The organism is Bradyrhizobium sp. AUGA SZCCT0176 (genome assembly GCF_018130145.1).
GTDB lineage: Bacteria > Pseudomonadota > Alphaproteobacteria > Rhizobiales > Xanthobacteraceae > Bradyrhizobium.
In genome coordinates, this window is record NZ_JAFCMB010000014.1 from 1 (window position 1) to 56,109 (window position 56,109).

The 56,109-nt window shown below is 63.6% G+C and carries 56 protein-coding genes (1 of these 56 only partly in view); 23 read left to right on the plus strand and 33 right to left on the minus strand.

The genetic code is table 11. The features are described 5' to 3' along the window. The first annotated feature begins 461 nt into the window (after window positions 1-461). Together JQ600_RS26245 and JQ600_RS26250 are read left to right on the plus strand one after the other, a co-directional pair. Complete coding sequence (locus tag JQ600_RS26245) at window positions 462-968, plus strand: tyrosine phosphatase family protein (protein ID WP_212387753.1); 507 nt, start codon at window positions 462-464, stop codon at window positions 966-968. Window positions 969-1,100: 132 nt separating this feature from the next. Continuing rightward, a complete protein-coding gene (locus JQ600_RS26250) occupies window positions 1,101-3,818 on the plus strand; it encodes a DUF2339 domain-containing protein (protein WP_212387751.1) in 2,718 nt (905 codons plus the stop codon). A 44-nt stretch (window positions 3,819-3,862) separates the two neighbouring features. On the opposite strand, the gene JQ600_RS26255 is transcribed toward JQ600_RS26250, so the two are convergent. From JQ600_RS26255 to ppdK, 6 genes are all read right to left on the minus strand, one after another. Further along, window positions 3,863-4,096 carry a DUF6894 family protein gene (locus tag JQ600_RS26255; RefSeq protein WP_192735199.1) on the minus strand — a complete coding sequence of 78 codons (234 nt, stop codon included), beginning with the start codon at window positions 4,094-4,096 and terminating at the stop codon, window positions 3,863-3,865. A gap of 138 nt (window positions 4,097-4,234) precedes the next feature. Further along, on the minus strand, window positions 4,235-4,822 hold the full coding sequence (locus JQ600_RS26260) for a hypothetical protein (protein WP_212387748.1): 588 nt from the start codon (window positions 4,820-4,822) through the stop codon (window positions 4,235-4,237). 192 nt (window positions 4,823-5,014) lie between these two features. Next, on the minus strand, window positions 5,015-6,001 hold the full coding sequence (locus JQ600_RS26265; protein ID WP_212490154.1) for an MDR family oxidoreductase: 987 nt from the start codon (window positions 5,999-6,001) through the stop codon (window positions 5,015-5,017). Window positions 6,002-6,129: 128 nt separating this feature from the next. Further along, window positions 6,130-7,374 carry an MFS transporter gene (locus JQ600_RS26270; protein WP_212387743.1) on the minus strand — a complete coding sequence of 415 codons (1,245 nt, stop codon included), beginning with the start codon at window positions 7,372-7,374 and terminating at the stop codon, window positions 6,130-6,132. 316 nt (window positions 7,375-7,690) lie between these two features. Then, entirely contained in the window at window positions 7,691-9,163 is a 1,473-nt protein-coding gene (locus tag JQ600_RS26275; RefSeq protein WP_212387739.1) for a cell wall hydrolase, read from the minus strand. 467 nt (window positions 9,164-9,630) lie between these two features. After that, window positions 9,631-12,339: a pyruvate, phosphate dikinase gene (ppdK, locus tag JQ600_RS26280; RefSeq protein WP_312010946.1), complete on the minus strand. Its 2,709-nt coding sequence runs from the start codon at window positions 12,337-12,339 to the stop codon at window positions 9,631-9,633. Between ppdK and JQ600_RS37455 the strand changes: the two genes are divergently transcribed. After that, window positions 12,332-12,670 carry a hypothetical protein gene (locus tag JQ600_RS37455; protein WP_312010945.1) on the plus strand — a complete coding sequence of 113 codons (339 nt, stop codon included), beginning with the start codon at window positions 12,332-12,334 and terminating at the stop codon, window positions 12,668-12,670. The genes ppdK and JQ600_RS37455 overlap by 8 nt on opposite strands. On the opposite strand, the gene JQ600_RS26285 is transcribed toward JQ600_RS37455, so the two are convergent. Continuing rightward, window positions 12,671-12,826 carry a DUF3096 domain-containing protein gene (locus tag JQ600_RS26285; RefSeq protein WP_192735205.1) on the minus strand — a complete coding sequence of 52 codons (156 nt, stop codon included), beginning with the start codon at window positions 12,824-12,826 and terminating at the stop codon, window positions 12,671-12,673. A gap of 291 nt (window positions 12,827-13,117) precedes the next feature. Between JQ600_RS26285 and JQ600_RS26290 the strand changes: the two genes are divergently transcribed. Beyond that, complete coding sequence (locus JQ600_RS26290; protein WP_212387734.1) at window positions 13,118-13,477, plus strand: DUF1236 domain-containing protein; 360 nt, start codon at window positions 13,118-13,120, stop codon at window positions 13,475-13,477. A 114-nt stretch (window positions 13,478-13,591) separates the two neighbouring features. Here JQ600_RS26290 and JQ600_RS26295 read toward each other — a convergent pair whose 3' ends face one another. The 7 genes from JQ600_RS26295 to JQ600_RS26325 form a co-directional block, all read right to left on the minus strand. Then, complete coding sequence (locus tag JQ600_RS26295; protein WP_212490155.1) at window positions 13,592-14,194, minus strand: methyltransferase domain-containing protein; 603 nt, start codon at window positions 14,192-14,194, stop codon at window positions 13,592-13,594. Window positions 14,195-14,197: 3 nt separating this feature from the next. Further along, window positions 14,198-16,468, minus strand: a complete 2,271-nt coding sequence (gene glyS / locus JQ600_RS26300; protein ID WP_212387728.1) for a glycine--tRNA ligase subunit beta — start codon at window positions 16,466-16,468, stop codon at window positions 14,198-14,200. Beyond that, the gene (locus JQ600_RS26305; RefSeq protein ID WP_212387725.1) at window positions 16,468-17,403 is read right to left on the minus strand and encodes a glycine--tRNA ligase subunit alpha; all 936 of its coding nucleotides are present in this window, start codon (window positions 17,401-17,403) and stop codon (window positions 16,468-16,470) included. Before JQ600_RS26305 ends, glyS begins: the two co-directional genes overlap by 1 nt. A gap of 208 nt (window positions 17,404-17,611) precedes the next feature. Then, window positions 17,612-17,803, minus strand: coding sequence for a hypothetical protein (locus JQ600_RS26310; protein ID WP_212269514.1), 192 nt, complete (start codon window positions 17,801-17,803; stop codon window positions 17,612-17,614). Between the two features lie 114 nt (window positions 17,804-17,917). Continuing rightward, window positions 17,918-18,829: a S49 family peptidase gene (locus tag JQ600_RS26315; protein ID WP_212387723.1), complete on the minus strand. Its 912-nt coding sequence runs from the start codon at window positions 18,827-18,829 to the stop codon at window positions 17,918-17,920. A 265-nt stretch (window positions 18,830-19,094) separates the two neighbouring features. Next, on the minus strand, window positions 19,095-19,856 hold the full coding sequence (locus tag JQ600_RS26320) for a tRNA1(Val) (adenine(37)-N6)-methyltransferase (protein ID WP_212387720.1): 762 nt from the start codon (window positions 19,854-19,856) through the stop codon (window positions 19,095-19,097). Continuing rightward, window positions 19,849-20,076 (minus strand): DUF2007 domain-containing protein, encoded by a 228-nt coding sequence (locus JQ600_RS26325; protein ID WP_212269476.1) that lies wholly within the window; start codon window positions 20,074-20,076, stop codon window positions 19,849-19,851. Before JQ600_RS26325 ends, JQ600_RS26320 begins: the two co-directional genes overlap by 8 nt. Before the next feature lie 132 nt (window positions 20,077-20,208). On the opposite strand from JQ600_RS26325, the gene JQ600_RS26330 reads away from it, so the two are divergent. Continuing rightward, window positions 20,209-21,216: a polyprenyl synthetase family protein gene (locus tag JQ600_RS26330; RefSeq protein ID WP_212269477.1), complete on the plus strand. Its 1,008-nt coding sequence runs from the start codon at window positions 20,209-20,211 to the stop codon at window positions 21,214-21,216. A 108-nt stretch (window positions 21,217-21,324) separates the two neighbouring features. On the opposite strand, the gene JQ600_RS26335 is transcribed toward JQ600_RS26330, so the two are convergent. From JQ600_RS26335 to JQ600_RS26345, 3 genes are all read right to left on the minus strand, one after another. Then, window positions 21,325-22,209, minus strand: coding sequence for a 4-(cytidine 5'-diphospho)-2-C-methyl-D-erythritol kinase (locus JQ600_RS26335; RefSeq protein WP_212269478.1), 885 nt, complete (start codon window positions 22,207-22,209; stop codon window positions 21,325-21,327). 37 nt (window positions 22,210-22,246) lie between these two features. Continuing rightward, a complete protein-coding gene (locus JQ600_RS26340) occupies window positions 22,247-24,028 on the minus strand; it encodes a tetratricopeptide repeat protein (protein WP_192738595.1) in 1,782 nt (593 codons plus the stop codon). A gap of 293 nt (window positions 24,029-24,321) precedes the next feature. Continuing rightward, window positions 24,322-25,983 carry an electron transfer flavoprotein-ubiquinone oxidoreductase gene (locus JQ600_RS26345; protein ID WP_212387718.1) on the minus strand — a complete coding sequence of 554 codons (1,662 nt, stop codon included), beginning with the start codon at window positions 25,981-25,983 and terminating at the stop codon, window positions 24,322-24,324. Between the two features lie 133 nt (window positions 25,984-26,116). Between JQ600_RS26345 and JQ600_RS26350 the strand changes: the two genes are divergently transcribed. Further along, on the plus strand, window positions 26,117-26,941 hold the full coding sequence (locus JQ600_RS26350) for a uracil-DNA glycosylase family protein (protein WP_212387904.1): 825 nt from the start codon (window positions 26,117-26,119) through the stop codon (window positions 26,939-26,941). A gap of 96 nt (window positions 26,942-27,037) precedes the next feature. On the opposite strand, the gene JQ600_RS26355 is transcribed toward JQ600_RS26350, so the two are convergent. From JQ600_RS26355 to JQ600_RS26370, 4 genes are all read right to left on the minus strand, one after another. After that, window positions 27,038-28,546, minus strand: a complete 1,509-nt coding sequence (locus JQ600_RS26355) for a glycosyltransferase family 39 protein (protein ID WP_212387716.1) — start codon at window positions 28,544-28,546, stop codon at window positions 27,038-27,040. Between the two features lie 148 nt (window positions 28,547-28,694). Then, the gene (locus tag JQ600_RS26360) at window positions 28,695-29,462 is read right to left on the minus strand and encodes a ribonuclease HII (RefSeq protein ID WP_212269481.1); all 768 of its coding nucleotides are present in this window, start codon (window positions 29,460-29,462) and stop codon (window positions 28,695-28,697) included. Window positions 29,463-29,549: 87 nt separating this feature from the next. Further along, complete coding sequence (locus JQ600_RS26365) at window positions 29,550-30,005, minus strand: VOC family protein (RefSeq protein WP_212387714.1); 456 nt, start codon at window positions 30,003-30,005, stop codon at window positions 29,550-29,552. A gap of 32 nt (window positions 30,006-30,037) precedes the next feature. Beyond that, window positions 30,038-31,198 carry a PA0069 family radical SAM protein gene (locus JQ600_RS26370; RefSeq protein WP_212269483.1) on the minus strand — a complete coding sequence of 387 codons (1,161 nt, stop codon included), beginning with the start codon at window positions 31,196-31,198 and terminating at the stop codon, window positions 30,038-30,040. Window positions 31,199-31,352: 154 nt separating this feature from the next. Between JQ600_RS26370 and JQ600_RS26375 the strand changes: the two genes are divergently transcribed. From JQ600_RS26375 to JQ600_RS26385, 3 genes are all read left to right on the plus strand, one after another. Beyond that, on the plus strand, window positions 31,353-31,925 hold the full coding sequence (locus JQ600_RS26375; RefSeq protein ID WP_212269484.1) for a glycosyl transferase: 573 nt from the start codon (window positions 31,353-31,355) through the stop codon (window positions 31,923-31,925). Between the two features lie 160 nt (window positions 31,926-32,085). Next, window positions 32,086-33,012, plus strand: coding sequence for a helix-turn-helix domain-containing GNAT family N-acetyltransferase (locus JQ600_RS26380; RefSeq protein ID WP_212387711.1), 927 nt, complete (start codon window positions 32,086-32,088; stop codon window positions 33,010-33,012). Next, the gene (locus JQ600_RS26385) at window positions 33,009-33,161 is read left to right on the plus strand and encodes an RSP_7527 family protein (protein ID WP_212269486.1); all 153 of its coding nucleotides are present in this window, start codon (window positions 33,009-33,011) and stop codon (window positions 33,159-33,161) included. The genes JQ600_RS26380 and JQ600_RS26385 overlap by 4 nt, the downstream gene beginning before the upstream one ends. Before the next feature lie 99 nt (window positions 33,162-33,260). Here the strand turns inward: JQ600_RS26385 and moaB are convergent, their stop codons facing one another. Then, window positions 33,261-33,824: a molybdenum cofactor biosynthesis protein B gene (moaB, locus tag JQ600_RS26390; protein WP_212035440.1), complete on the minus strand. Its 564-nt coding sequence runs from the start codon at window positions 33,822-33,824 to the stop codon at window positions 33,261-33,263. A gap of 161 nt (window positions 33,825-33,985) precedes the next feature. Next, window positions 33,986-34,921 carry a neutral zinc metallopeptidase gene (locus JQ600_RS26395; RefSeq protein WP_212387708.1) on the minus strand — a complete coding sequence of 312 codons (936 nt, stop codon included), beginning with the start codon at window positions 34,919-34,921 and terminating at the stop codon, window positions 33,986-33,988. A 379-nt stretch (window positions 34,922-35,300) separates the two neighbouring features. Here JQ600_RS26395 and JQ600_RS26400 point away from each other — a divergent pair, with 379 nt between their 5' ends. From JQ600_RS26400 to JQ600_RS26410, 3 genes are all read left to right on the plus strand, one after another. After that, window positions 35,301-36,434 (plus strand): site-specific DNA-methyltransferase, encoded by a 1,134-nt coding sequence (locus JQ600_RS26400; protein WP_212387705.1) that lies wholly within the window; start codon window positions 35,301-35,303, stop codon window positions 36,432-36,434. 206 nt (window positions 36,435-36,640) lie between these two features. Further along, window positions 36,641-36,940 carry a hypothetical protein gene (locus JQ600_RS26405; protein WP_312017262.1) on the plus strand — a complete coding sequence of 100 codons (300 nt, stop codon included), beginning with the start codon at window positions 36,641-36,643 and terminating at the stop codon, window positions 36,938-36,940. A 181-nt stretch (window positions 36,941-37,121) separates the two neighbouring features. Then, complete coding sequence (locus JQ600_RS26410) at window positions 37,122-37,814, plus strand: glutathione S-transferase family protein (RefSeq protein ID WP_212269490.1); 693 nt, start codon at window positions 37,122-37,124, stop codon at window positions 37,812-37,814. Window positions 37,815-37,935: 121 nt separating this feature from the next. Here the strand turns inward: JQ600_RS26410 and JQ600_RS26415 are convergent, their stop codons facing one another. The 3 genes from JQ600_RS26415 to JQ600_RS26425 are packed head-to-tail and all read right to left on the minus strand — an operon-like array spanning window position 37,936 to window position 39,007. Further along, window positions 37,936-38,337, minus strand: coding sequence for a RidA family protein (locus JQ600_RS26415; protein WP_212387702.1), 402 nt, complete (start codon window positions 38,335-38,337; stop codon window positions 37,936-37,938). Window positions 38,338-38,352: 15 nt separating this feature from the next. Next, window positions 38,353-38,658 (minus strand): DUF1127 domain-containing protein, encoded by a 306-nt coding sequence (locus JQ600_RS26420; protein WP_312017263.1) that lies wholly within the window; start codon window positions 38,656-38,658, stop codon window positions 38,353-38,355. Further along, window positions 38,585-39,007 carry a nuclear transport factor 2 family protein gene (locus tag JQ600_RS26425; protein WP_212387699.1) on the minus strand — a complete coding sequence of 141 codons (423 nt, stop codon included), beginning with the start codon at window positions 39,005-39,007 and terminating at the stop codon, window positions 38,585-38,587. The genes JQ600_RS26420 and JQ600_RS26425 overlap by 74 nt, the downstream gene beginning before the upstream one ends. Before the next feature lie 91 nt (window positions 39,008-39,098). Here JQ600_RS26425 and JQ600_RS26430 point away from each other — a divergent pair, with 91 nt between their 5' ends. Then, entirely contained in the window at window positions 39,099-40,022 is a 924-nt protein-coding gene (locus tag JQ600_RS26430; RefSeq protein WP_212387696.1) for a LysR family transcriptional regulator, read from the plus strand. Between the two features lie 136 nt (window positions 40,023-40,158). Here JQ600_RS26430 and JQ600_RS26435 read toward each other — a convergent pair whose 3' ends face one another. From JQ600_RS26435 to JQ600_RS26445, 3 genes are all read right to left on the minus strand, one after another. Next, window positions 40,159-40,779 (minus strand): glutathione S-transferase family protein, encoded by a 621-nt coding sequence (locus tag JQ600_RS26435; RefSeq protein ID WP_212387695.1) that lies wholly within the window; start codon window positions 40,777-40,779, stop codon window positions 40,159-40,161. A 78-nt stretch (window positions 40,780-40,857) separates the two neighbouring features. Next, the gene (locus tag JQ600_RS26440) at window positions 40,858-41,334 is read right to left on the minus strand and encodes a nuclear transport factor 2 family protein (protein ID WP_212387693.1); all 477 of its coding nucleotides are present in this window, start codon (window positions 41,332-41,334) and stop codon (window positions 40,858-40,860) included. A 21-nt stretch (window positions 41,335-41,355) separates the two neighbouring features. Beyond that, complete coding sequence (locus tag JQ600_RS26445; protein ID WP_212387691.1) at window positions 41,356-42,180, minus strand: helix-turn-helix domain-containing protein; 825 nt, start codon at window positions 42,178-42,180, stop codon at window positions 41,356-41,358. A 110-nt stretch (window positions 42,181-42,290) separates the two neighbouring features. Here JQ600_RS26445 and JQ600_RS26450 point away from each other — a divergent pair, with 110 nt between their 5' ends. Together JQ600_RS26450 and JQ600_RS26455 are read left to right on the plus strand one after the other, a co-directional pair. Continuing rightward, window positions 42,291-42,665 carry a nuclear transport factor 2 family protein gene (locus tag JQ600_RS26450; protein WP_212387688.1) on the plus strand — a complete coding sequence of 125 codons (375 nt, stop codon included), beginning with the start codon at window positions 42,291-42,293 and terminating at the stop codon, window positions 42,663-42,665. Between the two features lie 90 nt (window positions 42,666-42,755). Continuing rightward, on the plus strand, window positions 42,756-44,024 hold the full coding sequence (locus tag JQ600_RS26455) for a flavin-dependent oxidoreductase (protein WP_212387685.1): 1,269 nt from the start codon (window positions 42,756-42,758) through the stop codon (window positions 44,022-44,024). A 129-nt stretch (window positions 44,025-44,153) separates the two neighbouring features. On the opposite strand, the gene JQ600_RS26460 is transcribed toward JQ600_RS26455, so the two are convergent. The 3 genes from JQ600_RS26460 to mutY form a co-directional block, all read right to left on the minus strand. Next, window positions 44,154-44,573 carry a PaaI family thioesterase gene (locus JQ600_RS26460; RefSeq protein WP_212490156.1) on the minus strand — a complete coding sequence of 140 codons (420 nt, stop codon included), beginning with the start codon at window positions 44,571-44,573 and terminating at the stop codon, window positions 44,154-44,156. An 88-nt stretch (window positions 44,574-44,661) separates the two neighbouring features. Continuing rightward, window positions 44,662-45,339: a hypothetical protein gene (locus tag JQ600_RS26465; RefSeq protein WP_212387679.1), complete on the minus strand. Its 678-nt coding sequence runs from the start codon at window positions 45,337-45,339 to the stop codon at window positions 44,662-44,664. Between the two features lie 55 nt (window positions 45,340-45,394). Next, a complete protein-coding gene (gene mutY / locus JQ600_RS26470) occupies window positions 45,395-46,489 on the minus strand; it encodes an A/G-specific adenine glycosylase (RefSeq protein WP_212387900.1) in 1,095 nt (364 codons plus the stop codon). Window positions 46,490-46,659: 170 nt separating this feature from the next. Here mutY and JQ600_RS26475 point away from each other — a divergent pair, with 170 nt between their 5' ends. The 5 genes from JQ600_RS26475 to JQ600_RS26495 all read left to right on the plus strand — a co-directional run bounded on the left by JQ600_RS26475 (window position 46,660) and on the right by JQ600_RS26495 (window position 52,441). After that, window positions 46,660-46,980: a HigA family addiction module antitoxin gene (locus tag JQ600_RS26475; RefSeq protein WP_212387676.1), complete on the plus strand. Its 321-nt coding sequence runs from the start codon at window positions 46,660-46,662 to the stop codon at window positions 46,978-46,980. A 6-nt stretch (window positions 46,981-46,986) separates the two neighbouring features. Then, on the plus strand, window positions 46,987-47,466 hold the full coding sequence (locus JQ600_RS26480; RefSeq protein WP_192738571.1) for a DUF721 domain-containing protein: 480 nt from the start codon (window positions 46,987-46,989) through the stop codon (window positions 47,464-47,466). A 117-nt stretch (window positions 47,467-47,583) separates the two neighbouring features. Beyond that, a complete protein-coding gene (locus JQ600_RS26485; RefSeq protein ID WP_212269502.1) occupies window positions 47,584-48,240 on the plus strand; it encodes a DsbA family protein in 657 nt (218 codons plus the stop codon). Window positions 48,241-48,527: 287 nt separating this feature from the next. Continuing rightward, window positions 48,528-51,992 carry a chromosome segregation protein SMC gene (gene smc / locus JQ600_RS26490; protein WP_212387673.1) on the plus strand — a complete coding sequence of 1,155 codons (3,465 nt, stop codon included), beginning with the start codon at window positions 48,528-48,530 and terminating at the stop codon, window positions 51,990-51,992. 17 nt (window positions 51,993-52,009) lie between these two features. Then, on the plus strand, window positions 52,010-52,441 hold the full coding sequence (locus tag JQ600_RS26495) for a hypothetical protein (protein ID WP_212387671.1): 432 nt from the start codon (window positions 52,010-52,012) through the stop codon (window positions 52,439-52,441). 271 nt (window positions 52,442-52,712) lie between these two features. Here the strand turns inward: JQ600_RS26495 and JQ600_RS26500 are convergent, their stop codons facing one another. Further along, window positions 52,713-53,318, minus strand: coding sequence for a hypothetical protein (locus JQ600_RS26500; protein WP_212387669.1), 606 nt, complete (start codon window positions 53,316-53,318; stop codon window positions 52,713-52,715). A 332-nt stretch (window positions 53,319-53,650) separates the two neighbouring features. On the opposite strand from JQ600_RS26500, the gene JQ600_RS26505 reads away from it, so the two are divergent. The 3 genes from JQ600_RS26505 to JQ600_RS26515 all read left to right on the plus strand — a co-directional run. Beyond that, entirely contained in the window at window positions 53,651-54,658 is a 1,008-nt protein-coding gene (locus JQ600_RS26505) for an IS5 family transposase (RefSeq protein WP_212387668.1), read from the plus strand. A 161-nt stretch (window positions 54,659-54,819) separates the two neighbouring features. After that, window positions 54,820-55,794, plus strand: a complete 975-nt coding sequence (locus JQ600_RS26510; protein ID WP_212387666.1) for a small ribosomal subunit Rsm22 family protein — start codon at window positions 54,820-54,822, stop codon at window positions 55,792-55,794. 115 nt (window positions 55,795-55,909) lie between these two features. Next, window positions 55,910-56,109, plus strand: the 5' portion of a protein-coding gene (locus JQ600_RS26515; protein WP_212269505.1) for a LemA family protein. It continues 361 nt past the right edge of the window; 200 of the gene's 561 nt are visible here — the first part of the coding sequence; it begins with the start codon at window positions 55,910-55,912; its stop codon lies off the right edge, out of view.

A 56,109-nucleotide genomic window follows, 5' to 3' on the forward strand; every position in this document is an offset into this window, starting at 1 on the left:
CCCTGCGCAATGGCTTTACGGCTTATGCCGTGCTCTCCCCGGAGACGAGTTCTTGGTTGACTCCGTCGCTGCCGTTCAGCTCTCGCCTACCCGACAGCTTGACACCTGCAACGGGTGCCAGGACCACACGGTTTTGCCGTACGCTTATCCACGCCGTCGTCGAGGCGTAAACCAGCGTCCACCGCAACCCGCCCAACGTCCGTGACGACGGCCGACGCCCTTCTGAGTAGGACGGGATGAGCAAAGATATGCTCCTGATTTGTATTCTGGTAAACAGAAATATTTTTTATTTCGGGGCTTGACATGACTTCCGAATACCAGAAGTGATTTGCCCGTCGGGCTAGATGTTGTGGTCCGTAGCCCACCCGGGCCAAACCCGCTTTGACCGGCCCCCGCACCGGCCTATAATGGCGGCTGCCCCAGGGACTGCCCACGACGGACAGTTCCCCAAAAGGATCGCCATGCTTCACGTCTGCTCGCTCGCCGCCCTTCCCGAAACCGTCAAGGCCACCGGCGCCAGCCATATCCTCACCGTGATGGCCAATGTCGATCAGGTGCAGCGGCCGCCCTCGGTGCTCGAGGCCAACCATTTGCGCGTGTCGATGGACGACATCACCGAGGTGATGGACGGCTTTCTGGCGCCGTCGGACGCGCATATCGAGAAGGTGCTGAACTTTGTGCGGGGCTGGGACCGCAGCGCGCCGATGGTGGTGCATTGCTATGCCGGCATCAGCCGTTCGACCGCCAGCGCCTTTGCCGCCGCCTGCATGCTCAATCCGCACCGCGACGAGATTTCGATCGCCCGGCAGATCCGCGCCGCCTCGCCGATCGCCCAGCCCAACCGGCTGATCGTCAGCCTCGCCGACAAGGCGCTGGGGCGCGAGGGGCGGATGCTGCGGGCACTCGATGAGATGGGCCCGGGCAGCATGACCGTCGAGGGCCGCCCCTTCCGCGTGGACCTCGAATAGTCCTGCTCGAATAGCGTGCTAAAATGCCGCCCGGGGGCGATTTGAACTTTTTCCGGGCAGAGTTGCACTCACAGCATTGCGACGGGCCGCATAGAGGCGGTTAACGTTTCTGCGTGCCCGCCTGGAGGCCTGATGCTCGACGAGTTTGCAATTCTTCCGTTCCTGTTCGCCATTGTCGCCGTTATCGTTGCCGTCAAAGCGATGAACGAGATCGGGGACTTGCGAAGGCGGCTGGACAGGATGGAAGCCGCGGCGGCGCTCGCCAGGCCCGTCCCGCCACCGCTTCCCCACATGTTCGAGCAAGATACTGCGCCTGCCTCTCCGGGCGTCGCAGCCGAGCCGCCGCCGATTGTGCCTGTGGATCAATGGGTCCCTCCCGACTCATGGACGCCGGCTGAAGCAGCCGCCGGGACGACGGCTGACACGGCTGACGGCCCGCCCGCCGCGCCGCCGCCGCCCTTGCCGCAGCCCGATCGCGGCTTCGAGGAAACACTCGGCACCCGCTGGGTGGTGTGGATCGGCGGCCTGACGCTGGCGCTCGGCGGCTTCTTCATGGTGCGCTATTCGATCGAGGCCGGCCTGCTCGGCCCCGGAGTGCGTGTGCTGCTTGGCGGCCTGTTCGCGCTGGCGCTGCTCGCTGCCGGCGAATGGACCCGCCGCAAGGAAAGCATCTCCACGATCGAAGCGACGCCGATCGCCAACATCCCCGCGATCCTGACCGCCGCCGGCACGGCGGTGGCCTTTGCGACCGTCTACGCAGCCTATGCGCTGTACGGCTTCCTGGTGCCCGCCACCGCGTTCATCCTGCTTGGGCTGGTGGCGATGGGCACGCTGGCCGCGGCACTGCTGCACGGGCCGGCGCTGGCCGGGCTAGGCATCGTCGGAGCCTTCGTCACCCCCATGCTGGTCTCGTCAGGCAGGCCGGACTTCTGGGCGCTGTACGTCTATCTTGCGATCGTCACCGCGGCCGCGTTCGGTCTGGCGCGGGTGCGGATGTGGCGCTGGCTTGCGGTCACCACCATCGTGTTCGCGCTGCTATGGACGCTCCCCTGCCTGCAGTGCGGCCCGTCGATGGTCGCGCCGCATTTGTTCCATGTGATCGCCGGCTTCATCCTCGCCGCATTGCTTGTCGTGTGCGGCTTCATGTTCGGGCCTTCAGCGCAAGAAGGCGAGATCGAACCGATTTCGTCCGGCTCGCTCGCGGCCTATCTGCTCGGCGCGACCCTGATCGTGCTGAACAGTTCTCATGCCGACGTCGCGATGGTCGCGTTCGGCCTGCTGGTGGCCGGCAGCTTGTTTGTGGCATGGCGCACCGAAGCCGCGGTCGGCGCGGTCGGCGCCGCCGCCGGTCTCGTCTTCATCGTGTTCGCCGAATGGGCGATCCGCGCCAATCCCGATATGCTGGTTCTGCCCGGCGGGCCGATCGCGGGCATCGGGCCAAGCGCCACGGACGGATCGGTGTCGTTGCATCTGATCTCCGCAGCGATCTTCGCCGCCGGATTTGGCGTCGCGGGATTCCTGGCGCAGGGCCGTTCGGCCAGCGCCGTCATCCCTGTGATCTGGTCGGCTACGGCCGTGTTCACGCCGCTCGCGCTATTGGTCACGCTCTATGCCCGGATCGCGAATCTCGACCGCTCGATCCCGTTCGCGATCCTCGCGGTGATCCTTGCCGCCGCCTATGCTGCGGCGACCGAGATCCTGACCAAGCGCGAGGACCGCCCGGGCCTGCAGGCCTCGATCGCGCTGTTTGCGACCGGCGCGCTCGCAGCACTGGCGCTGGCACTGACGTTCGCGCTGGAAAAAGGCTGGCTCACGATCGCGCTGGCGCTGATGTCGGCAGGCACCGCCTGGATCTCGATGCAGCGCCCGATCCCGTTCCTGCGTTCGCTGGCCGCGATCCTCGCCGCCATCGTGGTGCTGCGGATCGGCTACGAACCGCGCATCGTAGGCCACGCCGTCGGCACCACGCCGATCTTCAACTGGCTGCTGTGGGGCTACGGCATTCCGGCGCTATCGTTCTGGGCCGGCAGCATCTTCCTGCGCCGCGGCGGCGACGACGCGCCGCTGCGCATCGTCGAATCCGCCGCCATCCTGTTCACGGTGCTGCTGGCGTTCATGGAAATCCGCCATGCCGTCAATAATGGCGACGTCTATCGCCCGAGCGCCGGCCTAGCCGAAGTCGCGCTGCAGGTCTGTGTCGCGCTGGCGATGGCGATCGGGCTGGAGCGCCTGCGCCTCCGCACTGGAAGTGTCGTTCACAATGCCGGCGCAATCCTGCTCACCGTCTTTGCGGGCCTGGCTTCCGTGTTCGGGCTGCTGGTGCTGGAGAACCCGATGCTATGGTCGATCGATGTCGGCGGCGCCGTCATCAACCTGCTGCTGCTCGGCTATGCCCTGCCCGCGGTGCTGGCGCTGCTGTTGTCCTATGCGGTGGCGGGGCGGCGTCCGGTCGAATACGCCAACACGATCGCGGCAGGCGCGCTCATTCTGGCGCTGGCCTATGTGACGTTTGAAATCCGCAGGATCTATCACGGTCCGGTCATGGCCATCGGCCCGACCACTGGCGCCGAGCAATACACCTACTCGATCGCCTATCTGGCGTTCGGCGTCGTCATGCTCGGGATCGGCATCCTCTTCAACTCGCAACGCGCGCGGCTGGCGTCAGCGGTCGTGATCGCGCTGACGATCCTGAAAGCCTTCCTGATCGACATGTCGACGCTGACCGGGGTCTATCGCGCGCTGTCCTTTATGTGCCTCGGCCTGGTGCTGGTGGCGATCGGCTGGCTGTATCAGCGGATCCTGTTCCGCAGGCGGGCGGCGGTGGCGCCTGCTGTGCCGACACAGAGTTGATCGGTCAGGCGGCGAACCGAACGGAGGAACTTGCCGATCGAAAATCAGGTGACGGATTCCGCCACGAGGCGGATCCTGAACACCGGCTTCTTGGATTCGTCCAGCATTTCCATCTGCCATTCGGCATTCTGCTTCATGCTGCGCGAAATGCTGCCGAGCAGGTTGCCGGACACCTTGGTCATCTCGGCCCAAGCGGCTTCGCGGCTTTCGAATTCGGAGCCCTGCTCGGATGCGCCAGCGTAGTGACCGTTGCTAATCCGGAAAAAATACAGCGGCATAGTTGATCTCATGTATGAGCCGCCCCCAGGCCGTCATTGGCCGTCACGGTGGGCTAGACTCGCTACCAAGACGTGAAAACGCCAGCCCGTATGACTACGGGCACACTTTCCCAACTTTGGGCTTCATTTCGCCGGAAATCACTCGGTGGAACGGCGCAGCTCCGGCGCGCTTTCGGCCTTCGCCGGCTCGGCCTTCACCGGCTCGAGCTTCGCGGCCTCAACCGCCGGTGTCTCGACGCGAGCCGAGACCTCCGTGCGCGACGCGTCCGCCGAGCGTGTCTGCGCCGGCGCATGCAGCGAACGCGGCCGCGCGACCGAGCGGGCCATCAACATCTGCTGCGCGCCCTGGTGGCGGAAATCGCAATAGGCGAAGCCCATGCCCGACACCGATCCCCGGAAGGAGCGGTCATCGCGCTTGTCGAGATTGAAGCACGGCTCGAACGGAAGACCCTTGATGGAAGCGCAAACCGCCTGGCCGCGGATCTGCAGCGTGTTGCCGGGCAGGCGCACATGGCGGGTCGGCCCCGCGCCGCTGAATTGAATGGATCCGGCCGCCCCGAGATCGTCGAGCACGCGGCCTGCGCCGCGGGTGCCGTCGAAACAGGTGAAGGCGAACACCTTGCCGCTCACAAACTTACGGGCCTCGTCGGCATTCATCATCCCGGCCAGCGCCGGTACCACCATCGCCCCGGCCGTGACGGCCCCCAACACCAAACGCGCAAGCATGCGGCAACTCCAACTTAACTGAGCGCGGGCACCCGCCTTGTTTGCGCATGACCCCCGCGCAAACGCTACGCGTTTGTCGCGACGGAAAACCGGTACCCCCGTTTTCCGGATCATGCAGGCCTCTTTACCCGCTGCTTACCATACGAACCGTGGCAACATTGGAGCAGCATGGTTGGTAAAGTCTGAACGCCGTTAGAGAATTTTTACCACGATTCGACCGCGGACCTCGCCGGCGAGGATTTTGGCGCCGGCGCCGATGACTTGGTCAAGGCCGATTTCATGAGTAATATCAGCTAGTTTGCTGTGATCCAAATCGCTGGCGAGGCGGCTCCAGGCAAGCTTGCGCTGCTCGATCGGGCACATCACGGAATCGATGCCGAGAAGGCACACTCCGCGCAAAATGAACGGAGCCACCGAAGACGGCAGGTCCATGCCCGCCGCAAGGCCGCAGGCGGCGACGGCGCCGGCATATTTCGTCATCGAAAGGATGTTGGCGAGCGTGGTCGATCCGACGCTGTCGATGCCGCCGGCCCAGCGCTCCTTGGCCAGCGGTTTTGCGGGGCCTGACAGTTCGGCCCGGTCGATCACCTCGGCGGCGCCGAGACCTTTCAGATAATCGGCCTCCGACACCCGCCCGGTGGAGGCGATGACGTGATAGCCGAGTTTCGACAGCACGGCGGTCGCGACCGAACCGACGCCGCCCGCAGCTCCGGTGACGACGACGGGGCCGCTCTTGGGCGTCAGACCGTGCTTCTCCAGCGCCAGCACCGACAGCATCGCCGTGTAGCCGGCGGTGCCGATCGCCATCGCGTCGCGGGTAGAGATATTATCGGGCAGCCGCACCAGCCAGTCGCCCCTGACGCGGGCCTTCTCGGCGTAGCTGCCGAGATGGGTCTCGCCCATGCCCCAGCCGTTGCAGACCACCCTGTCGCCGGCCTTCCACTGCGGATGCGAGGATTGCTCGACGATCCCGGCGAAGTCGATGCCGGCGATCATCGGGAAGCGCCGCACCACCGGGGCCTTGCCGGTGAGGGCCAGACCGTCCTTGTAGTTCAGCGTCGACCATTCGACGCTGACGGTGACGTCGCCTTCCATCAATTCGGCTTCGTCGAATTGCGTCAGCGCTGATGTGGTGCCTTTTTCCGCCTTGTCGATCCTGATGGCCTTGAACGTTCCCACGGCAAACTCTCCCGAACTTTGTCAGTTGGGAGAGTGTTTAGAGCATGATCCGGAAAAGTGGAAACCGGTTTTCCCTCGGGACAAACGCGGAACGCGTTTGCCCGGAGATCATGCCACTTCGATGAGTATCAGGCGGGCTGCGCAACCGCTCGCGCGACCGGCTGTTCCACGATCGGCAGGTTGATCAATGCCGACAGCACGCCGAAGAAGATCGAGAGCCACCAAAGCGGCGTATACGACCCGTACTGCTCGAACACGATGCCGCCAAGCCATACTCCAAGGAAACCGCCTACCTGGTGGCTGACGAAGGCAAAACCATACAGCGTCGCAAACCAGCGGGTGCCGAACATGATCGCCACCAGCGCCGAGGTCGGCGGTACCGTCGAGAGCCAGGTCAGACCGGTGGCGGCGCCGAACATGATCGCCGAGAAAGTGGTGATCGGGAATGAAATGAACGCCAGGATGGTCAGTGCCCGGGCAAAATAGAGCATCGAGAGGATGTAGCGCTTCGGATATTTGTTCTGCAGCCAGCCGACGCTGAGCGAGCCGATGATGTTGAACAGGCCGATGGCGGCGACCACCCAGCCGCCGGTCTGCGCCGACACGCCGCGATCGGACAGATAGGCCGGCAGATGCACCGTGATGAAGGCGAGCTGGAAACCGCAGGTGAAGAAGCCGAGCACCAGCAACACGTAGGAGCGGTGGCCGAACGCTTCCGCCAGCGCGGTCTTGAACGATTGCTGGTCGGCGGCGGGAACATTCGACGACGTTGCGGGCGGTGTCGCGATCGCCAGCGACAGCGGCACGATCAACAGCATCAGCAGGGCAAACACGGTCAGCGCCGGCTGCCAGCCGAAATTATCGATCAACGCAACGCCAAAGGGCGCGAACAGGAATTGCCCGAACGAGCCGGCGGCCGTGCCGGCGCCGAGCGCCAGGCCACGCTTCTCCGGCGGCAGCAATTTGCTGAACGCCGACAGCACCAGGTTGAACGAACAGCCGGAGAGCCCAAAGCCGATCAGGACGCCGGCGCCGAGATCGAGCGAGGCCGGCGTCGACGCGTAGCGCATCAAGAGCAGTCCGCCGGCGTAGAGCAGCGCGCCGATGACCATCACGCGCAGGATGCCGAAGCGGTCGGCGATCGCGCCTGCGATCGGCTGGCCCAAGCCCCACAACAGGTTCTGCAGCGCCAGCGCGAGGCCGAAGACGTCGCGGCCCCAGGTAAATTCCTTGCTCATGGGCTGGATGAAGAAACCAAGGCTCGACCGCGGCCCGAAACTCAACAGCGCGATCGCGCATCCGCAGATGATGATCACCAATGGCGTCCGCCAGCTGGCTTTGGCCGGGCGAAGATTCTCTGCGGTTACAGCCATGGGTTTCCTCGATGCTTGGCGCCCGGGCCGGAAGCGACCGGGCGGGTGCGCCGGGAGGAGTTAATGCATTCGCATGGAAATCCCAAGGGCGGCGGAGAAAATTTTTCCGCTGCAGGGCAGCCCTGCAAAATCGTCGAGTGCAATTTTGGGGGTGGGTTGGACGGGCGGGCGCAAAGGGAAATGATCACGTCGTCCCGGCGAAGGCCGGGACCCATACGCCGCGGCCCGCATTGTTGGAAAAGGAAGATAATGCTCAGCGCGTAAAACAAAAACCGCCGGTGGCTATGGGTCCCGGCCTTCGCCGGGACGACAATCGCTACCTTCTGACGCTCGCCTGCTCGGCCGAGCTTTGCGCGGCTTCGGCGAGCTTGGCGGAGATTGCGGCCGTCTCCGCGGCGGTGCCCCAGCTTGGCGCGTCGCTGCCGTCGCCCCAGTTGCGGGGCCGGTAGAAGGTGTGCACGCCGGTCTTGTACATCTTCTTCATCTCGCTGACCCAGGACGGACGCACCCAATAGGCATGGTAGTGCGTCGATTTGTCGACCTCGGGCAGCCAGAGCTGGCCGTCCAGCATCGCCTTTGCGATCCGTTGCGCGCGATCCCACATGTCGGGCTCTTTGACGACGTCCTTGTTGTTGTCACAGGCGAAGGTGAACTGGCAAGCCAGATGGCGGTGCTTGTTCTGGTAGACCACGCCGCACACCGTATCCGGATATTTGCCGGAGAAGGCGCGGTTCAACACCACTTGCGCCACCGCGATCTGGCCGCGCACCGCTTCGCCGCGGGCTTCGAAATAGACAACTTCGGTCAGGCACTTTTCCGACTTGGCGCGCGACTTGTCGTCAAACAAGCCGAGCCGCTCGGCCGGGGTCTTGGCGCGCTGGTTGTCGGAATTGACCTCGCCCTTCGGCGCGACGCTGACGCCCATCTCGCCGGCCTTGACCGGGCCGTCGGCATCGACCGGCAGCGAGGCCATGATCTTCATGTCCGGATCGGCAACCACCGCGCTCGGCAGCATGATGATGGGCTCTTCGCCCGGCCGCCAGCGCTCCATGGTTTCGGGCGAGCCGAGCGACGAGCCAAAAAACAGACTCGAGGTCTTGAAGGCGAAATTGTCGCGCGGCGGCGCGGGCGCGAGCGCCACTTCCGGTGCTGCCGGGACGTCCTTTGGCTTAACGAGCGGCTTGTCGTCGAGCGGTTTGGCTTCGAGTGACATCGACACATCGAATTGCGGCAGCGGCGGCGCGCGCAGCGCGGCCTGAAGTTCGGGGTCTAGCGGCGCGGGCTCACCTGAAGGCGACGTGGCCGCGGTCTTCTGGCCTTTGACAGAGGCGTTTGAAGACGAAGGATCTTCGATGGCCGGCGCGCTGCCGGCGGGGATTGAGCTCTCCGCAGGCGTGGACGGCGCGATGACAAGGCGATCGCCCTTCATGGTGCGATCGACCTTGGGGAAATCGGCGGCATGATAACGCGGCGGCGGGACGATGATCGGGTTGCGCGTCACTGCACCGGTGATGTCGATGCCTTGATTGTCGAGGCTGGCGAGCCGAAAGGTTGCAGTCTGCGGCGAAGAGGTTCCGATCGGACGGCCGAAGCTGAAGGTCGCGACGTGGATATTGCCGGCGGTGGAGAACACACGCTTCTGCCAGCGTTCGGCGACGCCCGGCTGCCGGGCCAGCAGTGACGCGATATCCTGATATCCGATCTCGGTCGGCATCAATGCGAAGATGCAAAGACCGAGACCGAAGGACGCGAACCGCGCGCCCTTCGGCTGGTTACGCAACACATTCATCGATACGCTCTACGCAACGCTTACAAAAAACGACCGAACTCAGTACATCCGTGCAATTCGATCTTTATTGTTGGTATCGAATTTAGGTTGCCGGGGAGTTAATCGGCGTGGCCTGCGTGCACCACGCAAGATATTGCGCGCATTTGCTGTCGCGCTCGAGAAAGCTTGGTAAACGCCAGCGCGATGAAAGTGGTAAACATCCCGTCAACGAAGATGATGAAGAAAATGTTGCGGGTTCCCGTGTCACTACGGGTGATGCGATTCCACCCCATGCATTGCGATGGAAGTCGGAGAACCGTAGTTTCCACGTCATTGCGAGGAGCGAAGCGACGAAGCAATCCATCCATCCGTTATGCCGCGCTATGGATTGCTTCGCTGCGCTCGCAATGACACGGGCCCAAAAACGTGGATGCCCGGGACAAGCCCGGGCATGACGCCGATTTTCCGATTGTTAGCGCAGAGAAGAACTAAGCCTGGCTCGCGACCGTCTTGCCGAGGGCGGCTTGCGCCGCGGCGAGCCGCGCGATCGGCACGCGATAGGGCGAGCACGAGACGTAGTCGAGGCCGATCTCGTGGCAGAACGCCACCGAGGCGGGATCGCCGCCATGCTCACCGCAAATCCCGACCTTGAGATCGGGCCGCGTCTTGCGTCCGCGCGCAACGCCGATCTTGACGAGTTCGCCGACGCCATCGCGGTCGACCGAGATGAACGGATCGATCTCGAGGATGCCCTTCGCCACATAGGTGCCAAGGAAGCTCGCGGCGTCGTCGCGGCTGATGCCGTAGGTGGTCTGCGTCAAATCGTTGGTGCCGAAGGAGAAGAACTCGGCGGTGTTCGCAATGTCGCCGGCCATCAGGCACGCGCGCGGCAACTCGATCATGGTGCCGACCTGATAGGCGAGTTTCTTGCCGGTCTCCTTCATCACCGACTGCGCGGTGGCGTCGATCCGCGCCTTGACCAGGTCGAACTCGGCCTTGGTCGCGATCAGCGGCACCATCACCTCGAGGCCGACGGCCTTGCTGGTGCGCTTTTCGGCCTCGACCGCGGCTTCGAAGATCGCGCGCGCCTGCATCTCGGCGATCTCCGGATAGGCGATCGCAAGACGGCAGCCGCGGAAGCCCAGCATCGGGTTGAACTCGGCAAGATCGCGCGCGCGATCGGCGAGCTTGCGCGGATCGGTGTTCATCGCACGCGCGACTTCCTCGATCTCGGCCTGGGTGTGCGGCAGGAACTCGTGCAGCGGCGGATCGAGCAGACGGATCGTGACGGGCAGCCCCTTCATGATCTCGAACAGCTCGACGAAATCCGCGCGCTGCATCGGCAGCAGCTTCGACAGCGCCGCGCGGCGTGACTGTTCGTCCTCGGAAAGGATCATCTCCCGCACGGTGCGGATGCGGGTTTCCTCGAAGAACATGTGCTCGGTACGGCAAAGGCCGATGCCCTCGCCGCCGAACTTGATCGCGGTGCGCGCGTCTTCTGGCGTATCGGCGTTGACGCGAACGCCGAGCTTGCGAACGGCGTCGGCCCAGCCCATCAGCGTGCCGAATTCGCCCGACAGTTTCGGCTCGATCATCGGCATCCGTCCGGCCAGCACCTGGCCGACCGATCCGTCGATGGTGATGACGTCGCCGGTCTTGAAGGTGCGGGTGCCGATGCTCATGGTGCCGCGGCCGTAATCGACGCGAATGGTGCCGCAGCCGGAGACGCAGGGCTTGCCCATGCCGCGCGCGACCACGGCGGCGTGCGAGGTCATGCCGCCACGGGTGGTGAGAATGCCCTCGGCGGCGTGCATGCCGTGAATGTCTTCCGGGCTGGTCTCGACCCGCACCAGAATGACCTTGCGGCCATCGGCCTGCAGTTTCGCAGCTTCATCGGACGAGAACACGATTTCGCCGGAGGCGGCGCCCGGCGAAGCCGGCAGGCCGGTCGCAATGACGTCGCGCTTGGCGGCGGGATCGATCGTCGGATGCAGCAACTGGTCGAGCGAGGCGGGATCGATCCGCATCACCGCGTCCTTTTTCGAGATCAGTCCTTCATTGGCGAGCTCGACCGCAATCCGCAGCGCCGCCTTGGCGGTGCGCTTGCCGCCGCGGGTCTGCAGCATCCACAACTTGCCCTGCTCGACCGTGAACTCCATGTCCTGCATGTCGCGGTAGTGCTTTTCGAGCAGCGTGTAGATCCGCGTCAGCTCCTTGAACGCGTCGGGCATCGCGACTTCCATCGACGCCTTGTCGGAGCCGGATTCCTGGCGCGCAAATTCGGTGATGTCCTGCGGCGTGCGGATGCCCGCCACCACGTCTTCGCCCTGCGCGTTGATCAGGAATTCGCCGTACAGCTTGCTCTCGCCGGTCGACGGGTTGCGCGTGAACGCAACGCCGGTCGCCGAGGTCTCGCCCATATTGCCGAACACCATGGCCTGGATATTGACCGCGGTGCCCCAGGATTCAGGAATGTCGTGCAGGCGGCGGTAGGTCACCGCGCGCGCGTTCATCCAGGATGAGAACACCGCACCGATCGCGCCCCACAACTGCGCGTGCGGATCCTGCGGGAAATCGTGGCCGGTCTCGCGCGCCACCGCATCCTTGTAACGGCCGACCAGTTCGACCCAGTCGTCGCCGGTCAGATCGGTGTCGAGCGTATAGCCCTGGCCGTCCTTGAAGGTGTCGAGGATGTCCTCGAAATGATGATGCTCGAAGCCGAGCACGACATCCGAATACATCGTGATGAAGCGCCGATAGCTGTCATAGGCGAAGCGGCGATCGCCGGACAATTCGGCGAGCGCTTCGACGGTCTCATCGTTGAGGCCGAGATTGAGTACGGTATCCATCATGCCCGGCATCGACGCGCGGCCGCCGGAGCGCACGGACACCAGCAGCGGATTCCGGGAATCGCCGAACGACTTGCCGGCGAGTTTGCCGACATGCTCCAGCGCCTTCTCGACCTGCGCCTTCAGCGCAGCCGGATAGGATTTGTCGTGGGCGTAAAAGTAAGTGCAGACCGAGGTCGGAATCGTGAAGCCCGGAGGCACCGGCAGGCCGAGATTGGCCATTTCGGCGAGATTGGCGCCCTTGCCGCCGAGCAGATCGCGCAAGCCCGCTTTGCCCTCGGCCTTGCCGTCGCCAAACGTGTAGACCCACTTGCCGGATTTGACCGCTTCGACGGCCGGCTTGCTCACCTTCTTCGCCGTCTTGCTGGCAGGCTTGTTCGGAGCCTTCGCAGCTGCCTTGGCAACTGGCTTGGCAATCGGCTTCGTAACCGCCTTGGGTGCCGGCTTCGCAACTGCCTTCGGTGCCGGAGCCTTCGTTAGCGTCTTGCGCGCCGAGGCCGCCGGCGCGGCTTTGCCTGGCGCCGATGACTTTGATTTCGCTACGATTTTCACAAGGTTTTTCTTGGACTTCGCAACCGCTTTGGCCATGGCAGATGACAATCCGAAAAGAGAGGAGAAGGTGCGCGCCTTACACCACTTTGAGGGGTTCCGCGCAAGCCGCGAAACCCCGCTTGCCTGACTAGAAGCGCAGCATCTTGAACACGCCGAGCCCGGCCAGACCGACGATGATCAGGTAGATCGCGACGATGAAATTCAGGAACCGCGGCATGATCAGGATCAGGACTCCCGCAATCAGGGCGACGATCGGGGAAATATGCGCGGCGGTGATGGTCATTTGAAATTTCTCCTGATGATGAGGGGAAGCTCGAATCGAGGGCGGCAACTTAACCGCTGGCGCGGTTCCGGAATAGGAGACGCCTGTCGCCTCAACGGGTTCCGGCGTTCGCAAAAATTGCCCGAAATTGCCGCGTTTAAGGCAGCCATTTTTCCGGAACTATGCCGCGCGCGATGAATTGGCTCGCATTGTACGCTGGCTAGCCGGCGTCATAGCGTTTTCAAGCGGAGTGGACGCCGGTTCGCGTCAAGAAAACGCGTCAAACCAATAGAGCGCACGAGGGAGTACACTATGCAGAACAGACTACTTGCCATCGCAGCTGTCGCCGGCGTGATGACTGCCCCGCTCGCAGCACAGGCGCAGAGCGGCACCGTGGGTGTGGTTCGCGGCGACAGCGTGGTCATCGGCGAGCATGAGGGTATCGCCGTCGACCAACGCCCGGCGTTCCGGGAATATGTCGTGCGTGAGCGCGTGCCGACCTTTACCATTCCGGATCGCGTGACCGTGGGCGGTGTGCTGCCGGAGGCCGGCATCACCTATTACGACGTCCCGCAGACCTATGCGGCGACGCCCTATCGCTACACCGTGGTAAACGGCCAGACGGTCCTGGTCGAACCGCGTTCGCGTCGCATCGTTCAGGTGGTCGACTAATCCCGCCGGCCTGAACGATAGTCCGGGCGCCGCGCAAGCGGATGTGCGCGAGATACGACCGGACAAGAAAGCCCCGCCCGGTTTCCCCCCTGGGCGGGGCTTTTCGTTGGCGCCCTATTCCCTGATCTCCAGACCCTGCTTCTTGGCGACGAGGCGGTGAATCTTCTTGCCGGAGGAGGCGCTGACGACCTCTTCGTCGAGGAGCAGCGCGGTCGCTTTCAGTTCCGCCAGCACCAGCGCGGTATCGAACGCACAGTAAAGCCGCCCCTGCGAATCGCGCAGGTCGGCATTGTCGGTGATCCGCCAGCTCAGATAGAGAATGCCACTTGGCTTGACAGCGTTGAGCAGCCGACGGACGGCAGGGGCGATCTGCGCGCGCTCCAGATGCATGATCACGGTCTCGCACAGCACGTTGTCGTAGGTGCCGATGCCCTTCAAGTCGGGCAATTCGGCATGCGCGAACTTAAAACCGGGATAACGCTGCCGCGCCTCCGCCAGCAGGCCTGCCGAGGCGTCGAAACCGGCGGCGGAAAAGCCGTTGGCATTGAGCCAGGCCACCTCGCGGCCGCAGCCGCAGCCGATGTCGGCTGAATTGCCGCCGCGCACGAAGAAGCGCTCGACGACTTCGTGCAAATCAACGGGTGCCGGCTGCTCGAGCCAGTCCTTGGCGAACGCCGCCGCATCCGAATCATAAGCGGCCAGCGTCTTCTGATCCACGTGTCAGCCCTCGATCTTCGAAAAGTCCGCCACCGCGCGCGTCGCCGCGCGGATTTCGTTCAAGAGCTTCAGTCTGTTCTCGCGCACTTTTGGTTCATCGTCGTTGACCTTGACCTTGTCAAAGAACGCATCGACCGCCGGACGCAGCTTGGCCATCGCGCTCATCGCGGCGGCAAAGTCTTCCTTGGCCACCGCAGCGCCGGCCTCGCTCTTGACCTGATCGATTGCCTTCGCCAGCGCCTTTTCTTCATCGAGCTTGTAGAGTGCCGAATCCGGCGCGCCGTCGAAGCTGCGCTTGTCCTTTTTCTCTTCGATCGAAAGGATGTTGCTGGCGCGTTTTGTACCCGCGAGCAGGTTCTTGCCGTCGTCGGTGTCGAGGAATTTGCCGAGCGCCTCGACGCGGCGGACCACCATCAACAAATCGTCCTGACCGCCGAGCGCAAACACGGCATCGACGAGATCGTGGCGCGCGCCCTGATCGCGGAGTTGGACCTTTAAGCGGTCGGCGAAGAAGGAGAGGAGATCAAGCACCTTCTTGTCGGCAGTTGTTTGTGCAGCTGCGTACGCTTCTTCAAAGCCCTTCCAGTCCCGATTCTGGAAGTATGAATTCCATACATCGATCGAGAAGCTAACCCGGCCAACTGAATTCTCAAGCTTTTCAATATTCTCGTGGTCAGAGATTATCGATTTAGCATGAGGCAGAATTCCGAACGCAACAAATGGAGTGCGCGCGATAGCGGCAAGATCGATTCGAATACCATTTTCGAGAATTAACCGAATCACACCCAGCGCGGCCCGACGCAGCGCGTACGGATCCTTGCTTCCCGTCGGCTTTTCATCGATCGCCCAGAAACCAACTAGTGTATCTATCTTGTCAGCCAAAGCGACGGCGACGCTCACCCGATCTGTCGGCACGCGATCCGCAGGTCCCTGCGGCTTGTAATGCTCTTCGCTCGCGGCGGCGACGGAGGCATCTTCGCCTTGCGCCAGCGCGTAGTACTTGCCCATCAAGCCCTGCAGCTCCGGGAATTCGCCGACCACTTCGGTCAGCAAATCCGCCTTCGCCAGATGCGCGGCGCGTTTTGCCTTTTCGACATCGGCGCCGACCAGCGGCGCGATTTCCGCCGCCAGCCGCTCGATGCGCTTGATACGTTCACCCTGCGTGCCGAGCTTCTCATGAAACACGATGTTCTCGAATTTCGGCAGCCGGTCTTCGAGTTTTGTCTTCAGATCGGCCTCGTAGAAGAATTTTGCATCGCTCAACCGCGCGCGGATCACGCGCTCGTTGCCGGCGACGATGGCCTTGCCGCCGTCCGTCGCCTCGATGTTGGCGGTGAGGATGAACTTGTTGGTCAGCTTTCCGGTCTTGTCAGGATTCTTATCAGAATCTTTGAGATCGCTGACCACAAAGCATTTCTGGTTGTTGCGGATGGTGGCGCGGATCACCTCGCCGGGGATCGACAAAAATTCCTGGTCGAACGATCCCATCAGCACGACAGGCCATTCGACGAGGCCTGACACCTCGTCGAGCAGCACCTGGTCCTCGACCAGCTCAAAGCCCTGCGCGAACGCCAACTGCTTGGCATCGGCCAGAATGATGTCCTTGCGCGCCTGCGGGTCGAGCACGACCTTGGCGGCCTTCAGCTTTGCCTCGTAATCCTCGAAGCGGCGCACGGAGATCGCCGATGGCGCCAGGAAGCGGTGTCCATGAGTGGTCTGGCCGGTCTCGATGCCGTCGATCGAGAATTTCACCACCTCGGGGTCTTCGGTCTCCGGACCGAAGGTCGCGATGATCGAGTGCAGCGGCCGCACCCAGGTCAGCGCGCCTGATTTGGCCGAGCGCTCACCCCAGCGCATCGATTTCGGCCATGGGAAGGTGCGCACGATCACGGGCAGTATTTCTGCGAGCACGTCGATCGCGGCGCGGCCGGGCTTTTCGAGCAGCGCGATATAAAAGTCGCCCTTTGGATCGCGCTGGATCTTGGCCTCGTCGAGCGAAGTGAGGCCGGTCGCTTTCAGAAAACCCTGAACGGCCGCATCGGGCGCGCCGATTTTCGGACCCTTGCGTTCGGTCTTGAGGTCAGGCTGCCGCGCCGGAATGCCATGCACCGTCAGCGCCAGCCGCCGCGGCGTCACGAACGCCTTGGCGCCCTCGTAGACCAGCCCCTCGGCGACGAGCTTGTCGGTGACCATGCGGCGCAGATCATCCGCCGCCTTCGCCTGCATGCGCGCGGGGATTTCTTCGGAAAACAATTCGAGCAAAAGATCAGGCATCAGGATGCCCTGCCCGCTTCGGTGTGGACCCAGGCGTCGCCGCAGGCTTTTGCGAGGTCGCGCACGCGGCCGATGTAGCTTTGCCGTTCGGTCACCGAGATCACGCCGCGGGCATCGAGCAGGTTGAAGACGTGGCTTGCCTTGATGCACTGGTCATAGGCCGGCAGCGCCATCAGATGTTCTTTCTGGTTGCTGCCGGATTTCCAGCCCGCCGCGAGATACTTCTTGCAGGCCTCTTCGGCCATCACGAACTGCTTGAACAGCATTTCGGAATCGGAGTGCTCGAAATTATGCCGGGAATATTCCTGCTCGGCCTGCAGGAACACGTCGCCATAGGTCACCTTGTCGGCGCCCTCGCGGCCGTTGAAGTTGAGATCCATGATGCGGTCGACGCCCTGCAGGTAGCAGGCGAGCCGCTCCAGCCCGTAGGTGAGCTCACCGGCGACGGGTGCGCATTCGACGCCCGCGACCTGCTGGAAATAGGTGAACTGTGACACTTCCATGCCGTCGCACCAGCACTCCCAGCCGAGGCCCCAGGCGCCCAGCGTCGGGCTTTCCCAATCGTCCTCGACAAAGCGGATGTCGTGCAGGCTGGAATCGATGCCGATCGCGGCGAGCGACTTCAGGTACAATTCCTGAAGGTTCGGCGGCGATGGTTTCATGATCACCTGATACTGGTAATAATGCTGCAGCCGGTTGGGGTTTTCGCCGTAGCGGCCATCCTTGGGCCGGCGCGAGGGCTGCACATAGGCGGCCCGCCACGGCTTCGGCCCCAGCGCGCGCAAGGTCGTCGCCGGATGAAAGGTGCCCGCGCCCATTTCCATGTCGTAGGGCTGCAGGATCACGCAGCCCTGTTCGGCCCAGAACCGTTGCAGAGCGAGAATGAAGCCCTGGAACGAACGTTCCGGGCGCATATGGGCAGGCAATTCGTCCATCGGCAGAATCGGTCTCGCGAGGGGGTTTTGGGCGCGCGGGACCGTATCGGCGGTGGCGAGGGGAATCAAGGCGATGCCGGGGGACGCCAATGATCAACCGTCATGGCCGGGCTTGTCCCGGCCATCCACGTCTTTTCTGGGCAGCAAAGGGAAGACGTAGATGCCCGGGACAAGCCCGGGCATGACGACTGTCAGGATGACGGTCGAACTAACCCGGCCGATAGGCCCCGGTGACGGGGTCCCGGCGCAGGGTCGGAATCTCGCTGGTTTGAGCCGATTCCGCGACGCGAGCCAGCCGCGCTTCTTCCAGCTCCCGGTTGATCCGGACGGCGGTCTTGTAAGCCCAGCGGACCACGGCGAGCCCACCCAGGGCCCCTGCGAATGCGATCAACGGTGGCATCGGTCGGTCCTTGTCGTTCACGTCGGTCACGCCCCCAATAGCTGCATTCTCGCGCAAGCCGGGCTGCGCCGCAATTCCCGCCTTTAGGACTAAATGGCGCGCCTCTCCCGGGCTCTAGAACCCGAATTTGGCCCAAATTGCCCTGGTTTCGAGCGCGGAGATCAGCTCATCCGGCAGGCCCCCAAAACCGTCGAGCGCGCCCATGGAGCCCGCCCCCGGCGACCGCCGCCCGAGCAGGCCGGACAGCATCCCGCTGGCGGGCGCGATCACGGGGGTAAGCACCTTGTCGCCGTAGCGGGTGCGCAGCGTCGAACGCAGATCGCCGACCGCGTCCGCAAGACCCAGCGACACCGAGGTTTCGCCGGCCCAATATTCGCCGGTGAACAGCGTGTCGTCGGCGCCCTTGAGGCGGCTGCCGCGGCTCTGCTTGACCAATGCAATGAAGATGGCGTGGATCTCGCGCTGGAGCGCCTTGATGCGCGCCACATCATCGGGGTTTTCGGGGAGGAACGGATCGAGCGTCGCCTTGTGGACGCCCGCCGTATAGAGCCGTCGCTCGACGCCGATTTTCTTGATCAGCTCCTGGAAGCCGAAAGTGCCGCCGACCACGCCGATCGAACCGAGGATCGAGGACGGATCGCAGAAAATTTCGTCGCCAGCACAGGCGATCATGTAGCCGCCGGATGCGGCGACGTCCTCGACGAACACCAGCACCGGCAAATTCTTTTCGGCGGCGAGTTGCCTGATCCGCAAATAGATCTGGCGCGATTGCACCGGCGAGCCGCCGGGCGAATTGATCACGAGCGCAACCGCCTTGGCATTCTTGGTACCGAAAGCGCGTTCGAGCGTCTTGGCGACACCGGCGAGCGACATGCCGGGCCGCAGCGGCGTCACCGCGCCGATCACGCCGGACAACCGCACCACTGGCACCACCGCGGCCCCGCGCCGGAATTTGGCCGGGACCAATCCCTTCAGCCGCTCGATAAGGCCCGGCAATCCCACACGATCACTTATTTGTTCACTCATGCCGTTACCTCGAATTAACCATTTTTTATCACGCCACTGTCATTGGAAGGGCTGGAACGAATTTGGGCTGGAAGGCCTTTTGCAACGTGGCCGTTACGGCTGCAATGGCGCAGCGGAGAGTGACATGAAAATCTACCTGCTGATATTGTTGATCGGCACCATCCTGACCGCGGTTCACTTCACCAACGCTCCGAAACGGCAGTCGGAAACCCTTCCGCAATAGGCTTTTCCGCTTCGTCTCGAGACATGAGTTCCTCGGCTACCCCTAGGGGGTGGCCAACGGCAATATCCCCCTCCCCGCCAAAATCTCCTGCACCGCTTTATTGGGCACCCCTCGCTCATCATTGAGCATCAGTCCGGCATGAATTCGAGTCGGCGCGCGACCGCCCTTGGTGGCGCGAACCAGGATTCGATTCGCAGGCGCCTTCACATCGCCGTGAATGGGCAAAATTTCCAGACCGCCAAAACCGTGATCGAGCGCCGCCAGCACCTCGGCAATCCCGTCGGCGCGCCAGATCAGCGTCAGCATGCCCCTGGATTTGAGGATGCGGCGGGTTGCGTGAATCCAGTTCGAAAGCGTGGTGGATGTCGCGACATGCGCGATCCCGCGCGCGCGGTCCGGCGAGACTCGATGCCGCACAGAATCGTTGAACGGCGGATTCATCAACACGACGTCGACGCTGTCGGGCTGCAGATTGACCGCGGCGTAGGCGTCGGCGGCCGCCTCGACATCGAGCACGATGACCTCGGCGGCAAGCGCGTTCGCCTCGGCATTGGCGCGCGCCAGGCTTGCGAGGCCGGCATCGATCTCGACCAGCACGAGATCGATATCCCCGACGCGCCTGGCCACCGCCAGCCCTGCCGCACCAACACCGGCGCCAAGATCGGCCACACGATTGCCTGAACGTGCCGGCGTCGCCGCCGCCAGCAGCATTGCATCGTGACCGGCGCGGTGCCCCGATTTCAGTTGCCGCAGGCGCAAGCTCCCGCCGAGGAACGCGTCCTCGGTGACATCGGGATTACTCATCCGCCCGCAATTCGTGGGCAAGCCCGGCATCGGTCAGAAGCTGGCGCGCCTCGCGGTTGTCGTCGTCATGGACCAGGATGCGGCGTGGCAGGACGCCGAGCGATCCCTCGATGATGCTCATGTTTTGGTCCAGCACCAGATGATGGATATTGGCGCCGTCGAGCAGCGCGCCGACCGCGGAAACCAGCACAATATCGTTGGTCCGAACCAATTCCCGCAATTTGCGCCCTCCCTGGCTGGCCCGGTCCGAGGCCGGCCGGTACCTGTCAACCGCTTCGTGCCCTTGCCGCTTCAGCCTGCACTTTCTATTGTAGATAAGGATAGTGCGAATTGGCCAGATTTGGAGACCCGCGTGGCGGTTATTGTACCCTTCGAAAGCCCAAACGCTTCGATCGATGAGTTGGTCGGGCTCGTCGCCGCCGACATGGAGCGGGTCAACGCCACGATCCTGTCGCGGACCGGTTCCGAAGTCACCATGATTCCCGAGGTCGCCAACCATTTGATCTCCTCGGGCGGCAAGCGGCTGCGCCCGATGCTGACGCTGGCGATGGCCGGCCTCACCGGCTATTCCGGCGACGGCCATATCAAGCTCGCCGCCTCGGTCGAGTTCATGCATACCGCGACGCTGCTCCATGACGACGTGGTCGACGAGAGCGAATTACGGCGCGGCAAATTGTCCGCTCGGATGCTGTGGGGCAACGAAGCGAGCGTGCTGGTCGGCGACTTCCTGCTCGGCCAGGCCTTCCGCATGATGGTCGAGGTCGGCTCGTTGCGGGCGCTCGACATCCTGTCTTCGGCGGCCGCCACCATCGCCGAGGGCGAGGTGATGCAGCTCGCCGCGGCGAAGAACACCGCGACCACCGAGGACGAATATCTCGCTGTGATCCGCGGCAAGACCGCGGAATTGTTCGCGGCCGCCTGCGAGGTCGGCCCCGTGATCGCCAACCGGCCGAAGGCCGAGCAGACCGCGTGCCGCTCCGTCGGCATGAATCTCGGCATCGCGTTCCAGCTCGTGGACGACGTGCTGGACTACGGCGGCAAATCGGCCAAACTCGGCAAGAACGTCGGCGACGATTTCCGCGAGGGCAAGATCACGCTGCCGGTGGTACTGGCGTTCCGCCGCGGCAACGCCTCTGAACGCGCGTTCTGGGTCAAGGCGCTGGAGCGGGGCGAGATCGGCGGCAATGATCTCGATCACGCCATCGGGTTGATGACCAAGCATCGCGCGCTGGAGGACACGATCAGCCGCGCCCATCATTACGGCGCGATGGCCGTCGATGCGCTGGCGCTGTTTCCGGCTTCGCCGATGAAGACCGCCCTCGAGCAGGTCGTGGCGTTCTGCCTAGCCAGGTCGCATTGATGGCGCCGTAGGGTGGGTTGAGCGCAGCGATACCCACCGATTGCCTTTATCGAAAATGGTGGGTTTCGCTTCGCTCTACCCACCCTACGAAACCGTTCGTTCGCCGCTTTAGCTCAACGTTCCCGCATGCACCCACCAGCCGGGGTGCTCGCGCCGGATCTTCTCCGCGGCGCGGCCGGCTTCGGCAGTGTTTTCATAGATCGCAAAACAGGTCGCGCCCGAGCCCGACATCCGCGCCAGCCAGGCGCCATTGGTGGCGTTGAGCGCGGCGATCACTTCACCGATGACCGGCTGAATGCGCATCGCCGGGGCTTCCAGATCGTTGGCACTGGCCGCCAGGACTTCGACCCAGTCTTCGACCGAGGCGCCGGCTTCCGGCCAGTCGATGCCCCGGAAAACGTCGGTGACGCCGACCAGCAATTCGCCGCTACGTAGGCCGAGTGCCTTGAATACATCCTTGGTCGGAACGGGAACGCAGGGGTTGATCATCACGCACGGCATGATCGGCAGGCTGAGCGGCGTCAGGGTATCGCCGACCCCGGTCATGTCGCAGGCACGCGAGGCCAGGCAGACCGGCACGTCGGCGCCGGTCGCAAGTGCTACCTCGCGCAGCCGCTCGTCATCGAGCGACAGCCCGTTCAATTTTGCCAGCAGCCGAAGCGCGGCAGCCGCATCCGCCGAACCACCGCCGATGCCCGCCGCGACCGGCAGCACCTTGTCGAGCGTGAAACTGCCGGCCTTCAGGCCCGGCACGCGCTCGGCCAGCAGGCGCGTCGCCTTCAGCACCAGATTGTCCGATGTCTCGCCGCAGGCCTGCGCCAGCGGTCCGGACATTTGCAATGTCAGCTCGGAACCCGGCGTCAGCGTCAGCCGATCAGCGCAGTCGGCAAACGCCACCACGCTTTCCAAATCATGAAAACCGTCGGTGCGGCGGCCAACCACCCTCAAGGTCAGGTTGACCTTGGCACGCCCCTCATCAATCAAAGCCGGCATTGCCGAACGAGCCCCCCAAGCCTTCGATCAGCCGCTTCTAGCCGCCCCTGCCGTCTTCTTTTTTCTTGTCGGCGGAAGCCGCAGACGACGTGTCCTCGGGCAGACCGTTGGCGATCTTGGCCTCGATCTTCGGCAGTTCTTCCGCCTCGGGCTTCAGGTCGCGGGCGTGGGCCCACTGGAACTTGGCTTCCAGCGTACGGCCGACGCGCCAATAGGCGTCACCGAGGTGGTCATTGATGGTCGGATCCTCGGGCTTCAGATCGATCGCGCGCTCGAGGTTCTTCACCGCGTCCTCGAAATTGCCGATGCGGTAGAACGCCCAGCCCAGCGAGTCCACGATATAGCCGTCGTCGGGACGCTGATCGACGGCGCGCCTGATCATCTTCATGCCTTCGTCGAGATTGATGCCCTGATCGATCCAGGAATAGCCGAGATAGTTCAGCACATGCGGCTGTTCGGGCTGCAGCTCGAGCGCCTTGCGCATGTCGGCCTCGGCCTTGCTCCACTGCTTGGAGCGCTCCTGGCAAATGCCGCGATAGTAATAGGTGACCCAGGTGTTCTTGTCGGTCACGCCGGGCATCACATCGATCGCCCTGGAATAGGTCGTCGCGCAATCGGCGAACTTCTTGCGGCCGCGCTCGATATTGCCGAGCGCCATGATGGCTTCGATGTCCTTGGGGTCTTCGGCGGTGACGTCCTTGAGGATCTTGATCGCCTGCTCGCTGCGATCGGCGGCGTCGAGATTGGTGGCGAGCTGGATCTGCGCGTTGCGCTTCAGCGGCGAACTCGCCGGCATGCGCTCATAGACCTTGATCGCCATCGGCGGCTTCTTCACCGACTCATAGAGATCGGCCAGCGACAGCAGCGCCAGCGGATGGTTGGGCTGCAGATATAGCGAGAGCTGCAGATAGACCAGCGCCAGATCCTCGCCGCCGCGGCGGGTCAGCGTTGCACCGATGCCGTACAGCGCCTCGGCCGCACCTGCCTGCGCCGATTCGATCAGCGGCGGCATCTTCTTGCCGGCCCGCGTCTCGCGCAGCGCCTCCTGTACCAAGGGATGCCGTGGCAGCTTCTTGTCGAACGCCTCGTAGATGCCGATTGCCGCCGCCGAGTCCTTGTTGCGCGACAGCCAGCGCCCATAGGCGTCGGACACGCGCAGCATGGAATCGTCGAGCTTGTAGGCGCGCTCGAAGCGGGCGCCGGCGTCCTTTTCCTTGTTCGCCAGTTCCAGGATCATGCCGGTGTGCAGATCCTTGAAGATCGGATACCATTCCGGCCCGGTCAGCTTGTCGATATTGGCGACCGCCGCCTTGGAATCGCCCGCCCCGAAGCTGGCCCAGCCCGACAACAGCGTCGCGACCAGATCGGTGATCGGTCCGCGGATCGACTGATTGATGTTGATCTGCGCGGTTGCGTATTTCTTCTGCTTCAGGTCGCGGACGCCGACGACCAGCCGGGCCACCCGATTGGATTTGTCCTGCGTCAGAATGCGGTCGGCGAGCTTGACGGCCTCGTCGATGTCGCCATCCGCGAGCGAGGAGATGAAGGCACGGTCGAGCAGCTCGTTGTTCTTGGGATCGGTACGCAGCGCCGAACGGTAGAACGCCGCGGCCGAGCTGGCGTCGCGTTCGACGCTGGCATGACGCGCGGCCAGATAGCTGCCGGACGTGGTCAGCGATTTCAGATCGCTCTTGCTCGGAAACTGCGCCGAATTGTCGCCGGTATGCTCGGGCGTCTGCGCCAGCAGCGAGCCGGGCGCGGCAAGCGCGGCGACGGTGACAGCGGCGATGGTCCAGCGATTGAAACGAGTGGAAAGCATCACGGTTCGCCTAGCTCCAGGATTTATGGCAGGGATCTTTCAATCGCTCTCGAATGCGGACATACGCGGCGGCATCAAGGCCCAGCGACAATGCCGCTTTTGGCGTTCAACCGCAAGGATACGGGGTGGCGAATCGATCGGCAGCAGGGTCCCCAGGATCTCCCCGTCCGCCGCCAATTCCACCCATTTTGCCCGCAGCCCCGGAAGACGCTTGTACTGTGGCGGTATCGTGGCCGGTACCGGGGTTACCCCGACACCTGCGGCCCTCCGCCATTAAACTCACGTAATCGTGGTCACATCCCCTGGTAATTGGGCCCGCCGCCACCTTCCGGCGGAACCCAGGTGATATTGCCGTTCGGGTCTTTGACGTCGCAGGTTTTGCAGTGGACGCAATTCTGGGCGTTGATCTGGAAGCGCGGGCCGGAGGCCTCCTCGACCCATTCGTAGACGCCGGCCGGGCAATAGCGGTTGGACGGACCGGCAAAGACGTCGTGCTCGGAGGTCTTCTGCAGGTTCATGTCCGCGACCTTGAGGTGGATCGGCTGGTCTTCCTCATGGTTGGTGTTGGACAGGAATACCGACGACAGCTTGTCGAAGGTCAGTTTGCCGTCCGGCTTCACCGGCGCTATCGGCGTGTGCGTCCTGGCCGGATCCAGCGTCTTGCGATCCGGCTTGGCGTGCGACAGGGTTCCGAACAATGAGAAGCCGAACAGCGTGTTGGTCCACATGTCGAGGCCGCCGAGCGGTACGCCGATCAGGGTGCCGAACTTCGACCACAGGGGTTTGACGTTGCGGATCGAGTAGAGGTCCTTGCCGACCTGCGAACCGCGCCACGCATTCTCGTATTCGGCCAGTTCATCATTGGCGCGGCCGGCACCGAGCGCGGCCACGAGGTGTTCGGCGGCGAGCATGCCGCTGCCCATCGCGTTGTGCACGCCCTTGATGCGCGGCACGTTGACAAAGCCTGCCGCGCAACCGATCAGCGCGCCGCCCGGAAAGCTCAGCCGCGGCACCGACTGGTAGCCGCCCTCGGTAATCGCGCGCGCGCCATAGGACAGCCGCTTGCCGCCCTCGAACACGGTTCGGATCGACGGATGGGTCTTGAAGCGCTGGAACTCGTCGAACGGCGACAGATAGGGGTCGTCGTAATTGAGATGCACAACGAAGCCGACCGCCACCTTGTTGTCGTCGTAATGATAGAGGAACGAGCCGCCGCCGGTCTTGTTGTTCAGCGGCCAGCCGAACGAATGCTGGATCAGGCCCTTCTGGTGCTTTGCGGGATCGATCTCCCAGACTTCCTTCAGCCCGATGCCGAATTTCGGCGGCTCGCTGTTGGCGTCGAGCGAGAACTTCGCGATCAATTGCTTGGAGAGGCTGCCGCGCGCGCCTTCGGCGAACAGCGTGTACTTGCCGAGCAGTTCCATACCGCGGGTGAACGAATCCTTGTGGCTGCCGTCCCTGGCGATGCCCATGTCGCCGGTCGCAATGCCGCGCACCGCGCCTTGTTCGTCGTAGAGCACTTCGGTAGCGGCAAAGCCCGGATAGATCTCGACGCCGAGTGCTTCGGCTTTCGGCGCCAGCCAGCGGCAGACATCACCGAGCGAGCCGATATAGCAATGATGGTTGCTCATCAGCGGCGGCATCGCGAAACCCGGCAGCCGGATCGCGCTTCCGCCCGTCATCCAGTAGAAGCGGTCGTCCTTGACCTGCGTCTTCAGCGGGCAGTCGGCGTCCTCGCGCCAATCCGGAATCAGTTTGTCGAGCGAAACCGGATCGATCACGGCGCCCGACAGAATATGCGCGCCGACTTCGGAGCCCTTCTCCACCACGACGATGTTGAGATCGGCGTTGAGTTGCTTGAGACGGATCGCAGCCGCCAGGCCGGACGGCCCGGCGCCGACGATCACGACGTCAAATTCCATGGACTCACGCGGCGGAAGTTCTTCGGTGCTCATGTTCTGGTCTCAGCCCAATTGAGAACGGCTCTAAGGTTCGTTTGTTTCCGATTTTTGCGCCGAGAACAACCATCGAAATGAAATCTCAGGCATTTCGCTGCCACCGAATACATCCTAGATTGGAACGATGTCCATCGCGCCCGAACCCTCCCCTACCGTTCAGCAATTGCTGGCCTTTTATCTCGAGGCCGGGGTCGATTGCGCGTTGGCCGATGACCCAATCGACCGGCTTGCCGAGCCCGACAGCGCTACCATTGCCGCGCCGCGCGAAACCACGCCGCAAAGACTGGTGCGGGAAATGCCCGCGGCGGCGCCGGCAGTTTCGCGCAGCGAAATAGCGCCGGCGCCGGAAGCCGCGATCGCCTCGGCGCGGGAAGCGGCCCGAACCGCGCCGTCGCTGGAGGCGCTGCGTGCGCTGCTGGAGAATTTCGACGGCTGCGCGCTCAAGCACACCGCGACACGGCTGGTGTTCTGCGACGGCAATCCGAAAGCGCGAATCATGTTCGTCGGCGAAGCCCCCGGACGTGACGAGGATATCGAGGGACTGCCGTTCGTCGGCCGATCCGGCAAATTGCTCGACCGCATGATCGCGGCGATCGGCCTCGACCGCAGCAAGGCCTACATCGCCAACGTGATACCATGGCGGCCGCCGGGCAACCGCACGCCGACGCCGCAGGAGACGCAAATCTGCCTGCCGTTCATTCAGCGGCAGATCGAACTGGTCAATCCGGACGTGCTGGTGACGCTCGGCAATCCCTCGACGCAGACGCTGCTGTCGACCCGCGAGGGCATCATGAAGACCCGCGGCAAATGGTTCGACTACGACACCGGCACGCGCTCCATCCGCGCCATCGCGACGTTCCACCCGGCCTATCTGCTGCGCTCACCGTCGTACAAGCGGATGTCGTGGCAGGATCTGCGCGCGATCGCGAAGGAATTGGAGAAAGTTGCTTCGTAGGGTGGGCAAAGGCGCTCGCGCCGTGCCCACCATCTGTCGACGTCGTGGTCTTGAATTGGTGGGCACGCTTCCGCTTTGTCCCCTACGGACCTGAGTCTACGGCGCTTTCGGCCGCACGATAGCCCAGCCGACGCGCAGCAGCGGCTGCCTTCCATTCACCATCCATTCGAACGCGCGCGGCACTTCCGGCACGAGGCCGGGAAAGCGCAGTGCAATCTCGGGAGGTGGCGTGCCCGAGGTGTCGGAGGCGCGCCAGACCACGACGCCGCCGGTTTCGTTGAACTTCGCGAGCGAAAGCCACGGCGTGCGTTCCGGCGTGGCGTCGAGCAACAGATGCGGCCGGCCTTTATCCATCGCGACGAAGCTCGCGAGCTGCGGATCGCCGGCCACCGCGCGCAGCCGCTGGTTGGTGCGCCGCTCAAAGCTGTCGCCGAAGAAATGCGCGATCGTCCGCGCCGGCAGCGAGGTCGGCACTTCGGCGCCGCTGGTCCAGGGCAGGAACAGCGTGGCCGCGATGGCCACGAAAGCCGGGGCTGCGACCGCCGCGGCCCAGACCGTGCGGAGCAGCCGCTGGCGCCGCAGATACACGAGATCTCCGGTCGCCACGATCACGGCCAGCCCCGACATCAGCAAGGCAACGCCGGCGCCGCCGGTAACGCGCTCGAGATTGAACACGCCGGCAATCAGGCTGCCAAACAGCGCCGGGCCGATCGCGAACGTATAGACGAACTGGCGCGCCAGCGGATCGATCTGCGGCCGGTAGATGATCGGCGCTTCCTCGGCCTTGCGGACAAACGCGCCGGAGTTGAGGATCACCAGCAGCACGATGCCGGCCGTCGCCAGCGCCAGGCCGCCGAGCAGCCCGCCCCAGTGCATCGCCCTGCCCGCGAGATCATCGATACCCGGCAAGGGGGGCATCGCCAGCACGTCGGCGCGAACGACCCAGATCAGATAGGGCAGCACCAGTACCACGATCACCAGCAGCGCATACAGTGGATCCAGCGACATCAAGGTGCGCCGCCCGCGCGCGGTGGCGACGGCAAATCCGGCGATCAGCAGCAACAGCCCGAGCGCGGCCGACGTCGTCAGGAGCAACAGGCCCGCTTCGATCGACCAGGCGAACCAGGCGGTGCGCCGGTTCTGGCCGATCAATCGCCAGGAATGCAGCAGCAACAGCGCCCATAGCGGCCGCGCCAGCACCAGCGGGCCGAATTCGACGCCGGGCGAGCTGAAGGCCACCACCGTCATGCTCAAGAGCACCGCGAGCACCGCCTGCTGACCGCCGACGATGGCGCGCGCGAGCTGATAGAAGCCCCAGAAAGTGACGACCGCGCAGATCTGCGCGAGCAGATAGACCCCGAACACATGATTGCCGGCCGCGCGGAAGGCGATGTCGGCAAGCCAGAACGCCAGCGGCGGGCCGAAATAGGTTCCGACCTGATATTCCCTGCCGAATGCCAGAACCGTGGCGATATCGCCGGGTGGGCTGCGATAGAGCAGCATCGGCAGGATCAGCCACATTGCCGCCTGCAGCAGCACCACGAGCCAGACCACCAGCCGCGGCCGGGCGCGGATCAGTTCGACAACCAGGGAGGTGAAACGCATGAAACGTCCGAGATGCGGGCGCCGATCCCGAGAGCCGGCCCTGTCCGAGCACGTTTGATAGAGCGCACCAGCCGCCGAGGCAACCATAGCGTTTTCAAGCGAGGTGGATACCGGCTCGCGTCAAGAAAACGCGTCAAGGCAAAGTGCCTTAGGCGGTCGTCACAACCTCAGCGCTGATTTGCGTTTCGACCGTGAACAGATCGGGCTCAACGGTGCCGGGCTGATGTTTTTCACGCGCGGCGATGACGGGCGCGAAGAAACGGCGGTGGTGGACGCTGGGACCTAACCGGTCGAGCGCCTCGCGATGTTCCGGCACGGCGTAGCCCTTGTGGGTCTCGAACCCGTAGCCCGGGCAATCCAGCGCCAGCGCACACATCAGGCGGTCGCGCGTTACCTTGGCGATGATCGAAGCGGCCGCGATCGACATCACGATGCCATCGCCGCCGATCACGGCGTCGCAGTCGCACGGCGCTTCGATCCGGTCGCGGCCGTCGACGAACACATGTTTGGGGATTTCCGGCAGCGCGCGCACGGCGCGCGTCAGCGCCCACAGCGAGGCGCGCAGGATATTGTCGCGATCTATACGCGCCGGCGAGGCGAACGCGACCGCGAACGACGAGGTCGCGCAAATCTCTTCGAACAGCTCCTCGCGTCGCTCCGCCGTCAGCCGCTTCGAATCGTCGATGCCTTTGGGAATTCGTTTGGGATCAAGAATCACGGCGGCGGCCACCACCGGGCCGGCCAGGGGACCCCGCCCGGCCTCGTCGCAACCGGCGATCGGCCAGACGCCGCGCTTGATCAGCGCGCGCTCACGGCGAAAGCTCGGCGGTGCCACCGCGATCACGCCTTTCGGCAGTTTTGCCGATTTGGCGACCGGCTTGGCCGCTGGTTTCCTGGATGATTTTTCCCGAATCATGCCGGGATGGTGGGCAAGCACGCGCCAGCGCGCAACCGGGAACCGGGTGCAATTCCCGTTATTCAGTCACGACAGATCGGCACTGACCTAATCCGCCAAATGCACCCGCCGGTCTTCGCCGACCTCGATGCCGGGGGCGACCACGACTTCCCAGGGATGATTGTCAGGATCGGCGAAATATCCGGAGTAGCCGCCATAAGCCGTCTCATGCGCGGCCTTGAGCAGCGAGGCGCCCTTGGCGATCGCGAAATCCAGCACGGTGTCGACTTCCTCGCGTGAGGCGCAATTCCACGCCAGCGTCACGCCGCGGAAGGTCTTGGGCCGCGGATGGTCCGGCAGCGTTGCGTCCTGTGCCAGCTGATCCCACGGGAACAGCCCGATCACGGGGCCGCCGGTGTCGAAGAAGGCAACCGCCTCGCCGGTCGAGCGAATTCTTCGCGCAAAACCCAGCGCTTCATAAAAGGCGATGCTGGCGCGCATGTTGCTGACGCCGAGGGTGATGACGGTCAGTCGCGGGATTGGGGTCTTCAACTCGTTACTCATCCTGCCGATCCTTGGCACTCACGCTACCAAAATCAAAACAAGCTCAACTGCTGACCGTTTCGCTTCGGCTTGACGAAATGGTCGGTGGTCAGTTTCAGGCGCCGCTTGTTCAGTCCAAGCTTCTCGCAGGCGATTTCGAAGCGGCGTCCGATCATCCAGGCCATCGGCCCGGTTCCCTTCATCCGGGTTCCCCATTGCGAGTCGTAGTCGCGGCCGCCGCGCATGTCGCGGATCAAGGTGAAGACGTGGCGATAACGGTCGGGATAATTCGCCATCAGCCACTCGCGGAAGAGATCGCGCACTTCCAGCGGCAGCCGTAGCAGCACATAACTCGCCTCTTTCGCGCCGGCATGGGCCGCGGCATCGAGGATGCGTTCGATCTCGGAATCGTTCAGCGCGGGGATCACAGGCGCGACCATCACGGTTGCCGGAATGCCGGCCTCCGCCAGTTGCCGTATCGCCTCCAGCCGCTTCGGCGGCGTCGAGGCTCGCGGCTCCATGGTGCGCGCGAGTTTGGCATCGAGCGTCGTCACGGACAGTGCGACCTTGACCAGATTGCGTTTTGCCATCCGCTGGAGGATGTCGATGTCGCGCGTCACCAGCGCCGATTTGGTGACAATGCCGACCGGATGGCCGGCACGTTCCAGCACTTCGAGAATGCCGCGCATGATCTTGTATTTGCGCTCGATGGGTTGATAGGGATCCGTATTGGTGCCGATCGCGATCATGCGCGGTTCGTAGCCCGATGCCGCCAGTTCCTTTTCCAGCAACTCCGGCGCATCGGGCTTGGCGAGCAGCTGGGTTTCAAAATCAAGTCCGGGCGACAGCCCGAGATAGGCGTGGGTCGGCCGCGCGAAGCAGTAGACGCAGCCATGCTCGCAGCCGCGATAGGGGTTGATCGAGCGGTCGAAGCCGATATCGGGCGAGTCGTTGCGGGTGATGACCTTGCGCGAGGTGTCGAGCCCGACCGTGGTCTTGAACGGCGGCAGGTCTTCGAGGCTCTGCCAGCCATCGTCGAAGACGACGCGGGCTTCGGCCTCGAAGCGGCCGCTGTCGTTGGACTGGGCGCCGCGGCCACGCCGCCGCTCGCGCTCGATCGCGACCGCCAGCTCAGGAAAAGGATTAGCACCCGCCGGTTCGGAGGGCGCCGTGACCGGCGGGTGCTTGAGGGCATGAGAGGATGCTCGGCTCATGCAGGGAACGTAACACGCGCTGAGAACAAATCAAGAACATCATTTGAAAAATCCACAGCATGGCTGCCGCAAAAATCTGCACGGCAACGGATGTTTTGAATGTGACAAGGTGATAACAAGCGGCGTTTTTCACCGTTTGAGCCAACGAAGCCTCATGCTGAGCGTGATCATCCCGACCGAAGGCGTCGAACAGCCCGCCGTCGCTACCCTGGCGGCGCTGGTGCCGGGAGCCGCCGCCGGTTTGATCCGCGAAGTGGTGCTGGTGGACCGCACCGCGAACGGCGTGATCGAGCGCGTGGCCGACGTAGCGGGCTGCCGCTTCATGGCGTTTGAAGGCAGCCGTGCCGCGGCGCTCGCCGCCGGTGCCCGGCAAGCGCGCTCGCCCTGGCTGATGTTCCTGCATGCCGGCGCCGTGCTCGACTCGGGCTGGATCGAAGAGACCGCGCAATTCATCCAGGGTGTAGCGGCCAGCGGCCGGCCCCGCGCCGGTATCTTCCGCTATGCCCGCTCGCCTTATTCCGACGCTAGTTTCCGCGATGGCCTCAAATTCATCGCCCGCATGGTTACGGGGCCCTCGGCGGAACAGGGTCTTCTCATTGCGCACGATCATTACGACCGGCTCGGCGGCTACCGGCCGGACGTCCGCCGTTCCGAAGCCCGGCTGCTGCGCCAGCTCGGCCGGCGCTCCCGCACCATGCTGCGCAGCCGGATCATGGTGGTAGCCTAGGCGCCTCCGCCAGCGCGTTCACGCGCGTCTTCGACACCGGGGGCTCAGACACAAAATCGCGAAAACAACCCCATGCAAAGTAGCACGGGTTCGGTTCGCATCTGAATATACTTGCCAAAGTCAAATAATTATATGACATTGGCAAGAATTGAGGTGCGCCATGTCCGAGAATAATTCCGATGAAGCAGTCGCGGCGGTCCGCGCCTTCAATCGCTTCTACACCCGCAAGCTCGGCGTGCTCGACCAGCAACTCATGAAGAGTCCGTTCTCGCTCAGCGAGGCGCGGGTGCTGTACGAGCTCGCCTATCGCGAAGACCTCTCGGCCAAGGAGATCGGCGCCGAACTCGGGCTCGATGCCGGCTATCTCAGCCGGATCGTGCAAAACTTCGATGAGAATGGATTGCTCACCCGCAAGCCGCTGCCGGCGGACCGGCGGCAATTCCGGCTCGCCCTGACGCCCAAGGGACGCCAGACCTTCACCAAACTCGAGCGCAGCATGCAGGACGACATCGGTGCGATGCTGGCCGCGTTGCCGCGCGGCGGCAGCCAGAAGCTCGTCGGCGCGATGGCCGAGATCGAGCGGCTGCTCGGCGTATCAGGCGCGGCGGCGCCAGCGATCCTGCGCACCCACCGCCCCGGCGACATGGGCTGGGTGGTGCAGAGCCACGGCGCCTTCTACGCCAGCGAATATGGCTTTGACTCCTCGTTCGAAGCGCTGGTGGCGGAGATCGCGGCGAAATTCCTGACCTCGTTCGACGCCTCGCGCGAGCGCTGCTGGATTGCCGAGCAGGGCGGCGTCCAGGTCGGCTCGGTCTTTGTGGTCAAGCATAGCGACGATGTCGCCAAGCTGCGCCTGCTTCTGGTCGATCCGGCCGGACGCGGCCAGCGATTGGGCCAGCAGCTGGTCGCCGAATGCGTCGCCTTCGCGCGGGCGACCGGCTATCGCAGGATGACGCTGTGGACCCAGAGCATCCTGGTCGCCGCCCGCAAGATCTATCAGGACGCCGGCTTTAAGCTGGTCGCGACCGAGCCGCATCGAAGTTTTGGTCAAAGTTTGGTTGGCGAGACCTGGGAACGCGAACTGTGAAGCCGGGGCGTCGCGACACGCCGCGGCGCGTCACGCCGGACCTGCTCGATTTCTACATCAAGAGAGCGCATCAGCTGCGCGAAGACGCGTGGCGCGACATGTGGCGCGGATTGTGGGCTTTGCTGACCAAGGTCATCGCCCGCAAATAACGGAAGTCCGTAGGATGGGTAGAGCGAAGCGAAACCCATCGCAACACCGGGACTCGCAATGATGGGTTTCGCTTCGCTCTACCCATCCTACGGATACGGCTACACCGACGCTCCCTTGGCCTTTGGGCGGCGCAGATGCTCGTCGAGCCGCGGCATGATCTCGACGAAATTGCACGGGCGGGTGCGGTAATCGAGCTGGGCGGCGAGGATGCCGTCCCAGCCGTCGCGGCAGGCGCCGGGCGAGCCCGGCAGGCAGAAGATGAAGGTCGCACCCGCGACCCCGGCGGTGGCGCGGCTCTGCACCGTCGAGGCGCCGATCTTGGCGTAGCTCAGCATGTGGAAGGCGGTGGAGAAACCGTCCATCCGCTTCTCGAACAGCGGCTCGACCGCCTCCGGCGTGACGTCGCGGCCGGTAAAACCAGTGCCGCCTGTCGTGATGATGGCATCGACACCAGGATCGGCGATCCACCTTCGGATGATGACGCGGATCGCATCGACGTCGTCGACGATGATTTCGCGCGCCGCGAGATGATGGCCGGCGGCGACCAGCCGCTCCGCCAGCGTCGCCCCCGACTTGTCATCGGCAAGCGCGCGCGTGTCCGAGATCGTCAGCACGGCGATATTGAGCGGTACGAATTGTTTGGTTTCGTCGATGGAGGACATGATTTCTTCTTCTCGTCATGCCCGGTCTTGTGCCGGGCATCCACGTCTTAAAGTCTCTCAAAAAGCAAAGACGTGGATGGCCGGGCATAGCCGTGAAGGACGGCGTCGCTTCACTCGCCTACGCCCTGCCATGACGCCAATCCTTGTCGAGCTACCGCGTTCTACATCGCCCCCGCGGCAAACGTATTGCAGGACTGCACGGTGCCCTGCTTGTAGCCGGTCATGAACCATTGCTTGCGCTGTGCGGCGGAGCCGTGGGTGAATGAATCAGGCACCACCCTGCCCGTCGCCTTGCGCTGCAGCGTGTCATCGCCGATCGCGGTCGCCGTAGTCAGCGCGGCTTCGATATCGCCGGGTTCGACGAAGCCCGGACGTTTCTTTTCCTCGCGGTTGACCCAGACGCCGGACAGGCAATCCGCCTGCAACTCGACCTTGACCTGCAGCGCGTTGGCTTCCGCCTTGCTGCCGGCCTGCTCCTGCATCCGCTGCACGCGCGGCAGGATGCCGAGCAGGTTCTGGATGTGATGGCCGGCCTCATGCGCGATGATATAGGCGGTGGTGAATTTGCAGGAGCTGCCCGAACAGCCGCGAAACTTCGTCTCGACGTCGCGGAAGAACTGGGTGTCGAGGAAGATCTGCTTGTCCGGCGGGCAGTAGAACGGTCCCATCGCCGACTGCGCCATGCCGCAGCGCCCGCCATTGGTGGCGTTGCGGAACAGCACGATGCGCGGTCCCTTGTAGGTTTGCCCACTGGCCTGGAAGATCTCGTTCCAGCGATCGTCGATCTCGCCGAGCACGCCGGCGATCATGCTGCCCATCTCGTCCTTGGGCGCGCCTGTGGTGGCCGGGCCCGACTTGCGCTCGGTCTGGTAGGTCGGCGCCTGCTGGCTGCCGCCGGTGAGAATTTCCGCGCCGCCGATCAGGATGCGCGGGTCGATGCCGAAGGCATAGCCGAGCAGGCCGAGCACGATGATGGTGCCGATGCCGAGCCCGCCACCGCCGCCCATCGGAATGCCGAAGCCGCCGCCACCACCACCACCGCTGTCATCGCGACGGTCGTCGATAGAGTCGCTGCGGCGGAAGTCATCGTAACGCATGGCGCAAATTCCTCATCCCGGCGGATTGCCCTTGGATACCCAACGCGGCACAGACGTAAAATTTCCATTCCATTAATCAATAACCCGCCCGGCAATTATTGCCTAGCGCCGTTTCCATTCCGATTGAATCGGAACGGGGCGCCAGATTCTTGATTTGACGCGTTTTCCTGACGCGAACCGGCATCCATCCCGCATCAAGTGCGGGACAGGCCTCGCTGCAAATCGCTTTAGTGCGCTTAAACGCTAATCAGCCCCGGCAAATCTGTCCGAGCAGCAATACTGATTAAGTCGATTTTTACTTTGCCCGGTCAATGTATCGCCAGTCGGTTGTTTAGTCCCGCGTCGCCGACAGCGTCGCCTGAGTCAGAGTAATTGAGTCATGGTAGAGTCGCGTCGCGGGGCGTCTGCAAGGGCGCCCCGCACTAAATTTGAGTCCGAAGAGAGTGTTCGTATCGTCGTAGGCGATTGCGTCGCCGAGATGTCGAAGCTTCCGGCAGGCTCCGTCGATCTGGTGTTCGCAGATCCGCCGTACAATCTGCAGCTCAAGGGCGATCTCAAGCGTCCCGACGAATCGCATGTCGATGCCGTCAACAACGACTGGGACAAGTTTTCATCCTTTGCCGCCTATGACGATTTCACCCGCGCCTGGCTGCTCGCCTGCCGCCGCATCATGAAACCGTCGGCGACGCTGTGGGTGATCGGCTCCTACCACAACATTTTCCGCGTCGGCTCGATCATGCAGGACCTCGGCTTCTGGGTCCTCAACGACATCGTCTGGCGCAAGACCAATCCGATGCCGAATTTCCGCGGCCGCCGCTTCACCAATGCGCACGAGACCATGATCTGGGCGGCGCGCGACGAAAAAGCCAAGGGTTACACCTTCAACTATGAAGCCCTGAAGGCCGCCAACGAGGACGTGCAGGCGCGTTCCGACTGGCTGATTCCGCTTTGCACCGGCGACGAGCGCCTCAAGGGCGACGACGGCAAGAAAGTGCATCCGACCCAGAAGCCCGAGGGCCTTTTGGCGCGCGTGCTGCTGTCGTCGTCAAAGCCCGGCGATCTCGTGATCGATCCCTTCAACGGCACCGGCACGACAGGCGCCGTGGCAAAACGTCTCGGCCGCCGCTACATCGGCTTCGAGCGCGACAAGACCTATGCGAGCGCGGCCGAAGCCCGCATCGCGGCGATCGAACCGCTGCCCGAGGCGACACTGGCGCCGTTCATGACCGCCCGCGACGCGCCCCGCGTGGCGTTCTCCGAACTGATCGAACGCGGCATGATCTCGCCCGGCACCAAGCTGGTCGACTCCAAAAAACGCCACGGCGCTTTGGTCCGCGCCGACGGCGCCATCATGCTCGGCGACAAGGTCGGCTCGATCCACCGCATCGGTGCGGTGGCCCAGGGCTCCGGCGCCTGCAACGGCTGGACCTTCTGGCACGTCGAGACCAAGAAAGGCCTCAAGCTGATCGACGAGCTGCGCGCCGAGATCCGCTCCGGAATGGCGGCGGGGTAACCCGCCGCTGCGGCTTTTTTCATCCTGCCTTCAACCTGGCCACGGCGTCGCAGCCTGCGAGATGGCAGCCCTGTGATTTTCGCAGTCTGCCGCACCTCGTTTCGCCTTGATCCGTAGCTATATTAGTTGCTTCCTTACACCCATACAGGCCGTCATTTTCGGCCGCAGCGAGCCGTCCGATGCGCTCCCAATCCGATTCATTACTGGTGTTGCCACTGCTGCCGATCTTTCTGATCGGCGTGCCCCCCATGCTGCTATTCACCCTGCTGGGCTTTCCCGGCTTCGTCATCCTCGGCGTGCTCCTGATCTGCGTCGGCCTGACCGAGCGGCTGGAAGCGAACAGCGATTTCAACCAGCAGATCATCGTCCACGGCTATGCGCGCCGGTCGGAGCGGATGATTCAGGCGTCGAACTTGCAGTCGGCCATTCGTTTCGCAACCATCATCGACCTGGCGGGTGCGGGATTGATCGTCGTCGGGCTGGTGGGCTTTATCTACCTCGGCTGATCGGCTTCTACCTAAGCTGAGCGGCGCGGTGGGCATCTTTGCCGCGCCGCGCCCTGCCTCACGGACTCGTCGGTTGCGCTCCTTCCAAAAATTTGAGCATGGACATGCCGCGCTGCGGTAGGGTCACCCGCGCCCGGCTCGCAACGCTGGCAGGCAAGAAGCAAAAGGGAGTTTTCCAAAAATGCTCAAATTCTATTTCAACGGTTCGCCCAACCCGACCAAAGTCGCGCTCTTCCTCGAGGAATTGGGTCAGCCATTCGAGCCGGTCGCGGTCGACACGCGCAAGGGCGATCAGTTCAAGCCGGAATTTTTGAAGATCAATCCCAACGCCAAGGTGCCGGCGATCGACGACGACGGCGTGCTCGTGTTCGACAGCAACGCCATCCTGCTCTACCTCGCCGAGAAGACCGGTAAATTCCTGCCATCGAACACGCCGCAGAACCGCGCGCAGCTGCTCTCATGGCTGATGTTCGTCGCGACCGGCATCGGGCCCTATTCGGGCCAGGCGGTGCACTTCAAGCACTTTGCGCCGAAGGACCAGAACCACGACTATGCCCATAACCGCTACCAGTTCGAGGCGCAGCGCCACTACGCCGTGCTGAACGATCACCTCGCCGGCAAGAAGTATATGGTCGGCGACACCTACACCGTTGCAGACATGGCGCTGTGGGGCTGGGCGCGGATGGCCGCCTTCGTGATGAACGACGAAGCCGCCGCGAAATACGCCAACGTCAAGCGGCTGGTCGACGAGATATCGGCGCGTCCCGCGGCGGCCAAGGCGATCGCGCTGAAAGACAAGTTCACCTTCAAGGCCGAGATGGACGACGAGGCGCGCGGCAACATGTTCAAGCACCTCTCTACCAAGGCGGCCTGATCCGCAAAAACTGGCCAAAGCAAAACGGCGCCCTTCGCGGGCGCCGTTTTCATTTCATGCGCAGTTCTTGTTTGACGCGTTTTCTTCACGCGAACCGGTATCCACTTCGCTCGAAAACGCTTTAGTCGATCGCCGCCACCACCTCGATCTCGATCAGCCAGCCCGGCCGCGCCAGGCGGCTGACCACCACCAGGGTGCTCGCAGGCGGCTTGTCCTTGTTCAGGTAGCGGTCGCGTATCGCCCGCATTTTCGGCAGGTCGTCCTGGCTTACCTCGGCGACGAGATAGGTGTTCAGCTTGACGATGTCGGCCGTGGTGGCACCGGCCGCTTCCAGCGCGAGTGTGAGGTTCTTGAACACCTGCTCGACCTGAGCCTCGAAATTGCCCTCGCCGACCATCTTGCCGGACGCGTCGGCCGCGACCTGACCCGCCACATAGACCAGCGTGCCCTTGTTGACCTTGGCGATGTGCGAATAGCCCGTCGGCGGCGGCAGCGTCGCCGGGCTGAAGATTTCCTTGCTCATATCGATCTCCCTTTTTTATTTCCGCCAGAACGGCTTGCCGATCTCGCCGCCCAGCTCGGGCCGGCAGAGTCCGATATCCTCTAATTCGCGCGCGCTCATGACAGAGAGTTGACGCCGGGAACGGCGGCGCTCCCGCCAGACCCGGACGAGAGCGATGATAGCCGCGATGACCGCGCGCGTCGAACGCAGGCTTGTTCGCACGTGGCGTTGTTGATGCCGGTCGCCGGCGCAAACGCTGCTCAACGCGTCAGCTCGCAAGCTTCCGCTCCTGCGGAAACGGCCCGAGCACGCGCTCGCACAGGGCCGAGTCGTTGTACTCACGGATTTCGCGAATCTTGCCGTTCTCGATCCGGTAGATCAGGCAATAATGATTGTCGTAGCGCTCGCCGGCGTGGGTCACCATGTCGCCCCGCGCTTCCACCGCGACCCATTCATCGTCGGCGATGATCCGGAACGGAACGGTGCGGCGATGCTTCAACAGGGAAGAGACATAGCCGTGGAGGTCACGGAGCACGGATTCCTTGCCGTGAAAGGTCTGCGACCACGAGTACTGGCCCGTGACAGTCATGGTGACGTCGTCGGCCAGGGCATCGGCGAACGAAGTCCGATCGCCGGCGGCAACGCCGGCGAAAATTGTCTCCATCAATTTCTTGTTGTCGGCGGCGCTCATGGGCGGCTTCTCCTTTGATCTGATGTTTCAGATCATCGCGCGCAGAGCCACATTCTTCCAATCGATAGAGAATATGATATATATTCGTCTCATGAATTTGAATTCGCTTGACCTCAATCTATTGGTGGCGCTCGACGCGCTGCTGCTTGAAGGCAATGTCAGCCGGGCCGCGATGCGGATCGGGCTGTCGCAGCCGGCCACCAGCCACGCGCTGCAGCGGCTGCGCGATCTGATCGGCGATCCCTTGCTGGTGCGGAACGGCGCCCGCATGGAGCTGACGCCGCGCGCGCTGGCGTTGCGCGGCCCGCTGGCGCAGGCGCTCGACCAGGTGCGCTCCCTGTTCATATCGGACGATTTCGACGCCGCGCGGAGCGAACGGCATTTTCGCCTGATGATGCCGGATCTCGCGGTCGAGCTGCTGATGCCGCCGCTGATGGAGAAGATCACCGGACTGGCGCCGAACGTCCGCATCGACGTGGTGCCGTGGCGGAGCTCTGCAATCTTAACCGCCGAATTCGCCCGCACCCTCGATCTCGTGATCTCGATCGGCGACGCCTTCCGCGGCTTTCACCGCCAGCGCCTTTACACCGACAGCGATGCGCTGGCGGTGCGCCGCGGCCATCCCGCCGCCGCCAAACTGAAAAAGCGCGACAGCTTCCTCAGCGCGCGGCATGTCGCCGTTGTCATCCGTGGCCAGAGCGAGGATCTGATCGACGTCTGGCTGCGGCCCAAGGGCATCGAACGCAAGATCGCGCTGGTCGTGCCCGGCTATATCGAGGCGCTGCACGTCACCGCGCGCACGGATCTGGTGGCCTTCGTGCCGCGCCGCCTGATCGGCGCTTTGTCCAGGCAATTGTCGCTCGTAACCATCACCCCGCCGTTCGATCCCGGGATCGACGAGCAGTTCATGTTCTACCCGACCCGCGCCCAGATGGACCCCGGCTCGATCTGGCTGCGCAACATCATGCTCGGCATCGGCCGCGAGATGGAGCGGGAGAAAAAGAAGGCGGCGTAGGGGCACCCCTCGCGGTCGTCCCGGCGAACGTCGGGACCCATCCGCCGCGGCCTTTGTTGAGGAAGGCAACTGCCAGTGTGCCTTAATGATAGGACGCGGCGTATGGGTCCCGGCTCAAGGCCGGGACGACGAAAATTCACACCTTCTCTTCCGCCACCGCCTTCTGCACGGCGGGCCGGTCCTTCATGCGCTTGAAATGGTCGGCGACCTTCGGCAGCGTCGCCATGTCGACGCCGTCGCCTTCCAGCCATCCCGTCAGCGTGAACAGATAGGGGTCGCAGATCGTGTAGGTCTCGCCCATCATCCATGGGCCCTTGAGCATCTTCTGCTCGAGCAGCGCAAAGACCGCGCCCATGCTTTTCGGAAGCGTCTTCTTCATGTCCGCAAAGGAGGATTCTTCCGTGGCCCAACGGTAGCCACGCCCCTTATGGGAATGCGCCACGTGTACCGTCGAAGACAAATAGCTGTTGATGGCCTGCACCTGCGCGAACGCAAAGGGATCATCGAGCGGCGCCAACTTCGCCTTTGGAAAACTCTGCGCGATGTAGGCCAGCATCGCCACGTTCTCGGTCAGGACGCCGCGATCGGTGACCAGCGCCGGCACGCGGCCTTTCGGATTGATCGCCAAATATTCCGGACTTTGCTGCTGGTTGGTCTTGAAGTCGATCCGCTCGGCGGTGTAGTCGGCGCCGGCTTCCGCCAGCGCGATGTGGGTGGCGAGCGCGCAGGTGCCGGGGGCAAAATAGAGCTTGAGCATGTTGATCCTCACGGGTGATGCCTCAGGTTAGCGGCGCATTGCTGCGCCGTCTATCCCAGGCGAACCCTGAAGTGGCACTCACGCCGCGCGGGGCTGCAACTTGCCGTCGATGTAGACGCTGACGATGGTGTCGTCGGCGGGATAAAACTCGGGCGCCACCGCCTGGATCTGAGCCTGGATGCACTTCCACGCGCCGTTCTCGAACAGGTAGGTGTCGGTGTATATGGTCATCCCGGTCACTTCGTTGCCGTCGCGCCGCCGGATCGCCTTGTTGGTCGAGCGCACCAGCGCGACATCGCCGATGACGGTGATGAGTTCGTCGCGGACATCCCAGTAGGGGATCAGTTTCGGATCGAAGGCGGTCGCCCAGTATTTCAGATAGGTCGCGCGATCCCAGCGCTGTCCGGTCGGCCAGATGCTGATGAAGGCAGGGTGCAGGATGGCGTCGTGCGAGGCCACGTCGTTGGTGATGAAATTATGGATGAAGCGGGCGTTCAACGCGCGCAATTCTTCCATCGTCTCGGCGGATTGATGGTCACGTTTTGCCAATTGCATTTTTCATCTCCTCAATTTTTGTCAAAGCGCCATCCGGCGCGCCATCTCTGCGGTGGCATCGTCTGCCGGAAAAAAGCATTCGATCTTGATCTGTTGCAGCGCCGCGTCCGTCGGCATTGCTAGCGTCGTAAAGGTGGAAAAGAACGCGAGCCGTAAATCACCTTTGGCGAGTTGCATGATCATGACGGGCGAGCTGGCGTGGGAATGGCGGGGAAGCCGCCATTCGGCCGGCAGCCCGGGATAGGCCATGATCTCGTCGAACAGGCGCGCGGCCGCCCGGCTGCCCTGTGCGACGTCACGGTGCAGGATCTGGATCATCTGGCCGGCGAACTCTTCCCAGTTCACGATGAACTGCCGCAGGCCTTTGGGATGGAAAACGACGTGCATGGCGTTGTCGGCAATGCCGGCTTCCATCCGGTAGGAATCACGAAACGGCTTGAGCAGGCGGGCGGACCCTCGGTTGCGCATCCGAACGTCCCAGTGTCCGTCGACCACGATCCCCGGATACGGCTCCTGCTGCCGCAGCATGAAATCGAGCGCCTGCTGCACTGGCTGCAGATTGTCCGCCGCCAGCCCCTTGTCGCTATAGGGCGGCACGAAGCCCGCCGCGACGTGCAAGGCATTGCGCTCCTCGAGCGGCAGATCGAGCGCGCTGCCGAGCAGTTGCACCATCTCGCGGCTCGGCTGCGACCGGCCGGTTTCCAGAAAGCACAAATGCCGCGCCGATACGTTGGCGTCACTTGCCAGTTCGATCTGGGTTAGTCTGCGCACGCTGCGCCAATGCTTCAGCAGACTGCTGAAGTGCCCGGCCGCGGCATCCTGCAAATTTTGTTTTGGTATGCCCATGTGCCGCAATCTAGACCATCACGTCAGAACGGCAATTACCTCGGATGTAAGTGACAAGCCGCGAACTGCTTGCAAGACTTGGCGTCCGTTCAATCGTGCGGGGAGTATTCATGGACGGCAGCGCAATCACAAAAATCGTGACGCAGTACATGGCGGCATGGAACGAGCCGGAGGCTGCAGCCCGGCAAGCGCTGCTCGCGCAATGCTGGAGTGACGTCGGCGTCTATCTCGATCCCAGGGCCTCGCTGACGGGGCGGAACGAACTCGCCCGCCACATCGCTGCGACACAGGCCTCACGGCCCGGCGCGCGGCTCGAGTTCATGAGCGGCATCGACGCGCACCACAACGTGGTCCGCTTCCTCTGGCGCCTGGTGCGCGCGGACGGCAGCTGCGGCGACATCTCGATCGATTTTGGCGAGCTCGGCCCCGACGGCCGGCTGGTCAGGATCATCGGCTTCTTCGGCGCTCCGCCCGCACCGCCGTAAACGTTGGGGACGGGATACTGGCCGGGCTTTCGCAGTTGCCCCCTGCCGCCCCTCATGTCATGACGCCCCGGAGGTAACAGAGGCGTAGACATGACCGTACTCATCGCCGGCGGTGGCATTGGCGGGCTGACGCTGGCGCTCAGCCTGCACCAGATCGGCGTTCCCGCACGCGTCTTTGAAAGCGTGCCGGAGCTTCGGCCGCTCGGCGTCGGTATCAACGTGTTGCCGCATGCGGTGCGCGAGCTGATCGAGCTCGGCCTGCACGACCAACTCGACGCGGCCGCCGTCCGCACCAAGGAACTGGCGTATTTTTCCAAGCACGGCAAACCGATCTGGAGCGAGCCGCGCGGCGTCGAAGCCGGCTACAAATGGCCGCAATTCTCGATCCACCGCGGCACGCTGCAGCAGATCCTGCTCGACGCCGCGACCGAACGGCTCGGAAAAGAGAACATCCTCACCAGCCACCATCTCACCGGCTGGACAGAAAGCGCCGATGGCGTCCGCGCCGAATTCATCGACAAGGCGACCGGGAAAACGGCCGGGAGCCATGACGGCGTGCTGCTGATTGCCGCCGACGGCATTCATTCGGCGATCCGCGAAAAACTTTATCCGCAGGAAGGCCCGCCGATCTGGAATGGGCGCATCCTGTGGCGCGGCATCACCAAATCTGACGCCTTCCTGTCGGGCCGCACCATGATCATGGCCGGCCACGAGATCCTGAAATTCGTCTGCTATCCGATTTCGAAGCAGCCGGACGCCTCAGGCAAGTCTAGCATCAACTGGGTGGCCGAGCGGCACATGCCGCCGACCTATCAGTGGCGCCGCGAGGACTATAACCGGACCGCCAAGCTCGACGAATTCCTGCCCTGGTTCAAGGACTGGAAATTCGACTGGCTCGACGTGCCCGGCCTGATCCGCAACTGCCCGCATGCGTACGAATATCCGCTGGTCGACCGCGATCCGATTCCGCAATGGACCTTCGGCCGGGTCACATTGATGGGCGACGCCGCGCATCCGATGTACCCGATCGGCTCCAACGGCGCCTCGCAGGCGATTTTGGATGCCCGCGTGATCACCCGCGAAATCCTGGCGCACGGCCCGACCAACGCGGCGCTCGCAGCCTATGAGGCCGAGCGCCGGCCCGCGACCACGGATCTCGTGATGCTGAACCGGCGCAACGGGCCGGAACAGGTGATGCAGATGGTCGAGGAACGCGCGCCCGACGGCTATGAGGTCGTCACCGACGTGCTGTCGCTGCAGGAGCTGGAAGACATCGCGGCGAACTACAAGCGCGTCGCCGGTTTCCAGGTCGAAGGCCTCAACGCCAAGCCGCCGATCGTGCAGTTGCCTGCGCGATAGTTGATTTCGAGAGCTGGCTGATTTCCACACGTCATTGCGAGCGAAGCGAAGCAATCCATCACGTGGCAAAGCGGATAAATGGATTGCTTCGTCGCTGACGCTCCTCGCAATGACGGAGCTGCATCCGTACTACCCGATCGCCTTCGCCATCTCAACCAGCCGCGCGCTGGTGCTGGCGGTGGCGAGCAACGTGCCATCCTCGGCCATCAACCTGCCCTCGACGAAGGCGACGGTCTTGCCGAGCTGAGTGACGGTCGCTTCGCCGATCAGCTTGCCCGGCCTGGCTGGCGCCAGAAAATTTATGGTTATTGTGATGGTCGCGGTGTAGAGCCTGCCCTCAGACATGACGAGCACCGCCGGACCCATGGTGTCGTCGAGCATGGCGGAGAGAATGCCGCCCTGCACGAAGCCAGCCGGGTTGCAAAAGTCCTTTCGGCCATCGAAGCCGATCCGGATCCATCCCTCTTTGGGACGTGCGTCGAGCAAATGCCAGCCGAGCAGCTTGGCGCATGGTGGGGCCGTGAAATTGTCGAGCGCGGTTGCGATCATGAGATCCTCCTGATCGCAGCGTTGTAGCGGAGGCCTGCTGACAGCGTGGTGTCAGCAGACCAGAACCGCCTCCCAAGTAAATAGTGGACTACTTAAGCGCACGAGACCTCTGTCTCATCGCTCCATTTTCGAGATACGCAACCCCGTTTGGGGCCGAACTGCTGATGAACTCAGCGACAAAGGCGCGCCCGATATCGTCCTGCTCAATCGTGCCAAAAGGTCCCGGAATCAGACGCCCCAGCCAGGCCACATAGCGCGGCGTGTGAGCATTGCCCGCGATAATTCCGGGGCGAAAAATCGCGAGGCGTTGGAAGCCTATCCCTCGAACCGTCTCTTCTTTCAACCCCATGACCCGCACATAGCGAATCCTGCTTTTCGAGGTGCTTCCCACTGCCGAGAGCAGTGAAAACCGTGTGATACCTCCGGCCTGACAACCGCGGGCAAAGCCACCCACCACGCCAATTTCGAGCGCCTTTAATTCCTCCTCACTCCACTTCAAGCTGCCTTTGCCGACACCAACACAGGATGCCCCATAGACAGGATCGCCTTGCGCAACCATGCTCTGCGCAAGCTTGGTCACTTCTGCCGGAAACTGAGCGGCTGCCGTATCCAGGACCACCTGCCGCACACGGGGATCAGCGCTCACAGAAATCGCCCTGCGATTGACCATCACTACTCCTGCGCAGGACGGCTCCGCCGCCAGCGCACGCACCACCGCAGCTCCCACCTGCCCCGTGCCACCGATGATCAAGACACGAAATGCCATTTTAGGCCTCTTACTGTTTGACGCGCCATCCTCCGCGGGATTTGGCGATGGCTTGCTAGAGATTTAGCCCGTGCGCGATCGCCTTGCGCATGACATTGGGCAGCGCCTCACCCGCGAGCGTCGCGATCGGGACCCAGCGCATTCTGTCCGGTGCTCGCGTCCGCGCGGCCACCTTCGCGGTGTAGATCACCAGCTCAAGCGGAAAATGCGTGAAGACATGCGTCACCACGCCCACCTTGCGATGCCATTTGGCGATCCCCTTGAGCGCCGGCGCCTGCTGCAAGGCCGCCTTGTCGTCCTGGCCGGCGAGCCAGTCCGAGCCCGGGACTTCGGTCATGCCGCCAAGCAGGCCTTTTTCCGCGCGGGTGCGAACCAGCAATTCATCGCCCCGCGTGACGATGAAGGCCGCGCCGCGGCGCATCGTTCCCGTCTTCTTCGGCGCTTTGCGCGGAAAAATCTCCTGATCGCCGCGTGACCGTGCCAGGCAATCGTCGTTCAGCGGACACAGCACACATGCCGGTTTCTTCGGTGTGCAAATCGAAGAGCCCAAATCCATCAGAGCCTGCGCGCTGTCCCCGGCGCGAGAAGGACCCAGCAACGTTGCTGCGAGCTGCTGGATCAACGGTTTGGCCTGCGGCAACGGTTCCTCGACCGCAAACAGCCGCGACACTACGCGCTCGATATTGCCGTCGACCGGCATCGTGCTGATGTCGAACGCAATCGCCGAGATCGCCGCTGCCGTGTAGGGCCCGATGCCCGGCAGTGCGCGCAGGCCCTCCTCGGTATCCGGAAACACCCCGCCATGGTCGCGCAACACCGCGACCGCGCAGGCGTGCAGATTGCGCGCCCGCGAATAGTAGCCAAGCCCGGCCCACATCCGCAGCACGTCGTCGAGCGAGGCCCGGCCAAGCGCCGCGACATCGGGCCAGCGCGTCACAAACTTCAGGAAGTACGGCCCGACGGTTTTGACGCCGGTCTGCTGCAGCATGATTTCGGACAGCCAGACCCGGTAAGGATCCGCCCGCTCCCCCGCCGGCGGCCGCCACGGCAGCACGCGGCGATGCCGGTCGTACCAATCGAGCACCAACGCGGGGCGACCGGGCGTCTCACTTCCTCGTCGTCGGGGTTTGGTGGCCACGGCAGGATTCATGAAGGCACTGTAATAGCAGGATGACAATCTCTCCACGTCATGCCCGCGCTTGTCGCGGGCATCCACGTCTTTCTTCTCGATAGTCCAAGATGACGTGGATGGCCGGGCCAAGCCCGGCCTTGACGGTGTAGCGGTTCCTGCGGAGAGCCGCGCCGTGCTAAAAGCCCCCCATGGCAAAGCGCAATCCGCACCCCGGCGAAATTTTACTCGAAGAGTTCCTTAAACCGATGGCTTTGAGCCAGAATGGCCTGGCGCGCGCCGTCCACGTCGCTCCCCGCCGCATCAATGAGATCGTGTTGGGCAAAAGGGACATCACCGCCGACACCGACCTCCGACTTGCCCGCTATTTCGGAATGTCGGAGGGGTTCCTCCTCGGGCTGCAGATGGACTACGACCTGATGCAGCGGCGGCGCGAGATCGACCGTGATCTCAAGGCGATCCGCCCCGCGCAGCGTGATACGGGCTGCCGCTGCCCGGCAGTGGTGCTATAAGCCCCCATGGCAAAACCCGGCCCGATCTCCGCAAAACCGCTTTCCGTCCTGCTCGGCGACGTGTTTTCGGACGCCTATGCCAAGCAGGGGTTCGCCGCGCGCGAGCTGGTGACGCGCTGGGCTGAGATTGCAGGCCGCGAGATCGCGGCCCATTCCGAGCCGCTGAAGATGCAATGGCCGCGGCCGGTCGAGGGCCAGCCGCAGGAACCGGCCACCCTGGTGCTGCGGGTGGAAGGTCCGATGGCGCTGGAAATCCAGCATTCCTCCGACGTGATCCTGGAGCGGGTCAACCGCTTCTTCGGCTGGAGCGCGGTCGGACGGCTGGCGCTGCGGCAGGCGCCGCTGTCGCGCCGGGACCGGCCAAAACCGTCCCGCGCGCCGGACCCGAAGGCGGTCGCCGAGATCGCCAAAACCCTGTCCTCGGTCGAGGATGACGAATTGCGCGACGCGCTGGCGCGGCTTGGTGCCTCGATCAAGCGAAATTGAGCCTGCCGCGCGCCCGGCCCGCGGCAACCTGCCATTGCCACAATTATCGTTTCAAGCTACGCGAAGGCTCGTTTTTCGTACTTCTTCGGGCGTGAACGCGCCAATCGGGAGCTGACCTTGATCATCACGCGCCGCGCCTTCACCGCCGCCCTTTCGCTGACCGGGCTTGCCGCCCTCGCCGGCTTCTCGCCGCTGCGGCTGATCAATGACGCGCTGGCACAGGGCGCCGCCGACGTCGCCAAGCCGCAGTCGCTGCCGGACATGGCGCTCGGCCCGGCGAATGCCTCGGTCACCATCACCGAATACGCCTCGATGAGCTGCTCGCATTGCGCAGCGTTCACGGAGCAGGTGTTCCCCAAGATCAAGGCGGAATTCATCGACACCGGCAAGATCCGTTTCGTGTTCCGCGAATTCCCGCTCGACATCAAGGCCGCCGCCGGTTCGATGCTGGCGCGCTGCATCGCCAAGGACGACGCGCCGAAATATTTCGCGGTCGTCGACCTCCTCTTCAAGCAGCAGAACGACTGGGTGCTGAAGAACACCACGGAGACGCTGATCCGGATCGGCAAGCAGGCCGGCCTCACGCAAGCGGCGGTGGAAGATTGCCTCAAGGACCAGAAGCTGCTCGACAAGATCGCGGCCGACCAGAAATACGCCGCCGAGGTGCTGAAGGTGCAGTCGACGCCGACCTTCTTCATCAATGGCGAGATGATCAAGGGCGAGCAGAGTTTCGAGGAGTTCAGCAAGCGCATCAATTCGATGCTCAAGAGCTGATCGGCTCATTTTGAGGGAGCAGGCCTGATCGGCCGGCGCGCGAAGCGAACAAATCCCTGTTGAAAACCTGATTCGCCCACCGGATTCATACGGGCCTGTAAGCCCTGCAAAAACCTCGACAAAAGGCTTGGGAAAAGCCCTTCGCGCCCGTTGCCCTTCGGCCCCGGCCTCGCCATTGTCGCGCTCCATAAGAGACGCAACGCGCGACTCATCCACACACCGACATTGCCTTCCATGGTATTGTCACGGCAGGGAGATTCGCGCCCCGCCAACAGAGAATCGTGTTCATGAAACTCACGCGCCTCCGCCTTCATGGTTTCAAGTCGTTCGTTGAACCCACCGACTTCATGATCGAGCCCGGCCTGACCGGCGTGGTCGGGCCGAACGGCTGCGGCAAATCCAACCTGGTCGAGGCACTACGCTGGGCGATGGGCGAGACCTCGCACAAATCGCTGCGCGCCGCCGACATGGATGCGGTGATCTTTGCCGGTTCCGGCAACCGTCCGGCGCGCAACCACGCCGAAGTGGTGATGACGATCGACAATGCCGATCGCTCGGCGCCGGCGGCAATGAACGACCGCGAGATTCTGGAAATTTCCCGACGCATCGAGCGCGAAGCAGGCTCGGTCTATCGCATCAATGGCCGCGACGTCCGCGCCCGTGACGTGCAGATCCTGTTCGCCGATGCCGCCACTGGCGCGCGTTCGCCGGCACTGGTTCACCAGGGCAAGATCGGCGAAATCATTCAGGCCAAGCCCGAACAGCGCCGCCGCGTGCTGGAAGACGCCGCCGGCGTCGCCGGGCTGCACGCCCGCCGCCATGAAGCCGAATTGCGGCTGCGGGCGGCCGAGACCAACCTCACCCGGGTCGAGGACGTGATCGGCCAGCTCTCCGGCCAGGTCGACGGCTTGAAGAAGCAGGCGCGGCAGGCGATCCGGTTCCGCGAAGTCGCCGCCAAGGTGCGCAAGACCGAGGCCACGCTGTTCCATCTGCGCTGGCTCGAAGCCAACACCGACGTGGCGGAAGCCGCGCGCACCCATGACCTCAACGTGCGCGAGATGGCTGAACGCACCCGTGAACAGGCTGAAGCGGCCCGTATCCAGGCGATCCGCGCCTCCGAACTGCCCGCGCTGCGCGAGGGCGAAGCCCGCGCCGCGGCCGGACTGCAACGCCTCACCAATGCGCGCGAGCTGCTCGACCGCGAGGAAGAGCGCGCGAAGGAGCGTGTCGCCGAACTCGACCGCCGCCTGACCCAGTTCACCGCCGACATCGCACGCGAACAGCAGCAGACCTCGGACGCCGAAGTCGCCTTGCTGCGGCTCGACACCGAAGATTCGGAAATCAAGGAAGAGATCAAGTCGCGCGTCGAGAAGCGCAGCGGCGTCGATGAACGCGTCTCCGAAGCGGAAGCGACGCTGGCCGCCGCCGAGCGCATGTTCTCGGAATTGACGACGGTGCTGGCCGACCTCACCGCCAAGCGCAACCAGTTAGAGGCCGGCGTGCGCACCCATCGCGACCGCCTGGCCCGGCTCGACCAGGAAATCGCCAACGTCCAGGCTGAGGAAACCAAGCTCGCGCAGGAAACCGGCAATCTCGGCGACCTCGACGCGCTTGCCGGCGCCATGGAAACCGCGCAGGAAACGCTCGCCGCATCGGAAGCCGCGGCGCAGGCCAACGAAGCCGGCCATGTCGCCGCGCGTGCACGGCTGGAAGCGTCACGTGCGCCGCTGGCGGAAGCCGACAAGCGCGTGCAACGGTTAGAGACCGAAGCGCGCACGATTTCAAAGCTCGTCAATGGCGAGACCAAGAACCTGTGGCCGCCGATCATCGATGGCGTCACCGTCACCAAGGGGTACGAAAAGGCGCTTGGCGCCGTGCTCGGCGACGACCTCGATGCACCGATCGATCCGTCCGCGCCGATGCGCTGGACCAATGCGGGTGCAACCTTCGACGATCCGGCGTTGCCCGCGGGCGTCGAAGCGCTTGCCGCCCATGTCGAAGCGCCGTCCGAGTTGGCGCGCCGTCTGGCGCAGATCGGCGTCGTCGCCAAGGAGCGCGGCGCGGAACTGGTGTCGCAGCTGAAGACCGGCCAGCGGCTGGTGTCGCTGGAAGGCGACGTCTGGCGCTGGGACGGCTTTGTCGCCGCCGCCCACGCCCCGACCGGCGCCGCACGGCGTCTCGCCGAACGCGCCCGCCTGGTCGATATCGAAAACGAGCTGGAGCAGGCCCGCAGCGATGCGGCCGCCAAGCGGCAGGCGCTGGAAGACGCCGAGAGCGAATTGAAGGCGGCATCGGGCGCCGAGTCTGCTGCCCGTGACGCCTGGCGTGCCGCGCAGCGCGAGGCCGATGCCGCACGCGAACGCCATGCCGCGACCGAGCGCGAGATCAACCGCCACGCCGCACGCAAAGCGACGCTGACAGAAGCCCATACGCGCATTGCCGCCGACCGTGCCGAAGTCGAGGCCGCGCATGAGAACGCCAATGCGGTGCTGGCCGAGCTGCCGCCGAGCCTCGAGACCGAAACCAGGCTCGCCACCGTTCGCACCGACATCGAGGGCCATCGCCGCTTCGCAGCACAAGTGCGTGCCGAAGCGCAGGCGCTGGCGCGCGAGGCTGAACTGGCCGACCGCCGTGTGCAGGCGATCCTCGCCGAGCGCACCGAATGGCAGAACCGCAAGCAAAGCGCAGCCTCGCAGGTTTCCACCATCGAAGCCCGCGTCACCGAAGTGACCGCAGAGCGTGCCGAGCTCGAAGACGCGCCGGCGCTGTTCGCCCAGAAGCGCCGCGCGCTGATCAGCGAGATCGAGTCCGCCGAAAGCGCGCGCCGCGTCGCCGCGGATGCGCTGGCTGCGGCCGAGAGCGTGATGGCGGAGACCGACCGCGAGGCAAAGGCTTCGCTGGAAGCGCTCTCCAGCGCCCGCGAGGCGTGCGCCCGCGCCGAGGAACGCATGGACGGCACCAGGCGCCGCCTCTCCGACATCGAGCGCGAAATCCACGACATGCTCGAAGTCGAACCGCATGCCGTGGCTGGTCTGGCCGAACTCGAGCCGGGCGCGGAATTGCCGCCGCTCGCCGAGATCGAGGAAAACCTCGAAAAGCTGCGCCGCGACCGCGAGCGGCTCGGCGCGGTCAATCTGCGCGCCGAGGAAGAGCTGCGTGAAGTCGAGACCCAGCACACGGCATTGACCACCGAACGCGACGACCTCGTCGAAGCCATCAAGCGGCTGCGCCAAGGCATCCAAAGCCTCAACAAGGAGGCGCGCGAGCGGCTCTTGACCTCGTTCGAAACCGTCAACGAGCACTTCAAACGGCTGTTCACCGAATTGTTCGGCGGCGGCGAAGCCGCATTGCACCTGATCGAGAGCGAAGATCCGCTCGAAGCCGGCCTCGAAATCATCGCCAAACCGCCCGGCAAGAAGCCGCAGACGCTCTCACTGCTGTCGGGCGGCGAGCAGGCGCTGACCGCGCTGGCGCTGATCTTTGCGGTGTTCCTCACCAATCCTTCGCCGATCTGCGTGCTGGACGAAGTCGACGCGCCGCTCGACGACCACAACGTCGAACGGTTCTGCAACCTCTTGCATGAAATGACGTCCTCGACCGAAACCCGCTTCATCATCATCACGCATAATCCGATCACGATGGCGCGGATGAACCGGCTGTTCGGCGTCACCATGGCCGAACGCGGCGTCTCGCAGCTGGTCTCGGTCGGCCTCGACGACGCGGTGAAGATCCTCGACCAGCACGTGGCGTGATGTCGTGACACCCGATCATGACTGACGAATCGCTACGAAGCGTCGCCTACCACGAAGCAGGACACGCGGTCGTCGCGCTGGCGCTCTGCCTTAAGGTCGCAAGGGTCGAGATTTTTGAGACTGACTATTCAGGCGGTACCGATGCCGCGCTCGCCGACCAGTTGCCCATCGTGGACCAGATTGCAATTTGCGTCGCAGGGATGAACGCCTGTGAAATGTTCAGTGCGCCCCCGTCTCACGAACTTGCCAACATGGGCGACCACGGCATGGTCATAGGACTACTCGCCGAAATTGACGAAGTCGAAGGCGACATCTTGCGTGACAAAGGACACCAGCGCGCATGGGATTTGTTAAAGACTCACGCGAGCAGCGTCGATGACATCGCGGCTCAGTTACTCGCGCAACGAAAGATCGATTTGACTGGATATGTGCTCAGTACAAGTTCGTAGGATGGGTAGAGCTATTCGCGAAACCCATCAACTTCGATCGCGGATTCAATCGCATCCGCAAACGTCGAACTTTTGATCCCGGCTGCTCATGACTTTGGGTCAGTTCGGCCGCTGCTTCGGGGGCATCGAAGCCAAAGTGGATGACCAAGTGCCCTTGGCTTGCTTTCGCCGAAGGTGGTGGAGCAGCTGGGGTATGTGATGGAGATCGTGCGGGAGCGAGCGTGATTCGCTTGCATCACGCTGTGAAGCATGAACGCTGCTAGCAGCCACTTCAATTCGTCGTGGTCTTGAGGCCGCGCATGGACACGAGCTTTTCCTCACGAAATCGGAGAATGAGCCATGCGGTCTCCTCGAAACCGTCTGCGAGCTTTCCGTGGTGAGAATACACCATCTGAGCAGCTTCCGACTTCGACGGCGGTCCCAGCGCCGTGACTACCTCCTGACGCGACATACCTAAATGCAGCTTGCCGTCGAAGACGAGGGGCGCGAACTTTTCCGGGATGACGGCGCAATCGGTCGAGGTCTCGGTGTCTTTCTCGGTGAGCTCTTCAACGATCTCTGTGACGCGATGGTCCGGGCCGCCCATCTCTCCGTGGGACACGACCCATAGCCGATGCTGCGCGCGCCTATAACACAGCCAATAGATGCTACCTCCAGCGTCGCCCTGGTGTTGGATGGTCCCTTCGCCCACGGCCTTGCGGACCGCGCCGAGCGGCGTCTCCTCGAAGCGGCCGGCGAATGCGCCTAGCGAAAAGCGGGTCGCCAATCTCTTCACGACCGTCGGCGGCACGCGCTCGAACGCATGCTCGTCGACTGGCGGCGGCGGTGTCTGCGCGGAGCAGTCGTACGCGGGGATCGCGAAAAGGAGAAGCAGCAAGAAGAGCGTCTTTCGACCACCAACTCGGAATTGCCTTACATGGTCCGAGAGGAAGGACCTCACAATTGGGCGCGGGAATTCTTCGATAATGCTTGCCATGCCACTTGGTCGCATCAGGCCGGCAAGGGTTCAACGGCCCCAAAACTCGGGCACAGTGTCGCGAAAATGCTCCCCGCTGTCATTGTCCGGCTCGACCGGACGATCCAGTATTCCAGAGACGCCGATGATAGAACCGGGAAGCCGCGGCGTACTGGATCACCCGCTTTCGCGAGGGCTTTGCAGAAGTCGGCCGGGATGATTCTCTTTAGCGAAGGATTCGCTGGAGGAAGCTGATGGCGGAGCGTCAGATTGGTCAATTGAGCTTTACGGACGAGTTGGTGAATGACGCCGCTCGGGCCAATGCGCCGTTGCCGCGGGTGTCGGAACTGGTCGACTGGACCGCGATTGAGGCGCTGCTGAGCGGCTTGCGGAGCGGGTCTATGGGAGCGCCAGCTTACCCGTCGCTGGCGCTGTTCAAGGCTCTGTTGCTGCAGCAATGGTACGGGCTGTCCGATCCAGGACTTGAAGAAGCCCTGGTGGACCGCCTGTCGTTTCGGCGTTTTCTGGGCCTGTCGCTGAGTGAGCCTGTACCTGATCATTCCACGCTGTGGCGCTTCCGCGAGCAATTGGCCACCAGTGGGCTGGCCGAGCGCGCCTTTGCCCTGATCACAGCGCAGATCGAGAAGTCCGGCTTCGTCTTGAAGCGCGGCACTTTGATTGACGCTTCGCTGATCCGCTCGGCAGTTAATCCGCCTGAACCACCGGATGCCCCTTTGCCACCGGATGCGGACGGGCGGCCCGCCAGCAAGCTGGTTAAAAGCGCTCACGATCCCGACGCGGCCTGGACCAAGAAGGATGGCAAATATGCCTTCGGCTATAAGATGCATGTGGCGATGGACCAAGGCAGCCGCATCATCCGCCGCCTCGCCTTTACGCCAGCCAACGTCAACGACACCGTCTCCGCCGACGGACTGATCTGCGGCGACGAGGCAACGGTCTATGCCGACAAAGCCTACGACAGCCATGCGCGCCGCGTGCGATTGAAGGAGATGGGTATTCGCGATGGCATTATGCGCAGACATAACCGCTGGCTTCGCTTGGGACCGTGGGCGGTGCGTCGGAACGAAGTCATCTCGCATCGGCGCGCGCCGATCGAGCCGTTGTTTGCATTGCTCAAACGCGTCTACGGTTTCGCGCGGGCGCGCTATCGGGGACTGATGCGCAACGCGGCAGCATTCCAGCTCGCCGCTACCGCGATCAATCTCCAGCGATGGGCAAAGATACCACCCCACGCCGCCTAACCAGTCGAGGCGTCCAGCCATTAGGGCTCAATCACGCCACCTGAGGACCAATAGCACCCGCGCTTATATCCCCGTCGATCTGCTCGACTTCTGCAAAGCCCTCGCTTTCGCGGGTGACGACAGCTGTGTATGGAGTGACTTCGGAACATGACGAAGAAGCGATGACCTCACCCGACCTCCCCGCCGAACTGAAATCCGCGCTTGAAGCCAAACTCAAGGGCTTCTCGCGCAGTGACGCGGCCGGGCGCTCGGCGGCGATCTCGAAAAACTACCGCGACGGCGGCGGCTCCGGCGCGATCCGCTCCGAGACCGATGCGCTGGCCTATGCGCTGGCGCGGATGCCCGCGACCTATGCCGCGGTGACCGCCAGCCTGAACGCGCTGTGCGAGATCCGCACCGATTTTGCGCCAAGAACCCTGCTCGATATCGGCGCCGGACCGGGGACAGCAAGCTGGGCCGCGGCGGAAGCATTCTCGACACTGCAAACCTTCACGCTTCTCGACGCCAACGACGCGTTGCGTAAACTGGCGCTCGACCTGGTCAGCGAGAGTTTTCGCCTGCGCGAGCTCCATTACGAACGTGGCGAGGCCCGCAATTCGCTGATCAAGGCCGAAGCCGCGGACCTCGTTGTGGCGAGCTACGTGATCGGCGAGCTCAGTGCGGCCGAACAGGCAGCACTGGCCACGCTGATGTGGGAAAAGACCGGCGATACGCTGCTGGTGGTCGAACCCGGCACGCCGGCCGGCTATGCCCGAGTCATCGCGCTGCGCGAACGCCTGATCGCAGCCGGCGCGCATGTCGCCGCGCCCTGCCCGCACGACGGAACATGTCCGCTTCAAGCGCCGGACTGGTGCCATTTCACCCAACGCCTGCAGCGCTCTCGGGCGCACAAGCAGGTCAAAGGCGCCGAGCTGCCGTTTGAGGACGAAAGATTCGCCTATGTGGCGCTGACGCGCAGCCCTCTTGCAGCACGCCCGTCCCGGGTGCTGGCGCAGCCCGCCGTTTCCAAGGTCGAGGTCACGGCCAAGCTCTGCACCCCGGCTGGCCTCGTCCTCAGCCGGACGCCCCGACGCGCCAAGGCGGATTACGCCCTGGCCCGGCGCTGGCGCTGGGGGGATGCAGTGGTCGAGCCATGAACTTATCCCGGCCTGGTTTCGACTAAACCAAGCCCCCACGTCGCGGCGGGCTGCCGCACGCCCCGGTTTTCGTCTAGGTTCCACACTTTCTTCGCCTCATCAGGAGTTGTTTGCCATGTCGACGAGCTGGATCGTTATCGGCGTCATTGTCATTCTCGTGCTGTTCGCCATCGGTGCGTATAACCGCCTGGTCGCGCTGAGCCAGCGTGTCGGCCAGGCCTTTGCCGACATCGACGTGCAGCTCAAGCAGCGCCACGACCTGATCCCGAACCTGGTGGAGACCGTGAAGGGCTACGCCAGCCACGAGCGCGGCAC

Bases quoted from the DNA above. Each gene is read 5' to 3' on its own strand.
- JQ600_RS26375 (WP_212269484.1), top strand. From the start codon at position 31,353: ATGCTGAGCGTGATCATCCCGACCGAAGGCGTCGAACAGCCCGCCGTC.
- JQ600_RS26460 (WP_212490156.1), bottom strand. From the start codon at position 44,573: ATGATCGCAACCGCGCTCGACAATTTCACGGCCCCACCATGCGCCAAG.
- JQ600_RS26360 (WP_212269481.1), bottom strand. From the start codon at position 29,462: ATGATTCGGGAAAAATCATCCAGGAAACCAGCGGCCAAGCCGGTCGCC.
- JQ600_RS26370 (WP_212269483.1), bottom strand. From the start codon at position 31,198: ATGAGCCGAGCATCCTCTCATGCCCTCAAGCACCCGCCGGTCACGGCG.
- JQ600_RS26255 (WP_192735199.1), bottom strand. From the start codon at position 4,096: ATGCCGCTGTATTTTTTCCGGATTAGCAACGGTCACTACGCTGGCGCA.
- JQ600_RS26435 (WP_212387695.1), bottom strand. From the start codon at position 40,779: ATGCTCAAGCTCTATTTTGCCCCCGGCACCTGCGCGCTCGCCACCCAC.
- JQ600_RS26465 (WP_212387679.1), bottom strand. From the start codon at position 45,339: ATGGCATTTCGTGTCTTGATCATCGGTGGCACGGGGCAGGTGGGAGCT.
- JQ600_RS26365 (WP_212387714.1), bottom strand. From the start codon at position 30,005: ATGAGTAACGAGTTGAAGACCCCAATCCCGCGACTGACCGTCATCACC.
- JQ600_RS26285 (WP_192735205.1), bottom strand. From the start codon at position 12,826: ATGACCATCACCGCCGCGCATATTTCCCCGATCGTCGCCCTGATTGCG.
- glyS (WP_212387728.1), bottom strand. From the start codon at position 16,468: ATGCCTGATCTTTTGCTCGAATTGTTTTCCGAAGAAATCCCCGCGCGC.
- JQ600_RS26250 (WP_212387751.1), top strand. From the start codon at position 1,101: ATGCTCGACGAGTTTGCAATTCTTCCGTTCCTGTTCGCCATTGTCGCC.
- JQ600_RS26395 (WP_212387708.1), bottom strand. From the start codon at position 34,921: ATGCGTTACGATGACTTCCGCCGCAGCGACTCTATCGACGACCGTCGC.
- JQ600_RS26320 (WP_212387720.1), bottom strand. From the start codon at position 19,856: ATGAGTAATCCCGATGTCACCGAGGACGCGTTCCTCGGCGGGAGCTTG.
- JQ600_RS26245 (WP_212387753.1), top strand. From the start codon at position 462: ATGCTTCACGTCTGCTCGCTCGCCGCCCTTCCCGAAACCGTCAAGGCC.
- JQ600_RS26345 (WP_212387718.1), bottom strand. From the start codon at position 25,983: ATGAGCACCGAAGAACTTCCGCCGCGTGAGTCCATGGAATTTGACGTC.
- JQ600_RS26430 (WP_212387696.1), top strand. From the start codon at position 39,099: ATGAATTTGAATTCGCTTGACCTCAATCTATTGGTGGCGCTCGACGCG.
- moaB (WP_212035440.1), bottom strand. From the start codon at position 33,824: ATGTCCTCCATCGACGAAACCAAACAATTCGTACCGCTCAATATCGCC.
- JQ600_RS26290 (WP_212387734.1), top strand. From the start codon at position 13,118: ATGCAGAACAGACTACTTGCCATCGCAGCTGTCGCCGGCGTGATGACT.
- JQ600_RS26445 (WP_212387691.1), bottom strand. From the start codon at position 42,180: ATGGGCATACCAAAACAAAATTTGCAGGATGCCGCGGCCGGGCACTTC.
- JQ600_RS26450 (WP_212387688.1), top strand. From the start codon at position 42,291: ATGGACGGCAGCGCAATCACAAAAATCGTGACGCAGTACATGGCGGCA.
- JQ600_RS26275 (WP_212387739.1), bottom strand. From the start codon at position 9,163: ATGAATGTGTTGCGTAACCAGCCGAAGGGCGCGCGGTTCGCGTCCTTC.
- JQ600_RS26315 (WP_212387723.1), bottom strand. From the start codon at position 18,829: ATGAGTGAACAAATAAGTGATCGTGTGGGATTGCCGGGCCTTATCGAG.
- JQ600_RS26380 (WP_212387711.1), top strand. From the start codon at position 32,086: ATGTCCGAGAATAATTCCGATGAAGCAGTCGCGGCGGTCCGCGCCTTC.
- JQ600_RS26305 (WP_212387725.1), bottom strand. From the start codon at position 17,403: ATGGACGAATTGCCTGCCCATATGCGCCCGGAACGTTCGTTCCAGGGC.
- JQ600_RS26480 (WP_192738571.1), top strand. From the start codon at position 46,987: ATGGCAAAACCCGGCCCGATCTCCGCAAAACCGCTTTCCGTCCTGCTC.
- JQ600_RS26475 (WP_212387676.1), top strand. From the start codon at position 46,660: ATGGCAAAGCGCAATCCGCACCCCGGCGAAATTTTACTCGAAGAGTTC.
- JQ600_RS26505 (WP_212387668.1), top strand. From the start codon at position 53,651: ATGGCGGAGCGTCAGATTGGTCAATTGAGCTTTACGGACGAGTTGGTG.
- JQ600_RS26335 (WP_212269478.1), bottom strand. From the start codon at position 22,209: ATGCCGGCTTTGATTGATGAGGGGCGTGCCAAGGTCAACCTGACCTTG.
- JQ600_RS26415 (WP_212387702.1), bottom strand. From the start codon at position 38,337: ATGAGCAAGGAAATCTTCAGCCCGGCGACGCTGCCGCCGCCGACGGGC.
- JQ600_RS26425 (WP_212387699.1), bottom strand. From the start codon at position 39,007: ATGAGCGCCGCCGACAACAAGAAATTGATGGAGACAATTTTCGCCGGC.
- JQ600_RS26455 (WP_212387685.1), top strand. From the start codon at position 42,756: ATGACCGTACTCATCGCCGGCGGTGGCATTGGCGGGCTGACGCTGGCG.
- JQ600_RS26510 (WP_212387666.1), top strand. From the start codon at position 54,820: ATGACCTCACCCGACCTCCCCGCCGAACTGAAATCCGCGCTTGAAGCC.
- JQ600_RS26260 (WP_212387748.1), bottom strand. From the start codon at position 4,822: ATGCTTGCGCGTTTGGTGTTGGGGGCCGTCACGGCCGGGGCGATGGTG.
- mutY (WP_212387900.1), bottom strand. From the start codon at position 46,489: ATGAATCCTGCCGTGGCCACCAAACCCCGACGACGAGGAAGTGAGACG.
- JQ600_RS26355 (WP_212387716.1), bottom strand. From the start codon at position 28,546: ATGCGTTTCACCTCCCTGGTTGTCGAACTGATCCGCGCCCGGCCGCGG.
- JQ600_RS26310 (WP_212269514.1), bottom strand. From the start codon at position 17,803: ATGCCACCGTTGATCGCATTCGCAGGGGCCCTGGGTGGGCTCGCCGTG.
- JQ600_RS26340 (WP_192738595.1), bottom strand. From the start codon at position 24,028: ATGCTTTCCACTCGTTTCAATCGCTGGACCATCGCCGCTGTCACCGTC.
- JQ600_RS26410 (WP_212269490.1), top strand. From the start codon at position 37,122: ATGCTCAAATTCTATTTCAACGGTTCGCCCAACCCGACCAAAGTCGCG.
- JQ600_RS26400 (WP_212387705.1), top strand. From the start codon at position 35,301: ATGGTAGAGTCGCGTCGCGGGGCGTCTGCAAGGGCGCCCCGCACTAAA.
- JQ600_RS26440 (WP_212387693.1), bottom strand. From the start codon at position 41,334: ATGCAATTGGCAAAACGTGACCATCAATCCGCCGAGACGATGGAAGAA.
- smc (WP_212387673.1), top strand. From the start codon at position 48,528: ATGAAACTCACGCGCCTCCGCCTTCATGGTTTCAAGTCGTTCGTTGAA.
- JQ600_RS26270 (WP_212387743.1), bottom strand. From the start codon at position 7,374: ATGGCTGTAACCGCAGAGAATCTTCGCCCGGCCAAAGCCAGCTGGCGG.
- JQ600_RS26495 (WP_212387671.1), top strand. From the start codon at position 52,010: ATGACTGACGAATCGCTACGAAGCGTCGCCTACCACGAAGCAGGACAC.